Origin of the sequence: Planosporangium flavigriseum, assembly GCF_011947225.1 — a bacterium.
Lineage (GTDB): Bacteria > Actinomycetota > Actinomycetes > Mycobacteriales > Micromonosporaceae > Planosporangium > Planosporangium flavigriseum.
Genome location: NZ_JAATVW010000023.1, coordinates 1 through 57,671, shown reverse-complemented (window position 1 = coordinate 57,671; position 57,671 = coordinate 1). Strand labels below are relative to the sequence as shown.

Genomic DNA, 57,671 nt, shown 5'->3' with positions numbered 1-57,671 from the left:
TCGAGTGGTTCCGCGGGTTGCCGGGTTACGAGTCCGACCTCGCCCGGGCTACCAGCGCCTGACGTCCCGACGCGACGGCGGCCATTGGTCGGCCGTCACCCGGCGTGCTGGCCAGCGCCGCAGCGTGCGCCGGCCAGCACGCTCAGCGGTCGCTGGCGCAGATGACCGCAATGGCCAGGCCACCGAGTTGGCGACCAACAACATGTCGAGTAGCCGACCGCGTGGTGCGCCGATATGGACATTAGGAACATTTAACGTATCCCGGTGCAGCACGCGAAGCTTTCCGGATACCGGCCCGCTCTCGATGGTCTACGTGCCGTCGCCGTCGGCGCCGTCATCATCTACCACCTGCGTGACGGGCTGCTGCCGGGCGGTTTCCTCGGCGTCGACCTGTTCTTCGTACTGTCGGGGTACCTGATCACCGGCCTCCTGCTCGACGAGCACGCGCGAACCGGACACATCAACCTGGCAACGTTCTGGGCGCGCCGAGTCCGGCGGCTCATGCCCGCGCTGCTGCTGATGGTGGCGGTGGCCATTGCCGTGCGGGTCTGGGCACCATTGAGCGACTGGCAGCAGCGCCGTGGCGATCTACTCGCCACGATCTTCTACTACGCCAACTGGCACATGATCGCGTCGGATCAGTCGTACTTCGCCCAGTTCGCCTCGCAGTCCCCACTGCGCCATGCCTGGTCATTGGCGATCGAGGAGCAGTTCTACATCGTGTGGCCGCTGCTGGTGCTGGTGCTCCTGCGCTGGCGTCGCAGGTGTCTGCCGGCGGTGTTCGCCCTCGGCGCAGCCGCGTCAGCGATCACCATGATCGTGCTCTATTCGCGGCGAGCCCGACCCGCGCGTACGCAGGTACTGATGCCCGCGCCCAGCAACTCCTGATCGGTGCACTGATGGCGCTGGCGGTACGCCGGATAGCGGCCAGTGCGGGCAGCGGCGAGACGCGGGGGTCGATCAGCCGCAGCGTACGTGCTCGGACCGCTCGCCGCGGCGGCGACGGCCGTACTGCTCTTCGTCACCAGCGACACCGTCGGTTTCTACTACCATGGCGGCGCGACTACCATCGCCGTGGTGATGGCGGTCCTGATCGGGGCGGTGGAACTCGCACCGGCGTCGCCGCTGGCCCGCCTGCTGTCGATCACGCCGGCCCGTTGGGTCGGCAAGATCTCCTACGGGCTGTACCTGTGGCACTGGCCGGTCATCATGTTCCTGCCGGAGGTCGCGAACCTCGGCGCCAAGGTAACGGGGGTTCTGATCCTGGCGCTGGCGACCGTGTCGTACTACCTGGTCGAGCTGCCGGTCCGGCAGGGACGGCCACGATTTGCGGTCAGTACGCCGTTGCGACTCGCGGTCACCGTGCCGGTCGTCCTCGGCTGCGTGGCCGCGTCGGTGGTCGTGAGCACCAACTGGGCTATCGGTCTGCAGAAGCAGCAACTGATCGCGATGAACGGGGCGCCGTGCGGCAACGGCGTGCTGATGTGTTGGCGGGTGACGGCGCCGCAGGGACGACCCGTGATCACCGTCGTCGGTGACTCCACCGCTATGGCCCTCGATCCGGGCTTCGTCGACCTGGCGCGTCAACGTGGCTGGGGCTACGTGCTCGCCGCGAAACAGGGCTGCGGCATCAGCGGTCTGCCGTACACGCTGAAGGCACCCAACCCACCGGCGCCCTACCAGGTCGAGTGCGCCAAGACCGCCGACGAGCGGCTACGCACCCTGCTGGACACCTACCACCCGACGATGGTGTTCGCCTTGTCCAACTTCGAGACCCTGCACTATGCCGGGACCGACTCGAAGCTGGTGGAGCCGTTGACCCCAGAGTGGACTGCTGGAGTTCATGGCTCGTTGCGCCACTTCGCCGAGCAGGTGACCGCCTCGGGCGCTGCGCTGGTGACGCCCGGCGTCCTGCCCGTGTCCCTCAGCGCCCAAGCCTGCCTGGAAACCCAGAAGGCCACGAAAAACTGCAAGCCCCTCCCGGCATCCACCCCGACCGGCGACGCCGCCAACACCATCTACCAGCAGGTCGCGGGCGAGACTCGGGGCATGCACCTGCTGGGCGCACGGCAGTACATCTGCCCGAACGGCACCTGTCCCATGGTCGTCGACGGGCTTGTGCTGCGCTACGACGGCGTCCACTTCACTCCGCAGGGCGCACGGTGATTCGTCAACAAGACGGCGCCACTGCTGCCCAACGCCGACGCCGCGCGATCACGGTAGCCTCGGCCACCATTGTCAACGGCATCCGAAGTAGCTGATCCGGCAAAAAGGTAGGGGCGGGGCGAGGCTAGCAATACATCCCATATCCAGCCGGCCTCGCCCCGCATGTCATCGCTTGCCAATCAACGTTCTTAGCTAGATTTAGAGGTATTGTTCCGATATGACTGACCGGTGGCATTCGTACATTGTTAACAATCTTGAGGCGGCGAATGAACGGATCGCCGCCGCCTACGACGCCTGGCAGTACCTCGGCCCCGTCCTCGACCGCATCCACGCCCGCTACCAGCCGGGTGCGCGGATCCTCGAACTCGGCTGCGGAGCGGGCCTGCACGCGGCCGTACTGAGCGCTTGGGGGTACGAGGTAACGGCCGTCGACAACGACCAGAGAATCGTCGACCTCGCCGCCGAGACGGCGCAAGCACTCGGCAGCGGGTTCGAGGCCACGCTCGCCGACGCCACCCAACTTCCCGAGGAATGGACCGGAAAGTTCGACCTCGTGTTCAGCCTCGGTCTGATGGAGCACTTCGACCGGGACGTCACCGTACAGCTCCTGCGCGAACAGGCGCGGGTGTCCCGAAACGTGATGGTCGTTGTGCCGTCGCGATACACCCGCTACGTCGGCATCACGGACGAACGGATCTACTCGATTCACGGCTGGCGCTCGATCTTCCGCGACGCCGGCCTCACCATCGATGAGTCGCTGGTCTTCGCCGAGCCTCCGACGAAAATCGCACGCGTCGCCCGTCTGGCACTGCCCCTCGCCGTATACAAGACTTTGCAGCGGGAACTGACCTACGGCATGAGCATCTGCCTGTTCGGTAAGAGCTGACCCCCAGGGACAGCTCTTACGCTGATCAATGGCAGCACAGCCGGTCGCCGTGGCCTTGTCGTCTCTGCCAGGGCCACGGCATGCTCGGTGCCACGCACCAAAATGGGAAACGCTCGTTGCCGAACCGTCGGTAACGAGCGTTTCTCCTGTTTCTCTGGTGGGAGACCCACCGACGGGGTCGGCTGGATACATCGCGTATCCAGCCGACCTCACCCCGACGGTTCAGAGCCGCTCGACGTTGGCTCCGCTGCACCGGTTACGCGCGTCGAACACGTACGTGCCGGACGCCCCGACCATCTCGAAGTCGAAGACGTCGTGGTCGGTGAGGACCATCACGGCGTCCGCCGCGGCCACCTCCTCGGCGGTCAGGTCGACCACCGTCACGCCCGCCGGCAGGTGCGTGGCCTCGGCGTAGGGCTCGACGGCGCGCACGTCCGCGCCGAGCTTGCGCAGCGCCTCGGCCACATGGATGGCCGGCGACTCGCGGCAGTCACCGACGTTCTTCTTGTACGCCAGGCCGAGCAGCAGCATCCGGCTGCCGTTGACCGGCTTGCGCCGGGTGTTGAGGCCGGCGATCAGGCGCTGCACGACGTGCTCGGGCATCCGGTCGTTGACGTCGTTGGCCAGCTCGATGAACCGGAAGTTGTGCCCGAGAGTGCGCTTGACCTGCCATGACAGGTACGACGGGTCGATCGGCAGGCAGTGTCCGCCCACGCCCGGGCCCGGCCGGAACGGCATGAATCCGAACGGCTTGGATGCGGCGGCGTCGATCGCCTCCCACACGTCCACGCCCAACTGACCCGCGAAGATCGCCAACTCGTTGACCAGGGCGATGTTGACGTGCCGGAACGTGTTCTCCAACAGCTTGGTCAATTCCGCGGTACGCGTGTTCGCCACCGGCACGGTCCGTTCAACCAGCCTGCCGTAGAAGGCCTGAACGCGCTCCAGCGAGGCCTTGTCCAGGCCGGACACGACCTTGGGGGTGTTCTCCAGCCGCCAGGTCGGGTTACCAGGGTCGATACGCTCCGGCGAGTACCCGAGGTAGAAGTCCTCGGGAGCCCGCAGGCCGGTGCGCTCTTCGATGATCGGCCGCAGCAGTTCGTCGGTCGTGCCAGGGTAGGTGGTGGATTCCAGGATCACCGTGCAGCCGGCGCGCACGTGCTCGGCGATGGCCCGGCCGGATTCCTCGATGAAGCTCAGGTCCGGAATGCCCTCGCGCAGCGGCGTCGGCACGGTGATCACGCATACGTCGAAGCCCGCGGCGGCGGCGTAGTCCCAGCTGGCGCGGTAACGCCCGGTCTCGAGCGCCGCGGCGAGACGCTCGCTCGAGATGTCCTCCACGAACGAGTCACCCGCGTTCAGCTTCTTCACGCGGGTGGCGTCCAGGTCGATCCCGACCACGTCGTACCCGGCTTCGACGGCGGCCATCGCGAGCGGCAGGCCGACGTAACCCTGGCCGACCAGGACCACCTTCTGACTATCCGTGTCCATCGTTCTCCCTGACTACATTGGCTTAGCAGGGGAGATAACGATGAGTTCGCCAAATTGGTATACATACGACTGGCTCTTTTTATTGGCCGAGTCGACGACCTCCGCGACCTAGCGTCTGCCGCTCAGCCTCGGATGACTCGTAAACACCACTGAACGAGGTACTCGCGCTCGTTGCGGATGATCGGTTCGCGCCGCCCGTACCCCTGCCGGCCGAAATAGCTGGTTGGTCGTCGCGTCATCGAACTTGGCCACCGCCTCGCCGGATACGGTTTGTCAATGAATCGCAGGAACGCGTACCTGGCGTTGTGGCTCGGTCTGCTGCTGGTCGGCCAGATCGCGGCGTTCGGCGCGGTCTGGCGATTCTTCGTCCATACCCAGCACGGTCAGCTCCTCGACACGATCGCGCTGACCGGCGACGTCATCGGCCGCCGCCATATCAGCAAGCTGGTCGACACGGTGCTCAATGTGATCTCGGTGCTGTCCCTGGCGGCTGCCACCGGCGTCATCGGCTTCATCGCCCTGATCCGTCGCCGGGTCACGTTGGCGCTGGTCGCGGTCCTGCTCATCGCCGGAGCCAACATCACCACACAGCTGTTCAAGTACGGCACCGGCCGACCCGACTTCGGCGCGGACGGGGCACTCGCCGGGTACGGCAACACCCTGCCGAGCGGGCACGCCACGGTCGCCGCGTCCGTCGCCGCCGGCCTCATCCTGGTGCTCCCACCACGGCTGCGGGGACTGGGCGGCCTGCTCGGAGCCGGCTATGCCGCGCTCACCGCGGTCGCCACCCTGTCCGCGGGGTGGCACCGCGCAAGCGACGCTGTGGCGGCGCTGCTGGTCGTCGGGGGGTGGGCGGCGTTCGCAGGCATCCTGCTGGTGCTGACAGCCGCGCCGGACTCCCTCGTGCAGACCCGGGATGCGCACCTGGTCGCGGTGTCCACGTTGATGGTCGTCGGGGTCGCACTGCTGGCGGTGGCCGCGGTCGGCCTCAAGCTGACCGATCAGGTGGTGATGATTCCGCCGGAGCAGCTCAGCACGCGCCGGTTGTTCGCCGCGTACGCAACGAGCGCGGCCGGCGTCGCGGGCACGGCTGGCCTGGTGATAGCCCTCATGCTGGTCACCGCGCATCGCGTCGTCGCACAGCGCAGCGCCTGACGGTTCGTCAGGCGCTCTGCTCCCCCCGCGCAGCCGACGCCGCGACGGATTCGGGCAGCGCGTCCAACTGGCGCAGCAGGTCGTGCAGCTGCTCGGCGTACCAGAACTCGACGATCTTGCCGTCGCGGATGCGCACCACGTCGATGCCGGTCATCGTGACCGTGCGGCCGGTCGGGGCGATGCCCATGAACTCCCCGGTGTGGGTGCCACGGAAGGTGAACAGGCCGACCACCTTGTCGCCCTCGGCGATCAGGTCGTCGCAGGTCTCGCCGCCGTCCGGGAAGCCCGTCTTCCACACCCGGATCAGCTCGGCGAAGCCCGCCTTGCCCGCCGGGAGGTCCGGGAGGGGCTGGTGGTCCACGTAGTCATCGGCGATCAGCTCGTCGATGACGTCCACGTTGCCCTTTGTCCAGAACTCCTCGTAGAAGCGGCGAAGCACGTCCTTGTTGCGGTCCAGGTCGCTCACCGGCAGTCCTCTCTCCCCCGGCCGTACGCGGCGACGACGTTCCGGTGAACGTACAGCTAGTTGATCAAAACGGGCCACTAGCGCATCAGCGCCGCCACAACAACCCCTCCCCGCGCCGGTGCTCACCCTCGTCGATACCCCTGGTTCTCGTCGCCGTAATGACCGGAATAGGCCATGCGGGTTTACCTCAATGGTTCAACCCCCTTCACGACCCCGGACCGAAGAGGTAACCCGTGCGCAGACCTGAATGGACCACGAGAGCCAATCGGAGGTGGCGGCCGGCGTACCTGCTGGCCGCCGTCACGGTGGCCGGCAGTCTGGCCGCCGTCACCCCCGCCCACGCCGACCCCGCCCGCGCTCCGGCCCACGAGCACATGTCCGACCTGCTGGGCGAGGGCCACGGCCCACGCAACAAGGACAACCGGAAGGGCGCCGCGGCGCCGAGCGCGCGGCAGCGCGCGCTGGCCGACCAGCTTGGCACGGTGCGCTGGAACGTGCTGGGCACCCCCGAGGCGCTCGGCCCGGCCAACACCCCGGCAGCCGCCAAGGCCCTGGCGACCGGCCTGCCCGCCGACCCGGAAGCCGCCGCCCGGCAGTACCTCACCACAAACCAGGAACTGTTCGGCGTCGACCAGGCGTCGGTTGCCCGGATGCAGACCCTCCTCGTACGCCCGATCGGCGCCGCCTCGGTGGTGACGCTGCGCCAGCGCTTCGGCGACCTGCCGGCCGGCCACGACGGCCTCGTCAGCGTGCTCGTCAAGGACGGCACGGTGATCCGGGTCAGCTCGTCGCTGTCGCGGGACACCGGCGCACCCCAGCCCGCCACCCTAACGCCCGCGCAGGCCACCGACGCGGCGCTGCGCGACGCCGGGTTGACGGCGAGCCAGGTCAGCACGTCCGACATCTACGAGGTCGCGGTGCCCACCCCGACGGACGGCCCGCGGGCCGCGTACTCGGTCACCTTGATCTCGAAGGAGACCGACGAACCGACCGCGTACACGACCTATGTGGACGCGCGTACCGGGGAGATCCTGGTACGCGACGATCTGGTGGACCACGACTCGGACAACCCGGAGTGGGCGGTGTTCCCGGCCACCCCGCCGAGCAGCATCGCACCGGGCACCGACCCCCGGGTCCACTGGTGCCTCAACCCGCAGCCGGGCTGCGTGCGTACGGTCCACGACCCGGTGAGCGGCCAGGCCTGGGACGTCGACCTCGCCACCGGCCAGCCGACGTTCACCTCGCTGGGCAACGCCGCGAACAACAACGTGCGCTGGACCACCGCCGCTGCGGAGTTCCCTGCGACCCCCAGCCCGGACCGCAACTACACCTACCCGTTCACCGACCAGTGGCACCAGGCCAAGTGCGACCCGGCCGTCTTCACCTCCGCCCAGCGCAACGACGCCGACGCCGCCGTGAGCAACCTGTTCGCGATGCACAACCAGATGCACGACTTCGCGTACCACCTGGGCTTCACCGAGGAAGCCTGGAACCTGCAGGCGGTCAACCTCTCGCCGTACGGCAAGGGCGGCGACGCCGAGCAGGGCCGGGCGCAGTCCGGTGCGCTGACCGGTGCCCGCAACAACGCCAACCAGGGCACCCCGCGGGACGGCCAGCCGCCGACCACCAACATGTACCTGTGGCAGCCGCAGGCCGGCGGGGCGTACCCACCGTGCGTCGACGGCGACTACGACATGACCGTGATCGGGCACGAGTACACCCACGCGATCACCAACCGGATGATCGCCGGCCCGGACAGCGGCATCGGCTCCTTCCAGGGTGGAGCGATGGGTGAGGCCTGGAGCGACCTGGTCGCCGCCGAGCAACTGTTCGAGAACAACCTGCGCGCCCCGGGGAACTCGCCGTTCGTCACCGGCGCCTACGTCACCGGCAACAACGCGACCGGGATCCGCAACTACGACGGCAGCAGGAGCGCGCTGAACTTCTCCGACGTGGGGTACGACCTGGTCGGTCCGCAGGTGCACGCGGACGGCGAGATCTGGGTCAAGGCGAACCTGCTGGTCCGCGGGGCGTTCGTGAAGCGGTACGGCGCCGGCGACCCGAAGGTCCAGCAGAGCTGCGCGGCGGGCAAGACGCCGGTCGAGGCGTGCCCGGGCAACCGGCGCTGGATCCAGCTCATGTTCGACTCGTTCCTGCTGCAGGCCAGCAGCCAGGTGAGCATGGTCGACATGCGCGACAACATGCTCGCCGCCGACGTCGCACGCTTCGGTGGCGCGAACCAGGACCTGATCTGGAACGCGTTCGCCGTCGCCGGGCTGGGCCGGGACGCCGCCGCCGGCCCGAACGACACCGACCCGACGCCGAGCTTCGCCTCCCCGTACGCCGACAACGCGACCGTGACGCTGCGGCCGGCCGGTGACGGGAAGGACGCCGCGGTCCGGCTGTACGTCGGCGACTACGAGGCCCGGGCCGTACCGGTCGCCGACACCGACCCCGCCACGCCGCTCCCGGACACCTTCCAGATCGTGCCGGGTACGCCGTTCACCTTCACCGTGACCGGCGCGGGATTCGGCAGCACCAGGTTCAGCGACGAGTTCCAGGCCGGCAAGGCCAAGGCCCTGCGTCCGCATCTGCGGCGCAACCTCGCGTCGACCGCGTCCGGCGCGACGGTCACCGGCGACGGGATCAACCTCGACAAGATCGCCGACGACACCGAGGGCACCAACTGGGCCTCGCTGGACGGTGTCGCCGGCAAGCGGGTCACGGTCGACCTCGCCGGGGACAAGCCCGAGGTGGTGAGCCAGGTGAACGTGAGCGCCCTGCTCCGGCCGGCGATCACCGGCGACGCCGACGCCGGTCCGCAGAACCGGTTCAGCGCGCTGCGGTCGTTCGCGGTGCTCGCCTGCGACGCGACCCACGCCGACTGCGCCCAGGACGCCGCGTACAAGCAGGTGTACGTCAGCCGGCCGGACGCGTTCCCCGGTGGCAAGTTCCGCCCGACCGCGCCGCAGCTCAACCTGCGGACGTTCGAGTTCAAGCCGGTCCGGGCCACCCACCTGCGCATCCAGATGCTGGCCAGCCAGTGCACCGGCGGGCCGGACTACGCCGGTGAGCAGGACGCCGACCCGGCGACCACCACCGACTGCACGACCGGCAGCCAGTTCGCGCAGCAGGTACGGATCGCGGAGTTCCAGGCGTTCACGCACTGAACCGTCAACACTGGAGCGGGGCCTGCGCGAACAGGCCCCGCTCCACCGACAGCGGGATCTTGTTTCGGGGTCGGTGCGCCGGGTAGCCGCGGGGGATGGTGTGGCGACCGGAGCCGAGCGCCGAGGACCTGGCGGTCCGTATCGCGGAGGCCGGACTCGAGCAGGGCTCGCTGCTGGAGATGTACCGGACGATGTGCCTGATCCGGGTGTTCGAGGAGGCGATCCGCGACCGGTACTGGGCCGGCAAGACGCCCGACTTCAACATCGCTGCCGGGCCGATCCGCGGGCTGATCCACCTCGCGGTCGGCCAGGAGGCGGTCGCCGTCGGGGCGTGCACACCGCTCCGCGAAGCCGACGTGGTGGTCAGCACGCACCGCGCGCATCACCACGCGCTCGCCAAGGGCGTCGACCCCACGCGCCTGGCCGCCGAGATCTTCGGCAAGGTCACCGGGCTGTCCCGGGGCAAGGGCGGTGAACTGCACCTGTTCGACCGGAACCGGCGCTTCCTCACCAGCGGGGTCGTCGGCACCTCCTTCGCACAGGCGACCGGGGCCGCGTTCGGCTTCCAGTACCGGGGTGAGCGGAACGTGGTGGTCATGTTCACCGGCGAGGGCGCCGCCAACCACGGCGCGTTCGCCGAGGCCCTCAACACGGCGTCCCTCTGGCAACTGCCACTCGTCGTCGTGATCGAGGACAACCTGTACGCCGGTTCGGTGCCGAAGTGGGGCACGCAGGCGGTGAACCAGCACTACCAGCGCGCCCAGAGCCACAACATCCCGGCGTACCTGGTCGACGGCATGGACGTCATCGACGTGTACGAGGCGACCGAGAGCGCCATCGGCCGCGCCCGCGACGGGTACGGCCCCACCGTGGTCGAGGCGGTCTGCTACCGCTACCGGGGGCACTTCGAGGGCGACCCCGGTGGCTACCGCAGCCGCCAGGAGGAGGAGACCTGGGAGCGGCTCGATCCGATCCCCCGCCTCGGCCGCCGGCTGGAGCAGCTCGGCTGGGCCGGCGACGAGACCCGGACGGCGGTACGCCGGATGGCCGCCGAGGAGGCCATCCAAGCGGTCAAAGTCGCCGAGAAGAGTCCCCTGCCCAATCCGGCCGAGGCGCTCCAGGGGGTGTTCGCGTGAGAACGCTGAGGGGGATCGCGCCCGCCGTCTCCGAAGCCCTCGACCAGGAGATGGCCAACAACCCGGAGGTGTTCGTCCTGGGCGACGACGTCAGCCACTGGGGCGCGCGCTTCGGCTTCACCGGCGGGCTGCAGGAGAAGTACGGCCGGGGCCGGGTGATCGACGCCCCGGCCGGCGGGCAGAACGTCCTCGGTCTCGCAGCCGGTGCGGCAACAACCGGCCTGCGCCCGGTGGTCGCGCTGATCTCCGGTGACTTCCTCGGCACCGGCTTCGACCAGATCTACGACCACATAGCCACCGTCAACTACCTGTCCGGCGGCCAGGTCCGGATGCCGGTGACCATTGTGGTCGCCGTCGGCGGCGGCTACGGCGGCGGTGCCCAACTCTCGCAGATGCGCTACGGGCTCTTCGCACACGCCCCCGGCGTCAAGGTGGTCGTGCCGTCGACCGCGTACGACGCCAAGGGGCTCACCACGACGGCGCTGGCCGACCCCAACCCGGTCATCATCTTCGGTCACCGGCTGCTGACCGGCCAGCCCGGCGTCCCGTTCGAGGGCGAAGACGAAGACGTACCGGAAGACCCGTACTCCATCCCGTTCGGCCTGGCCGCAGTGCGCCGCGAAGGCAGCGACGTCACCATCGTCGCCACGGCGGCGACGGTCCGACGTAGCGTCCGCGCGGCCGCGCACCTGGCCGAGTACGACATCTCGGCCGAGGTCGTCGACGTCCGCACCCTGGTGCCCCTCGACACCGACACGATCGTCGCCTCGGCCCGCAAGACCGGCCGCGTCCTGGTGGTAGACGAGGACTACCAGAGCTTCGGCACGACCGGCGAGCTCACCTTCCGGATCCAGGCCGGCGCGTTCGACCGGCTCACCGCTCCGGTCCGGCGCGTCGCCGTACCCGACGTGCCGATCCCGTACTCCGAACCGCTGGAGCAGGCGGTGATCCCGAACGTTGAACGGATCTTCGACGAGGCCCGGAGCCTGGCAGGCGTGTCGGCCCGGGCCAGCTAGCTGAACGATTCCTATGTGTGCTGGTTATCGGCACGGCGCGCGGGTGCGGGCCGATATGGCGAGGTGCCTGGCACAGGGCTCGTACTGTCTACGGCATGATTGCCGGTGATCTTCCGCGGAAGGAGTTCGCGTTTCCTGGGCCGCTGCGAGATCGGTTAGTGGCCGCAATCCTGTCTGGCGTGAAGACCTCGACCTCGGGCCTGGTGGTCGGATACGAGCGCGAGAACGAGCCGCTGCCCAGGGCCGGTCAGCAGTTTGCGGTCGTGGACTCCGCCGACCGGCCAGTCGCGGTGATCGAGTTGACCGAGGTGCGGGTGGTCCGGCTCGCCGACGTGGACCTGCAGCACGCCCTCGACGAGGGCGAGGGCGACGAATCGGTGGCGCAGTGGCGGGCCGGCCACGAAGAGTTCTGGCACAGCGCGCAGGTGCGTGCCGAACTGGGGGATCCCGATTTCACCGTCAACGACGACACCCTGGTGCTGACCCAGCACTTCCGCCTGGTGAGCCTGGCAGCAGAAGACCAATGATCCTTCGCCGGCCTGTGCGGCGAGGCGGCTTGATCACACGTAGAAGAACGGTATCGATGGTTGGTTTGTGAAGACTCGCCCCGGGGGCCAAGGACGCGCTCTGCGATTCCGACAGCGCCGCGCTCGTCACGGCGGTACAAGAGGCGCGGGAGCGCCGGGCGCGCAGTCGTCCCACCCACCGCCGCCGAACTCACGGCCATGATGAGCGCGCACGGGAAACGTCTGAAGGCGCTGGCCGCTGAGCCGTTCCTGGCGGGCGATGAAGCAGCGTAAGGCGTCAGAGCGTGCGCAGCTCGACGGGTGGGACACGCCGGTGGAGATATGGAAGCCTGTGCGGGTGGATTCAGCGGAGGTTCTGTCAGCACATCGAAGTGAGGATGTACAAGGCGCGGTGGCTCGGGTGCTCGCGCGTTCTCGCTCGGATGACACGTTGATCCGGAGAGCGGCAGCCGGTCTAGCGGCCGTATGCACAGATGTGCTGCGCGAGCGGCGCGGAGGCGTCAACGGTCGCCGCGTCGTGCTGCTGGTTGGCACCGGCAATAACGGGGCGGACGCGCTGCTAGCCGGGGTTCACCTGCGCTCGCGGGGAGCGGCGGTTGAGGCCCTGCTCGTGGGCGGGGAGGCTTATCCCCAGGGCCTGTCCACACTGGGCGCGGTCCACGGCATCACGGTTGATGCCCGTTCCGATGAGGGGCGGACGGCAGCGCTCTCGGCGCTCGCTGCGGCCGAGCTGGTGGTGGACGGCATCGTCGGCGATCGAGGATCGGGCGGGTTGCGGAGCCCGGCTGATGAGCTGGTGGCGGCCATTCCGGCGGGGGTTCCGGTTGTCGCGGTTGACCTGCCGAGTGGTGTTGATCCCGACACCGGAGAGAGCTCCGGCCCGCACGTTCATGCCGACGTGACGGTCACCTTCGGCTCGTTCAAGCCGTGCCTGTTCCTTCCGCCCGCATCCCACGCGGCCGGTCGGCTGGAGTTCGTTGACGTTGGCTTGACGGACGAGTTACCTGCCCAGCCACTCGTTCGGCGCTTGACGAGGGTCGGCGTGGCGGCTCGCTGGCCGGTGCCGGCGCGGACCGATCACAAGTACACCCGAGGGGTGCTCGGGGTGATCGCCGGCTCGGACACCTATCCCGGCGCGGCCGTGCTCGCAGCTCTGGGCGCGGTGCGGGCGGGTGTGGGCATCGTTCGGTACATCGGGCCGCCGCGCGTCACCGACCACGTGCTGATGGCGGCGCCGGAAGCCGTCCCGGGCTTCGGCAGGGTCCAGGCATGGCTGCTCGGCTCCGGGGTCGAGGCTGACCCGGACCAGGACGAGGCCATCGGACAGGCGCTCGATTCGGGCCTGCCTTGCGTGGTCGACGCGGGGGCGTTGGAGGAGTGCGTCAAGCGCCGCGCGGCGGGCGCCCGGTCGGTCGGCGCCGACGGCGTGCTGATGACTCCCCATGCCGGGGAGCTGGCCAGGATGCTGGACATGCTGGGCCACGAGGTGACACGCGGCGATGTCGAGACCCGGCCGATGTTCCACGCGCTCTGGCTCGCCCGGGAGGTGGAGGCCACGGTGCTGCTGAAGGGGCCGACCACGCTGATCGCCAACCCGTCTGGATGGCTGTTCAGCCAGAACGACGGCCCGCCCTGGCTGGCGACCGCAGGATCAGGTGATGTCCTCGCGGGTATCGCGGGTGCGCTCATGGCATCGGGTGTGGGGGCGATGGACGCGGGCGCGATGTCCGCTCTGGTTCACGGCCTGGCTGGCGCCCGTGCCTCCGGTGGCGGCCCGATCAGCGCGGGTCAGATTGCGGAGGCGACGCCTGCCACGGTCGCGGACCTGTTGCGCCTGGTCAGCGAACCGCCAAGCGGCGACCGGCCGCGTCGGCGGTTGTCCGCCAACGGCCGTTGACTCGTCCCGAAGCCGGGCGCTGGGGAGCAAGGTCTGGCGCCCGGCTTCGGGTTCGGCGGGTACTACGCCGCGATGAGCCCGGACCGCTGGGCGAGGCCACGAACATGGGACCGGGCACGGGCGCGGTCGCGGTGGAGAAGTTCACGCAGCAACTCGCGCACCAGGGTGGAGTCGTGTACCTCGTCTTCGGAGATCTGCTCCGCGTCAAGGAGTACGAGGGCGGCGGCCTCGTCCTCCCCGCGCCGGACGAAGCCGCGAGCGGTATTGATGAGTGCCGCCGCGCGGCGTTCGACACTGGGGACGCTGTCGATCTCTAGCCGGGCCGCGTATTCCACCACGGCGTCCGCATGCCCGAGTTCGGCACTGATGGCCAGCCCGTGGATGTCGACGTTGCCTCGGCCGAACGCGGTCCACGGGTCGTAGTGCGCGCCGAGCGCCCGCGCGGCGTCGCCGGCGACCCGGTGCAGGGCCCACGCCCGGCCGTCCTCGTCGGACTGTGCTGCACTGACGGCGGCTGCCAGGTGCAACATCCCGTAGTCGGCGAGGAGATCCTTTTGCGGGTTGTCGGGGTCGATGCGTGCCTTCAGCTCGTCAGCGGCGGCCAGGCACAGCCGGGTGGCCTCCTCCTGCTGGCCGGCTCGTCGGTACGACGCGGACAGTGCCCACGCGCCGAGCGCGATGAGGTGCGGGTCGTCGGCCTCGCGGGCGGCGTTCATCGCGCGCTCAGCGGCTACCCATGCCAACTCGCCGTCCGGAATGTGGTGCAGCCATTGGCGGGTGACCTGGTACGCCCCGGCGAGGTTGCGTGCGGCCAGCTTGCGCTCGGAAGTGGCTAGGTACGCGGCGTTGGCGTCCTGGAGAAGCCCGGGAAGGACGCCGCCGAGGATGGCGTGCGCCGTTGGCGAGCCGTGCCAGATCGTCCACGCCTCGGCCACTCGCGTGCTGACCTCATCGAGATCCGGTGCCGGATCGGGCAACGGCGCTGGCCCTGCCGCCCGCATGATCACCTCGCGCACGGCGGCGACCGCCTCGCCTCGCGGGCGCCCGCCGGGCGCGAGCGTGTCGACCGGGCGCCCGATCAGATCCTCAACGGTGCAGCCGACGACCACCGCAATTCGGAGTAGATCGCTGAGGCGGTCGGCGTGCCGACGTCCCTGCTCAACGGCGGAGACCCATTGCACCGACTTGCCAATACGCGCAGCGAGATCGGACTGGGTAACGCCCGCTGCGCGTCGATGGGCGGCGATGTTGGCGCCGATGCCACGCAGCAAGGTGGGCTCACGTCCATCCATGCCGGCAACGATAGCGCCCAGACTGCTACCGCTGTAGTAGCTCCAATGTGTCCTGTTCCCTACCGTCCGTGTGTACCCAGGAGTTCATGGCTCCCGATCGCTACGCGATGCGATCTCCGTGGCGACCGGCGACAGGTTGGGCGCACCACCGGTCGAATCGTGCTACTTCCGCTTAGTGCCGACTGACGGTGCGCCCACCTACCTCAAGGTTTTGGGGGCGGTATGACGACATACCACGGTGGCCAACAGATCGACGACGCACAGGCCACTTTGGAGCAACACGCGGTGTCCAGCGCAAACGGGCTGTGCCGTACGTGCGGCGTGCCGGGGCCGTGCGCTGCGTACGAGCGGGCGGCGAAGGCGTTCGCGCTGGCGCTTCGGCTGCCTCGGCGGGTGCCTGGCGTGACGCAACCGCACCTGATCGGAGCTCGCCGGTCGGGTGAGCTGAGCTGGTTCGAGCGGACGAATTGACGTCGCCGGCGGGTGGGCTGGATGGAATGACTGCGGAGCCACCGGCGACGCCGTGATGAGCGAGGCAGCATCGCGATCCGGACGGGCACGCGGTGCGCCGGGCCGCGCCGCACCGGGCGCACCAGCACGTACCGACGCCATTTATTACCGGACTGGAGTAGGGAGGCGACGTGATTCTCACCGGTAGTGCGATTGAAGACGCAGTCACGAAAAGCGAGATACACATCGACCCGTTCGATGCATCTCTGACCAACCCCAACAGTTACAACTACCGACTCGGCCCTACCTTGCGCGTGACGACCGATGACGTGGCGGACCCGTTCAGCGCAGCTTCTTTTACCGAATTCGAAATCCCGGAAAGCGGCTGCATTCTTGTGCCCGGTCGCGTCTATCTCGGGACGACGGTGGAGAAAATCGGCAGCTCCGTGTACGTAACGAGTCTCATCGGGCGCTCGTCGCTCGGCAGGGTGGGCCTGTTCTTGCAGGTGTCGGCCGACCTGGGTCAACTCGGCGCAGTACACCGGTGGACGCTCGAAATCGTGGCCACTCAGCCCATCCGGGTCTATCCCGGAATGGTCGTCGGTCAGGTCAGTTTCTGGAAACCGTATGGCGACACGACGCCCTATCGCGGCTACTACGGCCATCGCTCGGATGCGGCCCCGTGCAACCCGGCCGCGATGACGGCATCACTGACAGCCCAAGGAGGCGAAGTCCGATGATCCTCACCGGACCAGAGATTGAACACCAGGTGCGCCTGGGACGGATCCGGATCGAACCCTTCGACCGAGAGCGGATCAGCCCCAACAGCTACGACTTCCTACTCGGCGAGGAGTTCTGCTGGTACGAATCCGTGACGCTCGACTGCCGCAAGGAGAACAAGGCCGTCTACGGGAAGCTGTCCCCGGATGGCACCGTCCTTTATCCGAACCGGATCTACCTTGCCGGCACTGCGGAGCACATGGGCAGCGACCACTACGTGCCGATCATCCGGGCACGGTCCTCCGTCGCCCGCCTCGGCTTGTTCGTACACGTCACGGCCGATCTGATCGACATCGGCTCCTTCAATGCCTGGACATTGCAGTTACACGCGGTTCAACCAGTACGCGTGTATCCCGGCATGCGTATCGGCCAGGTGACCTTCTGGAAACCCGAGGGACGGATCGTGCTGTACGACGGCAAGTACCAGCACGCGACAGGACCGCGGCCGTCGCTTATCCACCGCGATTTCGAAGCGCAGAACAGGCAGGAGTCGGCGTCGCAGCAGTGACAGGCCGGCAACGGGAAGACTTGGAGAGTTCGAGATGAGCCCAACCACGGTCGCCACCGGAATCGACCTGCCCCTCGCGCCGTCATGCGGTAGCACGATCTTATGCAGTGACACCTATCGCGTACTTCGCGGCGAGCTGTCCACCACGTTCTTTTGCCTTCCCGAATCCTCGCCGGGCTGGGACCATGGCTTCGAATCCGTCGTGCACTGCCAGGCGCACAAAGCGCCGTACGGGCCGGATTTCGACGCCTACGTCACTCAGCTCACCCGTATCGTGGCTAGGCACTTGGAAATCCTCCAGCCGGACGTCATTCACGCCCAACATCTCGGCTTCGGCCTTAGCCTCGCGTTCTGCCGGGTCGCTGGCAATATCCCGATCGTCGCCGTCGCCCACGGCACCGATGTCATCGCCGCGGCCGCCTCGACACAAGCCCTTGCCGCGCTCACCGAGGTGGTGGAGCGCAGCGCCGAGGTGGTGCTGCCCACCGAGGCGCTGCGCCGGCAAGTCGACGAGTTGACCGCCGGCCAATGGACTGCGAAGTTGTCGGTCGTCGGATGGGGCATTCCGCTGGACAGGGTGGCGAGCATGCACCGTCCGAGCACCGCCCGAGCGCTGCGCCTTCTGCACGCCGGCCGCCTCGACCAGAACAAGAGTTCGGTCACCGCAGTCGAAGCCATGGCCTTGACCAAGCGGCGCCACCACCTGCGCATCATCGGAGACGGCGATCAGCGCGAGAGTCTGCGACGGCGGGCCATCGAACTCGGAGTATCTGACCAGGTCAGCTTTAGCCCTTTCGTGCAGCGCCATCAGTTGTGGGCCACCTTCGCCGACCATGACGCGTTCCTGTTCACCACGGTCGGCCTGGAAGCATTCGGCCTGGTCGGCATTGAGGCCCAGGCGCACGGTCTGCCGGTGATGTACTCGGCAGTGGCCGGGCTCGCCGACAGCATCGGCGATTCCGGCCTGCCCTACCGGCCGGGCGACGCCCGGCAACTCAGCCAGGCCATCGACCTGCTGGCCGACGATCCCGGCCTTCGGCATTCGCTGAGCACCCAGGGGATCGCCAACGCGCACCGCTTCGACATCCACCACACCGCACGAGGGCTGGCGCATATCTCCTCGCGCGTGCGCGGATATGCCCGGGTTTCAGGCGTGAACGATCCCCGGATCGACAAAGATGCTTGACGACAACACCGCCACTAGGGTGACATTCGTGTCTGCACCGGGCAGCCCGGAGGCGGGTAGTAGACGCGTAGTACCGCTGTTCAGAAACCGGACATCGTGGGACGTTCCAATGACCGGGAAACCTGCGCCGGCTTCCGTTCGGGTCCCCGCACCTCTCGGCCCAAGCCCACGGAGCTTGCCACAGAAGGGCAAATCCACAATGCCTGTTGACGTTCACGCCGGGCAGCCGACCGCCGCGCAGTTCTACCGCAACAGTCGGCCTTCTGGTCTGCTCACTGAACAGTTCAACCATCGCGTGGCGGCTTGGCTGTCCCTGTCGGCGCACCGCCTGCGCTGGACACCGACGACGCTGACCGCCTGCAACCTGGTTTTGGGTGTTGCGACATCAGTCGGTGTTCTCCTGCTCGCCGGCCCGATGGCTGTGGGCGACGTATCGGCATGGCTTGTCGGCCTGACCGCGTGGACGCTGTGGCAGTTGGCCTACATCGCCGACTGCGCCGACGGCCAACTCGCCCGCGTCACCTCGACGGCCAGCCCCGCAGGAGGCCGACTTGACATTCTCTGCGACATCGCCGTCCAGATCGCACTTGTCGCCGCCATCGCCGCGGTCACCACCGCCGCAAGACCAGGCACGCCGGCTTGGCTGGTGGCGGTGTTCTCCGGCTCCTGGATGGTCAACCTAGTCACATCCGTGATGAGCAAGGAAGGCACGAACGTCAGCCTCGTGGCGTCAGAAGTAGTCGCTGTCCGACTCGTCAAGCTCGTCCGCGACTACAGCTTCATGATTACCCTCATCGCGGCAGTGATCGCGGTTCGTCCCGCCTGGATGATCTGGGTCATGGTGCTCTTCACCGCGATAAACAGCGGGTTCCTCCTGGCCTCCATCGCCCAGGCCGGCCGTGCGAACCTGACGGCTACCGCGAAAGGAACTGCTCCTCGCTAACCTGCCGCCAGAGCCAGAGCCGGAAGTCTCGATTTTCGCCACAGGCGGCGAGTAAGGTCGCAGCAGCGGCGAGCGCCAGCGCGCCCTTCCACGGCCGAATGAATCTGGCCGGCGTCGCTGACAATCTCCGCTACGACCACCTGCGGGGACATGAGGAATGCCTCCTGGCGGTGCCGGCCGCGGTGGCGTGGTGCTGGGCCCGGGGCGTCCGTTTGCGGTGCTGCCGCCATCATCCTCCGGGTCAGGCGCCGCTCGTGGCTGACGCTGCTCAGGGCGGTACAGACCTGGCTATCCCTCGTCGGTCGTCACGATCGGCGCCCGCCGCTCCTCGGTGATGCCGGCGCGTCGCCGGTAGCCCTCCACGTACTCCAGCAGCGCCTTGCCGGTGGGTCGCCGCCCGGGCCGGATGTCGCAGGTGCCGACCTTGCTCTCCTGGATCAGCACGTTCGGGTCGAGGGTGATGCCGAACAGGTCGTTGGCGGAGTCGCCGGTGGTCAGCCCCTCGCTGCCCCAGTGGTACGGCAGCCAGATCTGGTGGAGCACCCGGCCGTCGATCCGCAGCGGCGTGAGGCGGTCGGTGACGAGGACCCGCGCCTCGATGGCCGCCCGCGCGGTGACGACGTGCGCCCAGCCGAGGTGGGTCAGGCCTCGCTCGGCGGCCAGGTCCGGCGACACCTCGACGAACATCGCCGGCTGCAGTTCGGCCAGGTGTCCCAGGGTACGGCTCATGCCGCCGGCGGTGTGGTGCTCGGTGAGCCGGCTGACCGCGAACACGTACGGGAACACCTCGGCGTGCGGGTCGGGCGCGCTCGGGTTGAGCGGGTTGTCCGGCCGCTCGTACACCTTGCGGGTCGGGTTGGCCTGCTGCTTGTACAGCGGGTTGGTCACGGGCGATTCGACCGGCTCGTAGTGCGTCGGCAGTGGCCCGTCGATCAGCCCGGCCGGCACGAACAGCCAGCCCTTCCCGTCACCCTGCATGATGAACGCGTCGTCGCCGGCGATGCCCTCGACGCCGGGGGTGCCCGGCTCCGGCCGGTAGGACGGCGGCTTCGTCTTCTCGAAGTCGGGCACGTCGTGGCCGACCCACTCACCGGAGTCCGCGTCCCACCAGACGTACTTCTTGCGCTCGCTCCACGGCCTACCTTGCGGGTCGGCGGAGGCCCGGTTGTACAGGATGCGCCGGTCGGCCGGCCAGGCCCAGCCCCATTGGTGGGCGGCCACGTCCTGCTCCTCGCGCGGCGCCCGGCGGGCGGCCTGGTTGACGCCGTCGGCGTAGACACCGGTGTAGATCCAGCAGCCGCCGACGGTGGAGCCGTCGTCCTTCAACTCCCCGAACGTCGACAGTGGACTGCCGGAGCCGACCTCGTACCCGTTGATCTCCTTGAGCACCGTCTCCGCGCTCGGCTCGGCGTGCTCGCCGTGCGTCGGATAGTCCCACGCCAGGTCGAGGATCGGACGGTCCCGGCGCAGGGTGGAGCCGGCGAGCTTCTCGCGGATGATGCGGCCCAGGTGGTAGAAGAACCACAGCTCCGAGCGGGCGTCGCCCGGCGGGTCGAGCGCCTTTTCCCGCCACTGCAACAGCCGCTGGGTCTGGGTGAAGGTGCCCTCCTTCTCCACATGGGACGCTGCCGGCAGGAAGAACACCTCGGTGCGGCACTCCTCGGGCACGATCTCGCCGGTCTCGACCTCTGGGCTGTTCTTCCAGAACGTGGCGCTCTCGATCATGAACAGGTCGCGGACGACCAGCCAGTCCAGGTTGGCCATGCCGAGCCGCTGCGCCTTGCCGTGGGCGGAGCCGACCGCGGGGTTCTGCCCGAGCAGGAAGTACCCCTTGATCTTGCCGTCGATCATGTTGAAGACCTGCTGGTACGTGCCGTGGTCGCCGGTCAGCCGCGGCAGGTACCCGTAGCAGAAGTCGTTGTCCGGCGTGGCCGCCTCCCCCCAGTACGCCTTGAGCAGGCTCGCGCAGAACGCCCCCGCGTCGTGCCAGAACCCCTTCTGCTCGGGGTGGCTGATGCTGTCCACCCAGTCGGCGTACGTGGCGTGCTGCTCGTGGTGCGGCATCGGCAGATACCCCGGCAGCAGGTTGAACAGCGTCGGGATGTCGGTCGAGCCCTGGATGCTGGCGTGCCCGCGCAGCGCCATGACGCCGCCACCCGGCCGTCCCGCGTTGCCCAACAGCAACTGGATGATCGCGCCGGCCCGGATGTACTGCACCCCGACGCTGTGCTGCGTCCAGCCGACCGAGTACACCAGCGACGTCGTACGCTCGCGCCCGGAGTTCTCCGCCCAGGCCCGGGCGACGTCGGCGAACTTCTCCCGCGGCACGCCGCAGATCCGCTCGACCACCTCGGGCGTGTAGCGCGCGTAGTGCCGCTTGAGGATCTGGTACACGCAGCGCGGGTGCTGCAACGTCTCGTCGCGGTCGGGGTCGCTGGGCACCCCCGGCCCGTGCGACTCGTGCTGCAACGCGCTGGCCGTCTCCCGCTGCATGTGCGTGTCCTGCCGGTCGCCCTCGCCCTCGTGCCCGTCGTAGTGCCAGCTCGACGGGTCGTAGGTGCGCTTCTCCGGATCGAAGCCGGAGAACAGGCCGTCGAGGTCCTCGGTGTCGCGGAAGTCCTCGCTGACGATCGTCGACGCGTTCGTGTACGCCAGCACGTACTCGCGGAAGTCGAGGTCGTTGCTCAGGATGTAGTTGATCACCCCGCCGAGGAACGCGATGTCCGAGCCCGCGCGGATAGGCACGTACGTGTCCGCGACGGCGCTGGTACGCGTGAAGCGCGGGTCGACGTGGATCACCCGGGCGCCGCGCCGCTTGGCCTCCATGACCCACTGGAATCCGACCGGGTGGGCCTCGGCCATGTTGGAGCCCTGGATGATGATGCAGTCAGCGTTGGCGAGGTCCTGCAGGAAGTTGGTGGCGCCACCGCGACCGAAGCTGGTCCCCAGACCGGGGACGGTGGACGAGTGTCAAATACGGGCCTGATTCTCGATCTGGATAGCCCCCATCGCCGTGAACAACTTCTTGATGAGGTAGTTCTCCTCGTTGTCCAGCGTGGCGCCACCCAGGCTGGAGATCCCCAGCGTGCGGTTGAGCGGCCGGCCCTCGTCGTCGGCGTCCTCCCACGACGCCGCCCGGGCCGCGATGACCCGGTCGGCGATCATGTCCATCGCCGTGTCGAGGTCGAGATCCTCCCACTCGGTCGAGTAAGGACGGCGGTACCGCACCTTCGTCTGCCGCAGCGGGCTGGTCACCAGGCTCTTGCTCGCCGAGCCCTTGGGGCACAGCCGGCCGCGCGAGATCGGCGAGTCCGGGTCGCCCTCGATCTGGGTGACCTGGCCATCGGAGACGTAGACCCGCTGGCCGCAGCCGACCGCACAGTACGGGCAGACCGACCTGGCCATCGAGTCGGCCGTCTCGGTCCGCGCGGTGAGCCCCTTGGAGCGGGGCGACTGGGCGGCCGCCCCACGGCCGAGCGGGTCGGTGCCGGTCAGCTGCCGGTAGACCGGCCAGCCCTCGATCCAGGTACGCACACCCATGGATCATGCGTTACCACGTACGGGACGATTCCAAACACTATTGATTCAGTCGAAGACGACCGTCTTCGTCCCGTTCAGCAGCACCCGGTGCTCCACGTGGGCGGTCACCGCCCGCGCCAGGGCGACCGCTTCGAGGTCGCGCCCCAGCGCGGTCAGGTTCTGCGCGCTGTGCTTGTGCGACACCCTCGTGAAGTCCTGCTCGATGATCGGCCCCTCGTCGAGGTCGGCGGTCACGTAGTGCGCGGTCGCCCCCACCACCTTGACGCCCCGGGTGTGCGCCTGGAAGTACGGGCGCGCACCCTTGAAGCTCGGCAGCAGGCTGTGGTGGATGTTGATCGCCTTGCCCGCCAGGTCCCGGCAAAGGGAGTCGGACAGGATCTGCATGTACCGGGCGAGCACCACCGTGTCGATCGAGTACTCCTCGATGAGCGCCCGCAGCCTGTCCTCCGCCGCCGGCTTCGTCTCGGCCGTGACCGGCACGTGGTGGAACGGGATGCCGTGCCACTCGACGAGGGACCGGAGGTCCTCGTGGTTGGAGACGACGACCGGGATCTCCGCTGCGAGCGCGCCGGTACGAACGCGGTACAGCAAGTCGTTGAGGCAGTGACCCTGCTTGGAGACCATCACGAGCAGCCGGTTACGGACTGAGACGTCGTTGATCGCCCAGTTCATGGCGAACTCGTCGCTCGTGGCTTCGAACAGCTTCCGGATGCGTTCCACGTCGATCGGCCCGACCTCGCTTATGAAGTGGACCCGCAGGAAGAACCGTCCGGTGTCTTCGTCCCCGAACTGCTGGCTGTCGCGGATCGTGCAGCCCTGATCGGACAGGAACGCGGCCACGGCCGCCACGATGCCGCGCCGGTCGGCGCAGGACAGGGTGAGGACGAACTCGGTGTTGGGCGCGGGGATCAACTTCTGGGCCTTTCGGACTTGGGGTCGTACAGCGGGCGGAGCGACGCCTTCGCGGGGATACGCTCGTCGGCCACCTCGATCTCGAAGTCGCCGGCCTCGTACCAACCGCTCTCGTGATCGCGCGACGGCGCCTCGATCCACCCGAGGGCGACGGATCCACCCAGGGTGTGACCGTACTGAGCGGAGACGACCCGCCCGACCTGCACCCCCGCTTTGGAGATCGGCTCGTCGTGGAACAGTATCGCGTCGGGGTCGCCAAGGAGGAACTGGACGAGCCGCCGCTTGACGCCGGCCTCCCGTTGCCGCTGCAGCGCCTCCCTGCCGATGAAGCCGCCCGGCTTGTCCCACTTGACGGCGAATCCGAGCCCCGCCTCCAGCGGGGTGTCCCCCGCCGAGATGTCATGCCCCCAGCTGCGGTAGGCCTTCTCCAGGCGGAGCGAGTTGAGGGCGTGGTAGCCGGCGTGCCGAAGGTTCACTGCCGCGCCGGCCTCGACGATCGTGTCGTAGACGTGCACGGCGATGTCGATCGGGATCAGCAGTTCCCAGCCCAGCTCCCCCACGTACGTGATGCGGGTCGCCCGCGCGTACCCGAGGCCGAGGTCGATCCGCTTCGAGCGCCCGAACGGGAACGCCTCGTTGGACAGGTCCGCGTCGGTCAGCGGCTGGAGGAGCCGCCGCGAGTCGGGGCCCATCACGGAGAGCATCGCCAGCGAGCCGGTGATGTCCGTGACGGTGGCGAAGTCATCGGGGCCGATGTGACGGTGGATCCACGCCAGGTCACGGTTGACGGTCGCCGGGCCGGACAGCACGAGGAAGCGGGTCTCGTCCCACCGGGTGATCGTCACGTCGGCCTCGATGCCGCCGTGCTCGTTGAGCCACTGGGTGTAGACGATCCGGCCGGGTTCGACGTCGACGTCGTTGGCGCTCAGCCGCTGCAGGACCGTGACCGCATCCCGCCCCTGGACCAGCAGCTTCCCGAACGACGAGGTGTCGAACAGGCCGACTTCCTCCCGGACGGCCCGGTGCTCGGCCGCCGAGTGCTCGAACCAGTTCTGGCGGCCGAACGAGTACCGGTACTCCTTGTCGACGCCTTCCGGGGCGTACCAGTTGGCGCGTTCCCAGCCGAGAAGCTCGCCGAAGACGGCGCCGGCCGCGGCCGTCCGGTCGTACAGGGGGCTTCTGCGCAGCGGGCGCGCTGACGTCCGCTGCTGGAACGGCCAGTGGACCTCGTACGAGACATCGAGGGTCTCGACGACGCGCTGCTCGAGGAAGCGCCGGTTCGTCTCGTGATCCTGCACGCGGGCGGGGTCGAGTTCCGGGAGGTCGATCGGGGACCGGCCGTCGACGATCATGTCAGCGAGCACTGATCCGGCGCCGGGGCCGGACAGGAAGCCGACCGAGTTGAAACCCGCCGCCACGAAGTAGTTGCGCAGGTAGGGCGCCTCGCCGAGGTGGTAGAGACCGTCCGGGGTGAAGCTCTCGGGGCCGCAGAAGTGCAGCTTGATACCGGCGTCGGCCAGGATCGGGATACGCGAGGTCATCTTCTCGTAGAACGGCCAGAGGTGGTCCCAGTCCTCCGGTAGCTGGGTGAAGCCCGAGTTCTCCGGAATTCCGCGGGACGACCAGGCGTAGCTGCCCGGTTCGAAGAAGCCCACCATGATGGCGCCCGCTTCGTCCTTGACGTACGCGTAGTCGTCGCCGCTCTTGACGGTGGGCAGGTTGCGGGTGAGGCCGGGGATCGCCTCGGTGACGATGTAGTAGTGCGCGAGCGCCTGCAGGGGGACGTCGACCCCGGCCCTGGCGCCGAACTCGCGCCCCCACATTCCGGTGGCGTTCACGACGTACTCGGCTTCGATGTCGCCCAGCGACGTCGACACGCCGACGACCCGTCCCTGCCGGGTCAGCACGTCCTCGACCACGACGTTTTCGAAGATCTTCGCGCCGCGCTGCGCCGCGCCGCGGGCCAGCGAGGTCGTCGTGTCGGTCGCGCTCCCCCGGCCGTCGTACGGGAAGTAGAGGCTGCCCAGGATGCCGTCCGGATTCAGCAACGGGTACTTCTCGAGCGTCTGGTCCACGTTCAGCAGGTGGGCCTCCACGCCGCTCGACCGCACCGAGGTGGCCTGGTGCCTGAGCTCGTCCCAGCGGTCCTGACTCATCGCGAGGTTCAGGGTTCCGGTCTGGACGAAGCCCGTGGAGAAACCGGTGTCGGCCTCCAGGTTCCGGAACACCTCGAGGCTGCGCTGAACGATCTTCCGGGTCCCGTCGGTCGCGCGGGCCTGCGTCACCAGCCCGGCCGCGTGCCAGGTCGTCCCGGACGTCAGCACGTTGCGTTCCAGCAGGACGACATCGGTCCATCCCCGCTTGGTCAGGTGGTAGGCCACGCTCGCGCCCACCACCCCGCCGCCAACGATGACCACCTGTGCACGTGAAGGTAGTTCAGCCCGCGCCATCGACACTCCCTGGGGAATTCTCTTCGTCTACGTGAGGTTCTACGGGACCAACTGCGATCTCAATGCGACCAAAGCAACGATGATCGCCGGGATTCTGTGCGTTCGTACGAGGGCTCGGAGTCATCGCACCTCCGCGAAGCCGTGGAGACCGGGCTCCAGGCGCCGACGAGCGGCCATCGAGCGATACACACCTGTGCATCGCCGCTTCACGGCGGTTAATCTTCCGTGGTGCGGTTCTCCTACCAACGTCCTTCCACCGGGTCACTGCGACGGTCCACCTGCCTGGCCGTGGTGGCGCTGATCGCCAGCACCGGGTGCGCGCACCGACCGGCGCGGTGGGTTTCAGCGCAACCCCCTGCTCCGCAGCCGTCGCTCGCGGCGCCGTCGGCCGAGGTGATCCCCTCGGCTGCCGCGGCCCCCGCTGACCTGCCCGTCGTCACCTACGGTCCGGCGCCCGCCGGGTTCCCGTCGGATCCGGACGCCCTGTCGACCGCCCACCTCGCCGAAGGCCTGCATCCGACCCGTAAGCTCGCCGCGTACGACGCGCCCGGCGGGCAGCCCCGCGCGTTTCTCGCGCCGACCATCAGCGGCGTCGAGGTGACGATGCCCGTGGTGGCGCGCAAGTCGGGTTGGACCGCCGTAATGCTCCCCTCGGCGAACCGGACGATCGCGTGGCTACCGCCCGGCGACGGCTTCACGACCGTGCCGCTGCGCGACCAGCTCGTGGTCTACCGCAGCACCCACGAGATGCGCTGGTTCCGCGACGGCGCCCTCTTCCGGTCCTGGCCGGTGACCCTTGGTGTCCGGCAGACGCCGACCCCGCTCGGCCGGACGTTCATCCTCGGGCGCTCGTCGCTGCCGGGGGCGGTGTACGCCAACACCGACGTGTTCGCCCTGGGCGCCGTGCCGGACGACGTGAATGCCGTCCCGGCCGGCCTGCGCGGCGCCCATATCGGCATACACACCTGGCACAACGACCGGACGCTCGGCAAGGACGACAGCGACGGGTGCATCCGCCTGACGAAGTCGGGCCAGCAGTTGCTGCTGCAGGAACTCGTGCCGGGGACCGCGGTCGTGGTCCTCGACGGCCCCGCCGGCTAACCGCGGCTCGGCCGCTGCGCCCGCACGACGGTGTCGATCGCCGCGCGCCCGTCGGCCTGACCGGCGACCGGACGGCGAACGCGGTCCGCGTGGGCAAGGCGCAGCCCGTCGAGGCACTCGGTGATGCCCTGCGGTGTGTACAGCAACTCGGGGTCCTGCGGACCGCCGACGCCGTCGGCGATGTTCGTGACGTCGTGCCCGACGACCAGCAAGGTACCGGCCGGCGCGAGCGCGTCTGCCGCCCGGCGCAGCACCGTGGCCAGGTCGGCGGGCGCCAGGTGCAGGTACGCAATGAGCACCAGGTCGAACCCGCCCGCCGGCGGTCGGTACTCGGTCACGTCAGCGACGACCCACTCCACCTCGACTTCCCGGGCCTCGGCGAGCCGGCGGCCCTTGTCGATCGCGACGGCAGAGAAGTCGACGGCGGTGACCCGCCAGCCGCTGGTGGCCAGCCAGATCGCGTTGCGGCCCTCCCCGGCGCCCAGGTCGAGAGCCCGCCCCGGCGGCAGGTCGGCAAGCTCGGCGGCGACGAACCGGTTCGGCTCGGCGCTCCACACCAGGTCACTGGCGGCGTAGCGCTGGTCCCACGCGGCGGCGTCCATCGCACCGACTCTAGCTTCCGCCCTCGGCGCGGGTCGTACCGAGGAGTGTGCTCCCGTCCTGCACCACACTGGGACCGGAGCCACCACCCCCGGCGTCAAGGATCTGCAATCGGTGCACCCTGCACCGACCCGCACGCCGGAGGTCCACTATGCCGGTTTCGCTCCTTGAGCACTACCGCGAGCACTTTCGCGGCCTGCCACCCCTGCCCGCCGGTACCCGGCAGCGGCATCCCGGGCGATCCGCCGCGCCCACCGTCCTCATCATCGACGACGACCCGGACGTCCGTGAACTCGTCACGGCGCAGCTCTCCGCCGAGGGGTACACCGTTCTCACCGCCGACGACGGCCCGTCCGGCCTGAAAGCCGCGCAAGCGGCACGCCCCGATGTCATCGTCCTCGACGTACGCATGCCGAAAATGACCGGTTTCGACGTCTGTGTACGCCTTCGTCAAGACCGATCGACGGCCGACGTGCCGGTACTGATTCTCAGCGCGTACGCGACAGCCGCCGACCTCAAGGTGCTGGGGCACACGGTGGGCGCCGACGGCTACCTCCTCAAGCCGTACCTCCGCGACGACCTCGTGGACCGGATCCGCACGCTGCTGGCCGGGGCCCCGTCCGCGCGCTGAGCGGACGAGGCTCCGGCAAAACCGTCCGGCTCAGGGCGAGCCGGGAGCCGCCGCGCCGGCCTCGCCGCCGCTACGGACGGACGCGAGCAGCACCTGGGCCACGTCGACGACCTCGATCTCCTTGGGCGCGGTGCCGTCGGCCTGCTTGCCGGCGAGCCCATCAGAGATCATGACGCGGCAGAACGGGCAGCCCACCGCGATCCGATCGGCGCCGGTCGCGACCGCCTCCTCGGTACGGTTGGCGTTGATCCGGGTACCGAGCTTCTCCTCCATCCACATGCGAGCCCCGCCGGCGCCGCAGCAGAACGACTTCTCCTGGTTGCGAGGCATCTCGCGCAGTTGGACACCGGGCAGCGCACCGATGAGCTCACGCGGCGGCGAGTAGACGCCGTTGTGCCGGCCGAGGTAGCACGGGTCGTGGTATGTCACCGACCCGGCCAGCACGCCGTCCTCCGGACGGGAAACCGGGACCAACCTCTTGTCCCGTACCAGCTGGTTGAGCAGTTCGGTGTGGTGTACGACCTCGTAGGAGCCGCCGAGCTGCGGGTACTCGTTCTTGATGGTGTTGAAGCAGTGCGCGCAGGTGACCACGATCTTCTTCGCGCCGGCCTCGTTGAGCACCTCGACGTTGGCCTGAGCCAGCATCTGGAACAGGAACTCGTTACCGGCGCGGCGGGCCGGGTCACCGGTGCAGGTCTCCCCCTCGCCCAGTACCGCGAAGGAAACGCCCGCGGTGTGCAGAAGTTCGGCCACCGCCTGGGTGGTCTTCTTCGCCCGGTCCTCGTAGGCGCCGGCGCAGCCGACCCAGAACAGGTAGTCGACGCCCGCGAGGTCCTCGATGTCGCGGCCCGCGACCTTCACCTCGAACGGCAGGTCCTTGGCCCAGTCCAGACGCGACTGCGCGGGCATCCCCCACGGGTTCTGCTTGTTCTCCAGGTTCTTGAACAGCACGCCGAGCCCGGCGGGGAACGACGACTCGATGAGCACCTGGTACCGGCGCATGTCCACAATGGTGTCGACGTGCTCGATGTCGACCGGGCACTGCTCCACGCAGGCGCCACAGGTGGTGCAGGACCAGAGCACGTCCTGGTCGATCACGGCGTCGGGGCCGTGCGGGTTGTACGCCGACAGCGGGTTGTTGATGTCGTAGCTGGTGTTGCCGATGAGCACGACCTCGGCCAGCGCCGTCGTCGTCTCGGGTAGGTTCTTGCGCTCGGCGTCCGGCGTGAGCAGGTACGGCGCCTTGGCGTGTGCGTGGTCGCGCAACGTCTTGACGAGCATCTTGGGCGAGAGCGGCTTCTCGGTGTTCCACGCCGGGCACTGGCTCTGGCAGCGACCGCACTCGGTACAGGTGGTGAAGTCGAGCAGGCCCTTCCACGTGAAGTCCTCGACCTTGCCGACGCCCAGGGCGGCGTCCTCGTCGAGCTCCTCGATGTTCTCGAAGTCGACGGGCTTGCCACCGACCTGGATCGGCTGGAGCGCGCCGAGCGAGGTGCGACCGTTGGCGTGGCGCTTGAAGAAGATGTTGAAGAACGCCAGGAACCGGTGCCAGGCCACGCCCATCGTCGGCTGGAGCGAGATCGTGATCATCCAGGCCATCGAGATGAGAATCTTGATCGCGGCGACGACGACGATCGCGGTCTCCAGGCTACCGGCCGCCACTCCGGAGAAGGCCTTGCCGATGAACGCCGTGAGCGGGAAGTGCAGCGCCGACGCGGACTCCTCGCCGTGCGCCCGGCCGAGCGCGTACTCCAGTCCGCGCAGCGTCAGGACGCAGACCACGACGCCGAGGATCGTCGCCTCGACGTAGTAGGCCTGCCAGAACGTCGAGCCGAAGAAGCGGCTCTTGCGCCGCAGGCCGCGCGGGTGGTTGCGCTGCCGGATCGCGATCAGCGCGAGGATGCCGACGAAGGACGCCCACGAGATGAGCTCGGCCAGCCACTCGTACAGCACGAAGTGGCCGATGAGCGGCAGCGCGAAGGACGGATCGAACAGCTGCCCGTACGCCGTGAGCAGAGTGAAGAACAGCAGCCCGAAGGACACCATCACAAACCAGTGCGCCGCGGCCACCACCGGCAGCCGCGACATCCGGGTGTGCCCGAGGAATTCGCGTACGAGCGTCGCGGCGCGCGCGGCGGGCCGGTCGGTCCGGGCGCGGTCGGGCTGCCCCAGCTTGAAGACGCTGACGAAGTACGTGACGACCTTGCCGAACAGCGCCACCGCAACCGCCGTGACAGCAAGGCAAATGACGACCGCGCCGATCTGTACCACGGACAATGTCGCTCCCCCTTAGCACCCGCCGCACCTGTCGCCGGCCCTTCGGGCCGTCCGGATCGGGCGGTCGTGCGTGTGAATGCCGCGAGAGCGGACGCGGCACCGCCGCGCCCGCCATCACCACGGGCAATGGTTGTCCGGGCCGCGAAGCGCGGCCCGGGAACTAGGCGTTCTCGACCTTCTCGGCCTTTGCCGCGAGGTTCGCCGCGAACTTGTCCAGGTTGATGATGAAGCGCTGGTGGGTACCGGTGGCGATGGTGTCCACCTCGTCGCGGACCTCGATGTCGAATTCGACCCGGCGGCGGTCCACCTCGGTCACCGTGGCCGTCGCCCACACCGTCTGACCACGAAGGGTGGGCGCCGAGTGCGCGATGTTCACCTGGCTGCCGACGCACGCCTGGCCCTCGCCCAGGTGCGGCGCGATGGCGGCGATGGCGGCCGCCTCGAGCAACAGCACGAGGTTCGGGGTGGAGAAGATGTCGTACTCGCCCCGCGTGGTGCACAGGCTCTCGTCCACGACGCGCTCGATCGTGGCCGACACGCCGGGGCGCAGTTCGTCACTCATTCAGTGGTCCTTCCAGTTTCTTCAGGTGGGCGATTGTCCCGGTCCGGGTGCGAATCGCCTGGCGACAGCGCGATTCGCACCCGGACCGGGTTACCGCATCAGCCGCAGGCGGAGCCGGCGGACTTGCACGCCGCGACGAGGTCAGCCGGCGGGTCTGCGTGGAACACGGTCTTGTACGACTCGAGGACGTTCGACTGGATGACGGGCAGCGACTGGACGCCGACCCACGCCGGTGGCTCCTTGCCGAGGAACGCGTTCAGCAGCGCCATCGCCTCGGCGACACCCTGGTCGTACGGGCGCTGGGCGCCCAGGCCCTTGAGCGGGCCGCCCTTGGCGATCTCGAGCGCGGCCTGCAGGCCGAGGTCGATCGTGGTGACCGGGACGGTGATGCCCTGCGCGCGCATCGCCGACAGGGTGTCCATCGCCGGGGCGTCCCAGACCACGAACACGCCCTTGACGTCGGGGTTGGCCGTCAGGAAGTCACCGGCGGTCTGGCTGACCTTGGACTGGTCGGTGAAGTTCGCCTGCTTGATCTTGATGTCCGAGCGGTTCTTCGCCAGCCAGTCCTTGACGCCCTTGACGCGCTCGTTGGTGACGAAGAAGTCGATACCGAAACCGACGATGCCGATGGTGCCGTCCTTGGGGATCCGCGCCGCGAGCACCTCGGCCGCGATCTGGCCGTTGCCCTGGCTGTCAGCGGAGACCACGGCGGAGTAGTCGGCGGGGTGCTTGAAGCCCGTGGGGAGGTTGTCGATCAGTACCAGCTTGATGCCGGCCTGGGAAACCTTCTTGAACGCGGGCGCCATCGCCGTGTTGTCGACCGGCAGGCTGATGATGCCGTTCGGCTTGCGCTGGATCATGTTCTCCAGGTCGGCCGTCTGCTGGTCCACCTTGTACGACGCGTCGGTGGTACCGATGATCTCCACGCCGTACTTGTCGAAGGTGTCCTTCATGCCCTGGATCTGCAGCTTCGAGAAGTCCAGGTTGAGGGTGTGCATCACCAGGCCGACCTTGTACTTGCCCGCCTTGAGCTTCGCCGCGTCCTCGTCACTGATCTTTAGCTGGTCCGGCGACGCGGCCGGCTCGCCGTTCGGGCCCTGGCCGATGACCGACGTGGGCCCGACCTTGGCCGGGTCGAGCTTGACCGCCGATGCGGAGTCACCGCCGCTTCCGCTGCTGGTGCCCGCCGAGCAGGCGGCCGTAGCCGCCAGGCACAGGGCGGTGGCCGCCAATAACAGCCCCCGGGACTTTCTGGTTGACCTCATAGGACACTCCGAGCTTTTACGTATGAGCTGACCGATCTGATTGACCATTCCCATGGGCTCGTTGGCCCGTTGCGGGTTGTGCAGCGTCTCGGCTCGGCCGCCTCGTAGGCGGCGGGCGCGAGGTGATGGGCCGCATGATGGCGGCCGGGGAACTGGTTACCGGCGGATGCCGCTGTTACTTCTTACTGAAGGCGACCGCGGCGATGATGATGGCGCCCTTGATCACCAGCTGAAGCGACGAGCTGACCCCGAGCAGGACCAGGCCGTTGTTGAGTACGCCGATGATGAGGCTGCCCAGCAGGGTGCCGACGATGGCGCCTCGGCCGCCGAACAGGCTCGTGCCACCGAGAATGACCGCGGCGATGACGTCGAGCTCCATGCCCGCGACGACGTCGGGGCGCGCCGCGTGTGCCCGCGCGGTGAAGATGACAGCGGCGAGACCGGCGAGGGTGCCCGTGAGGACGAGCGCCGTCGTCTTGACGCGCTTGGTGTTGATGCCGGAGTAGCGGGCCGCGGTCGCGTTGCCGCCGGTGGCGTAGATGCGCCGGCCGAAGCCGCTGAAGTGCAGCAGCAGCGCACCGAGGATCATCACCAGGACGGTCCACACGATCGGCACGGGGATCCCGGCGATCAGGCCCTCACCGAAGATGGCGAAGTAGGTGTCGTTGTTGATGATGACCGGTTTGGTGTCGGTCACCAGGAGCGCCACCCCGCGGGCCATACCCAGGGTGCCGAGGGTGACCAGGAAGGACGGGATCGCCAGGCGGGCGGTCAGCACGCCGTTGATGAGGCCGACCACGGCTCCCGTGGCGAGCGCCGCGAGGAGGCCGACGTACCAGCTGTTCTGGAGGTGCTGCATCGCCAGCGCCGCTGACATGCCGGACACGGCGAGGGTCGACGCGACCGAGAGGTCGATCTCGCCGGAGATGATGACGAACGTCGCGCCGACGGCGATGATCGACACAAGCGCCGTCTGACGGCCGATGTTCAGGAAGTTCGCCGTGGAGAAGAACACCGGGGACATGACGCTGAACGCCACGACCAGCACGGCGAAAGCGAAGTACAGCATGTACGGCCTATCGCCGGCCAGCAGTGCTTTCGCGAGCTTGGGACCTGGAGAGGACGGCGACTCCTTCACCGCGGGGGCCGTGACGGTCTGGCTCATGACTGCGACTCCTGTGCGAGAGACTGGGACTCCTGGATCAAGTGGTGCAGGTCTTCCTCGTTACCGAGTTCGGCCCGACTGACCGTCTTCACGATCCGGCCGTCGACGACGATCGAGATGCGGTGGCAGAGCAGGAGCAGCTCGACGAGGTCGGATGAGGCCACCAGCACGGCGGTGCTGCCCTGCGCCGCCCTACGTATGACGCCGTAGATCTCCTCGCGGGCGCCGACGTCGACGCCGACGGTCGGCTCGTCGAGGAGGAGGAGCTTGGGCGTGGGGTCACGCCACTTGCCGAACACGACCTTCTGCTGGTTTCCGCCGGACAGGTTGCCGACGACCGTGGACGGCCCCGGCGCCTTGACCGCGAGCTCCTTGATGGCCTCGTGCGACCGTTGGACCGACGCGCCCCGGCGGAACCAGCCGAACCGGGACAGCTGACCGATCCGCGGCAGGGCCATGTTCCGCTCGATGGTGTGCGACAGCACGAGCCCCTGTTCGTGGCGGTCCTCGGGCGCCAGTGCGACACCGAGCCGGATCGCGTCGATCGGGTTGCGGACCTTCCGCGCCTGGCCGTCGATCTGGAGCTCGCCGCTGGCGACCTTGCGCAGCCCGAAGACCGTCTGCAGGATCTCCGTCCGCCCGCTGCCCACCACCCCGGCGAGGCCGTGGATCTCGCGCGGCCGCACCGCCAGGTCGACACCGCGCAATCGGTCATTGACTACATTGGACATCTTCAGGAACGGCTCGACCTGCGGTGCGGCCGTGGCGGCGGCGTCCGCCGCAACGGCGTCGGAGGCGACCGCTTCGGTCGCGCTGCGCAACCCTTCGTGTCCGGGTCCGACGATCGCCGCGACAAGCGACTTCATCGTGGTCTCGCTGGTGGCGAAGGTGGCGACATTCGAGCCGTCCCGAAGCACCGTCACCCGCTGGGACAGGCGGAACACCTCGCTCAGGCGGTGCGTGACGTAGATGACGCCCACGCCGCGTTCGGTCACCCGCTTGACGGCGTCGAACAGCACCTCCTCCTCGCCCCCGGTGAGCGCCGACGTGGGCTCGTCCAGTACGAGGATGCGCACGTTGCCCATCAGCGCCTTGCAGATCTCGGTCATCTGCCGGTACGCGAACGGCAGGTCACCGACGATCGCTTTCGGGTTCAGCGGCATGTTGTACGTCTCGAGGAACGCCTCGACCTCACGCATCAACTGGCGTCGCTTGACGAGCCCGAGCCGGTTCTGCGGCTCCCGGCCGAGCAGGAGGTTCGCCGCTACCGACATGGACGGCACCAGGCTCAGCTCCTGGTAGACGACCGCTAGGCCGGCATTGCGCGACTCCGCCGGCGACCGGAACGTGGTCTCCTCCCCCGCGACCTCGAGCACGCCGCCGTCGCGGGTGTTGACGCCGGAAAGGATCTTGATCAGAGTCGACTTCCCCGCGCCGTTCTCGCCCAGAAGCGCGTGCACCTCGCCGGGCAACAGGTCGAAACTCACACCCCGCAGGGCCTGGACCCCACCGAAGCTCTTGGTGATGCCCTCGAGCCGCACCAGCGGCACTCGGCTCTGGAGGGGGACGCTCGTGGAACTGGTCTCGATCGTCGGCACTCCGCCTCCCTACGGTTCGTCATACGACTGCTTGTTTTTGCGAAAATTGACGTGCGCGTAACGGTCCCGACATATCGCCAGGTTGTAATGACGTGAGGACGTTAGGACATGGACTGTGTCCTGGCAATCCTTCGCACGGATTTCCTTTACGCCGGCGGGAACCGAAGTTAAACCGCTATCGGAGGCGGGATAACAGCCAGCCGTGAGCCAAGAGGAAATACTTGGAAGAGAAGCCGCTGACAATCGCCAGCAGGGCTATTCCACGAGGTCGTGGAGTTCTGCTATGAAAGCGGCCGGGTCATCGAGTGACAGTAACGTCTCGATACTGCTTCCCAATGCCACACCGGTGGCCCCTGATTTGATGAAACCTGCGGCGTTGCCCAGATCGACGCCGCCGACAGCAATGAAATTCATGGCCGGGAACGGCCCTTTGATAGCTCCCAGCCAGGCCGGTCCGACCACCGAAGCCGGGAACAACTTGCAGGTGTCCAACCCGAGCCGGGCAGCCTGTCCGACGTCGGTGGGGGTCATGACCCCCGGAAGTGGTACGGCATTCACGTTCAGCGCGGCCTCGACGACGTCCGCGTCGATGTCCGGACTGATGATCACCGAGGCACCCATCCCGGCGGCGCGACGTGCGTCGTCCGCCGAGAGGACCGTGCCGGCGCCGAACGCACGACCTTGCGCGCGTTCGGCGACAGCCTCCAGGGCCGCCCAGCCCGGGCTCCCCTGAACGGGAACCTCCACCAGATCCATGCCTATCGCCCAGCACTGGTCGGCCAGATCGGCGGCCCGCTGTGGCTCATAAGCACGGAGAATGGCGATGGTTCGAAATCTCATTGCGCCCTCCAGCCCAACTGTTTAGAGGTCTCTTGCGTCGCGGCCAGGAGGGCCGGTACGAATTCGAGGAGCGCGCCGCGGTCGACCCGACTGAGGGGCGCGGTGACGCTGATCGCACCGGCCACGTCCCCGGAGCCGGAAAGGATGGGCGCCCCGACGCAGTGGATGCCGGGCTCGTGCTCCTCGGCGTCCAGTGCGAACCCGCGCTCCCGGCACTCGGCCAGATCACTCTCCAGCGCCGCGATGGTGGTGTGCGTGTTGTCGGTGAACCGGGCCAGGTCACGCCCGTCGAGAATGGTGCCGCGCTTGGCTTCGGGAAGGAACGCGAGAATCGCTTTGGAAACGCCGGTGCAGTGCACGGTCGCGATAGCGCCGATCCGCGAGTGCAGACGCAACGGGCGGGTCGCCTCCACCTTCTCGACGTAGACCACCTCATTGTCTTCGAGCGTTCCGAGGTGAACGGTCTCGCCCGTCTGCTCGTGGAGTTTCTCCATGAACGGCCTGGCGACCGACCGGATGTCGATGGCGTCGAGGGCTTGGAAGCCCAGCCGGAAAGTCGCGGCACCGAGCCGGTACCGATGGTCCGGCATCTCGTGAACGAATCCGTGATTACGCAGCGTGTGGAGAAGTCGAAGTGCGGTGGAGTGGTGAACGTCCAAAAACGTGGCGATCTCACCGATGCGTCGCGGCTTTTCTCCGACGTAATCCAAAATCTTGAGCGCGCGGTCAAGGGTCTGGCTCATAACGCATCATTCCTAAGCTGGGAAGGGGCGGCAATAGCCGAGGATATGCGGGCGAGCTCCGCTTTATCCACAGCAGGCCCCAGATCGCGCGGCACGCCGACGACGCGGGATGCGAGGAAGTGCCCAAGACGAAGGCGCTGACTGGCGTCCCAGCCCCAGCAGGCGCCGGTCAGGTAGCCGGCCGCGAAGGCGTCGCCGGCTCCCGTCAGATCCACGATCGTGGTCGGAATGGCGGGCTCGGACACGCTGCCCGCGGTGGTCACCACGCTGGCTGCGCCCTCACCGCGCTTGATGACGAGCTCCTGGTCGTCCCGGGTCAGCAGGTGGCGGGCGATCTCCGCCTCGTCGCAGCTGCCGAGCAGGCTCTCGGCCTCGTCGTAGCCGATGAAGACGACGTCCGCCTGCCGGGCGAGCGGGATGAGCACCCGTGACGCCGTGGCGACGTCCGGCCACAGGACCGGCCGGTAGTTGACGTCGAAGCTCACCTTGCCGGTGTGACCGGCACGGCGCTCCACGAGCATCGTGATGACGTCGGCCGCCTCGGACGACAGAGCCGGCGTGATGCCGGTGACATGCAGCCATCGCGCGGTTCCGAAGCTGGCCACCTGCGCCCGATTGAGCTGTCGGGCGGCGCTCTGGCTGCGGTAGTAGCGCACGCGCGTCCGGCCGGGGCGCACCTCCTTGACGCTGACTCCGGTCGGGCGACTGGAATCCCATTCGACCCGGACGTCGACGCCGTGACTGGCGATGGAGTCGTGGACGTACCGGCCGAGCTCGTCCTCGCCGAGGCGGGACACCCAGCGCGCGCGGCAACCCAGCTGAGCCACCCCGACCGCGACGTTCGACTCGGCGCCGATCGCGGTGACCCGGTAGCGGTCGGCGGCGGCTCCATCCTGGACGAAGGCCGCCATCGTCTCTCCGATCGCGACCACGTCGAAGACATCCCGCGAGTCTGAGCCGCCGGCGTGTTCCACGCTCACCTCCTGCCAGGTTCGACTTCTTGACCGAGTGTCAGGTTGAAGATTATGTTGGCTGCGCGACATACGCAGAGTAGATGCACATTTTGAAGAAGACAAGAGTCAGGTTTGCTTCGACTCCAGCCACGGTTCCGTGGCGGAAATGGACTCCAGTTGCTTGCTCAGCTTCGGATCTACGACATCAAGCCCGACCTCATGGAGCAGTGGCTGACGCTGTTCCGTGACAAGGTCGTCCCGATGCACGCCAAGTTCGACCTCCCGGTCCTGGCCGCCTGGGTGGACACCGAGACCTCACAGTTCGTGTGGGTCCGCGGCTTCGCCGGGGACGGCACCATCGAGGAGCAGGAGACGCGGTACCGCAACTCCGAGGAGCGCGCGCGCGTTATCGGCGACGAGCCGAAGCGCTTCATCGAGCGGATGCAGGTCCGGGACCTGGAACAGGTCTACCCAATCGGGTGATACGGCGCTTCGCGGCGACGGTGGCAGCCGCCGCCGTGACTGTTGTCGACATGGTGGTGACGGAACCTTCAGTGGGCGCCCGCCCGAACGGAGAGATGATGAAGACCCGAGTTCTTGGTCAAGGCTTGCAGGTATCGGCGCCGGGTCTGGGATGCATGAGCATGTCAGGCAACTACGGCGCCCTCGACGACACGGAATCCATCGCAACCCTCCACCGCGCGGTGGAACTGGGGGTCACCTTCTTCGACACGGCCGACGTGTACGGCCCCTTCGCGAACGAGGCGCTCATCGGCCACGCGCTGCGCGATGTCCGCGACCGCATCGTGTACTCGACGAAGTTCGGGTTCGTGCGCGCCTCGACCGGCGAGCAACTGGGCATCAACGGCAAGCCGGACTACGTCCGTCAGAGCTGCGACCTGTCGCTGCAGCGCCTGGGCACCGACCACATCGATCTCTACTGGCAGCACCGGGTCGACCCGGACACGCCGATCGAGGAGACGGTCGGCGCGATGGCGGAGCTCGTCCAGGCCGGCAAGGTCCGGTACCTGGGGCTGTCGGAGGCCAGCGCCGAGACGATCCGCCGGGCCCACGCCGTACACCCGATCACCGCCGTCCAGAGCGAGTACTCGCTGTGGAGCCGCGACGTCGAGGAGAGCGTCCTGCCGACCTGCCGGGAACTGGGCATCGGCTTCGTCGCGTACAGCCCGCTCGGCCGGGGCTTCCTCACCGGCACCATCAACAACACCAACGAGCTGGCCGCCGACGACTGGCGCCGGACGTCGCCGCGGTTCCAGGGCGAGGCGTTCGACCGCAACCTGGAACTCGTCGAGCGCATCAAGGAGATCGCGAACGACCTGGACTGCACCCCCGGCCAACTGGCGCTCGCGTGGGTCCTGGCGCAGGGCGACGACATCGTGCCGATCCCGGGCACCAAGCGCCGCAAGTACCTCGAGCAGAACGTCGGCGCGGCCGACATCGTTCTGTCGGCGGAGCAGTTGCAGCGCCTCAACGACAGCGTCCCCCCGGATGCGGTCGCGGGCGACCGCTACGCCGACATGTCGGTCATCGGGATCTGACCATCCCGCACCGTACCCTTCGCAGGATCGGAGAAAGACAAGTGTCATTACTGGCCGACGGGGTGCTTCCAGACGTGCTGCGCGCGCGGGTCGCGGAGTCGCCCGACAGCACGTTCTTCCAGACGGTCGGGGGATCGCCTGTCACCTACCGCGAGACGTACGAGCGCGCCTGCTCGGTCGGCAACGGGCTGGTCACGCTCGGGGTCGACAAGGGCGAGTGCGTGGTCATCATGGCGGACAACGCGGCGGACCCGCTGTACACCTGGCTGGGGATCCTGCTGGCCGGGGCCGTCGACGTCGCCATCAACACCGCGTACCGGGGGCACTCGCTCGAGCACGCCCTGCAGAACTCCCGGGCGCGGACGATGTTCGTCGACGAGAAGTTCCTCCCGCGGATCGCCGAGATCAGGGAATCCCTGACCTACCTGCAGACGCTCGTGGTGTACGGCTCCGCCGCGGACCGGCCGGAACTGCCCGGCATCCGACTGCTCGCGTACTCCGACCTGCTGGGCTCGACCGACACCGCGCCGGACCGCACGGTCGGCCCGCACGACCTGGCGTCGGTGGTCTACACGTCGGGGACGACGGGCCCGGCCAAGGGCGTCATGATGCCGCACGGGCAGATCACGCTCTTCGCCCGGCTCGGGGTCGAGGGCGCGCAGATGACCGAGGACGACGCGCACTACTGCTTCATCCCGCTGTTCCACGTCGCCGGCAAGTACATGGCCATCTACGGCTCGATGATGACCGGCGGCAAAGTCATCATCGACACCCAGTTCTCAGCCGAGCACTGGCTCCCCCGCGTACGGGAGTACGGCGCGACCCTGTCCCACGTGCACGGTCCGCTGGTCGAGATGATCTACAGCAAGCCGGAGCTGCCGGACGACGCGGACAACCCGTGCACCCGGATCATCGCCTCCCCGTTCCCCGCCAAGATCGCCGAGGACTTCGAGCGCCGGTTCGCGCTGCGGGGCATGGAGACCTGGGGCATGACCGAGGTGACGGTGCCCGTGTGGCAGCCGTACTCCGAGCCGCTGCGGGTCGGCTGCTGTGGCCGCCTACGCGACGAGCACTTCGAACTGCGCATCGTCGACCCGGACACCGACGAGGAGATGCCGACCGGGCAGACCGGCGAGATCGTCATCCGCCCGCGCCGGCCCTGGACGATCATGCAGGGATACCTCCACAACCCCGAGGCCACGCTGAACGCCTGGCGCAACCTCTGGTTCCACAGCGGTGACCTCGGCTACCTGGACGCCGACGGCTACCTCTACTTCGTGGACCGGGCGAAGGAGCGGATCCGGCGCCGCGCCGAGAACATCTCGTCGTACGAGATCGAGGCCGCCGCCGTCACCCACCCGGGCGTCACCGAGTGCGTGGCGGTCGGGGTGCCGTCAGAGTTCGAGGGCGACGACGACGTCATGATCGTGGTCATCCGGGCCGCGGGTTCCGACACGGCGCCCGAGGAGCTCGTCGCCTACCTCGCCCAGCGCCTGCCGCACTTCATGGTCCCGCGCTACATCACGTTCGTCGACGAGCTGCCCCGCACTCCCCTCGGCAAGCCGCAGAAGGCCCTGATCAAGAAGGCCGGCGTCACCGAGGCGACCTGGGACCGCAAGGCCACGGGCGTGTCCCTGCGTGAGCTGGTCGGTTAGTTATCAAGCACAGCCAGAGAGAGGCAGCTCGTTCATGATTTACAAGACCTTCGAGGAGATCAAGGTCGGCGACCGCTCGGTCTGGACCCGGACGGTCACTGAATCCGATGTCGTGATCTACGCGGGGCTCATCGGCGACCGGGGCCCCCTGCACCTGGACGACGAGTTCGCCTCGAAGACGCGGTTCGGCGCCCGCCTCACGTACGGGATGCTCAACGCCGGCTACATCGGTGCCACCCTCGCCCAGCTCCTCGGCACCGGCAGCGCGTACGTCGCGCAGAACCTCCGGTTCACCGCTCCGGTCCGGATCGGTGACAACGTCCTCGTCGAGACCGAGGTGACCGCGAAAGACGAGGAGAAGCGGCGGGTCTTCGTGCGGACGACCGTCAGCCGGGGCGACGGCGTCCTCGCCATCGAAGGCGAGGCGGAGCTGTTCATCTTCCGGGTCGAGAACCCGGCGGTCTAGACGTACCCGACGACGGCGGGCCGGGGCGGCTTGCGGACCCCGCGCCCCGGCCCGCCGTCGTGGTCGGTGGAAGGCACCTCACGAAGAGCGGGATGAGCACATTGTCAGCAGAGACATCTGAGTCCTTCGACCGCCGCGAGTTCGACCGGCTGTTCGAGGAGGTCAAGAACTGGGGGCGGTGGGGGTCCGAGGACGCGCGGGGCGCTCTCAACCACCTGACACCCGCGCGGGTCGCCGCGGCCGCGGCCGGAGTCCGGGAGGGCCGAACGGTCAGCCTGGCGCACGACCTCGACACGGTCGCCGGCCCCGACAACCACAAGCCGGCCCTGCACTACATGTCCCAGTGCAGCGACATCGACGACATCGAGCCGCGCGTCAACATGGACTTCCTCGGCATGGATTTCCACGGCAAGTCCATCACGCACCTCGACGCCCTGTGCCACTGCAACTACCAGGGCAAGCTCTTCAACGGCGTCAGCTCGGCCGAGGCGGTGACCAGTGGGGGCAGTGCCTTCGGGTCGGTCATGAGCGCGTCGTCCGGGATCATCGGCCGCGGCGTGCTGCTCGACGTCCCGCGCAGCCGCGGCGTGGAGTGGCTCGATCCGGGCACCGCGGTGCACCCCGAGGAGCTGCAACGGGTGGCCGCTGAAGAAGGCGTCCAGCTGAGCCAGGGCGACATCGTGCTGGTCCGGACCGGCGCGCGGCGACGCCGTGCGGCACTCGGGCCGTGGGATCCGAGCAACTTCAGCGCGGGCCTGTTCCCCACCGTCATGCGCTGGCTGCACCAGCACGAGATCGCCGTCCTCGGTGGAGACGCCGACAGCGACGCGCGCCCGAGCCCGGTCGACGGCGTCACCTCACCCATCCACGCGCTCGCGCTCACCGCGATGGGCCTGCACCTGGTCGACAACGTCAACCTCGAACCGCTCGCGGCGACCTGCGCCGAGCTCAACCGGTGGGAGTTCCTCTGCGTCCTCGCGCCGCTGCGCGTACCGGGCGGCACCGGCTCACCGCTCAACCCGATCGCCATCTTCTGACTCGGGTCGCTCGGGGCGTCGACGCGGGTTGCGACGTCGGGGCGAGACAGAGCGTCGCGAGGGTGGGATGGAGCGTCGGTGTTTCGTGCGCTCCATCCCACCCTCGCGACGACCGGGCCGCTACTCGCAGCCGGACCTACTTGTACAGGGACTTCACCGAATCGAGCGCCGCCGCCGCGTCGGCCTTGGTCACCTGACGGAACGACAGCACGGTGTCCGACACGGCCTCGCCCTTCGCCGCGGCGACGCAGGTCGTGACCGCGGTGTTGGCTTCGGCGACCGGGTCCTGGAACATGGTGGCGTCGATCTTGCCCTCCCCGATGAGCTTCAGCGCCTCGGGAACGCCGTCCACGCCGGCCAGGTGCAACGGCGTACCGGGGCCGGTCGGCAGCTTCAGCGTCTGCGTCGCCGAGTACGCCCCCAGAAGCATGTCGTCGTTGTTGGCCACGATGATGTCCGTGTCCGGGTGCTGGCGCATCAGGTTGTTGGTGATCGACTCCGCTTTGGCGCGGTCGAAGTCGGCGGACTGCTCGATGATGCCGACCTTGTCCTTGTCGAGCCCGGCCTTCTGCAGGGTCGCCTTGAGCCCCTGGTTGCGGGCGGTGTCTGCAACGTGCCCGATGATTCCTCGGATGTAGATGACCTTGATCTTCGGCTTGTTGAGCGCCTTGTACTGGTCGACGATGAACTGCCCCAGCAGGTCGCCGGACTGCAACTGGTTGTAACCGACGAATGCCTTGGCCGGCCCCGCCGCTTTCTGGTCGAAGGAAACGACCGGCACGTTCGCGCCCTGGGCGGCCTCAGCGGGTGCCGAGGACGCGTTCCCGACGGGGATGAGAAGCATGCAGTCTGGATTCTGGGACAGGAGGTTCTGCACGTTCGCCAGCTCGGTGCCGGTGTCGTTGTTCGAGTCGCCCTCGATGATGCTGACGCCGCCGAGCTCCTTGGCTTTCGCGTGCACGAGCAGCTTCAGAGCCGAGTGGTACGGAAAGCTCAGCGCGCCGTACTCCACGGCGAGCTTCACCCGCTTTCCACCGCCGGCAGCCGTGCCTCCCGAGGAGCTTCCACAGGCCGCCAACGCGACCGCAAGGCTCATGACGCCGACGGACTTCGCCGCGGCGCGCAACCGGTTACTGCGCATACAAACGCCTTCCTTACGGGACTTGTGCGTGAACGACTTACGTTGAGCTCAGGCGGACCGGCGGCGAAAGAAACCGTCCAGGCTGACGGCGGCGACCACGAGCGCACCGATGATGATGTTCTGGATGGGTGACGACACGTTCAGCAGGACGAGGCCGTTGAAGAGGACGCCCAGAATCAACGTGCCGATGACGGTGTTGCTGATTTTGCCGCGACCGCCGAAAAGGCTGGCCCCACCGATGACCACGGCGGCGATCGCCTGGAGTTCGAGGCCCTGCCCGGCTATCGCCTGCGCCGCGCCGATGCGCGACGTGTTGATGATGGCGGCCACCGCGACGCAGAGGCCGCTGATGGCGTAGACCGCGAACTTCACCCTCGCGACGTTGATGCCCGCCGCTCGGCTGGCCTGTTCGTTCCCACCGACCGCGTAGACCTCCCGGCCGAACCGGGTGCGATTGAGCACCAACGAGGCGACGAGGATGATTGCGATGAAGATGTAGATGCCGTTCGGGATCCCCGCGGTACGGCCCGATCCGATCTCTCGGTACCAGTCCTGCAGGTTGTGGATGGGGTTCACCCGGTACTGGACAGCCATTCCCCGGAAGGCCGTCAACGTCCCCAGCGTGACGATCAGCGGCGTCGCCAGCCTCGAAGCCACGATCGCGCCGTTTATCATGCCGCCCACCAGTCCCACGATGAGCGGGACCGCCAGGGCCAGGAGGACCGTGCCGGTGGTGGATGTCTGCGTCGCAGCGAACACTCCGGACGACAGACTGGTCAGCGCCAACAGTGAGCCGACGGAGAGGTCGATGCCCGCGGTCAGGATCACGAACGTCATGCCGACCGACACGATGCCCACGACCGCGACCTGGTTCAAAATGTTGAGCAGGTTCTCCACCGTGCGAAAGTCGGGCGACGCGATCGCGAAGATGACGATCAACGCCACCAGCGCGAGGTGCATCCCGTAGTCACGGGCGATGGTCGTGGCGGTACGAAGCTGGCGGCCACGAGGCGTGACGTCAGCCTCAGGCACCGCTCGGACCGCCTCTTCTTCAGTCGTCACCATGAGCGCTCCCCATTCCTCGTACTGGCGTCGCTGGCCGCAGCCATGAGGGACTCCTCGGTTGCGTCCTCCCTGCTGAACTCGGCGACCAACCGTCCCTTGCGCATGACGAGCACCCGGTCACTCATTCCGAGGATCTCCGGCATCTCGGAGCTGATGAGCAGCACGGCCATGCCGGCCGCGGTCAGCTCGTCGACAAGGCGGTAGATTTCCGACTTCGCACCGACGTCGATCCCTCGTGTCGGTTCGTCAAGGATCAGCACCTTCGGCGTCCGCATGAGCCATTTGGCGATGACCGCCTTCTGCTGATTGCCGCCGCTGAGCGTGCCGATCGCACGGTCGAGCGTGTGTCGGGCCAGATTGACCCGGGAGGCCACGCGGGAGATCTCGGCGGATTCCACGGACCGCCTGAGCAACTGGCCCCGACTGAAGGCCACCAGCGACGCCAGTGACACGTTACGCGAGGTGGCCATGGAGCCGACGATGCCGCTTTGCCGACGGTCCTCGGTGACGAGTGCCATCCCGTGTGCGATCGCCGTCCTGGGAGACTTCACCCGGACAGGCGCGCCGTTGAGCAGAATCTCACCGTCACGTGCTGGGGACAGCCCGAAGATGGCCTCGGCCACCTCGGTCCGCCCCGCACCGACGAGGCCGGCCATGCCGACGACCTCACCTTCGCGGAGAACGAAGCTGACGTCCTCGAACCGGCCCGGTGCCCTAAGAGCCTTCACTTCCAGGACCACGTTGCCGGGCGTGTGGGGGGTGCGCCGGTAGAACTGACTGAGATCGCGCCCGACCATGGCGCGGATCAGACGCTCCTCGGTCCATTCCACACTCGGGCCTTCGGTGACCTTGCGTCCGTCGCGCAGGACGGCCACCCGGTCAGCGATGGCAAGAACCTCATCCAGCTTGTGCGAGATGTACAGAACCGCCACGCCGCATTCGCGCAGCGCGCTAATCGCCGAGAACAGCTTTTCCGCCTCCACTGTGGTCAGTGAAGAGGTCGGCTCGTCCAGGATGAGCAGGCGGGGCTGGCGCGCAAGGCCCTTCGCGATCTCGACGATCTGCGACTGAGCGGGGCTGAGGCGACGAACCGGGCGCCGTAGCGGTAGATCTACGCCGAGGATGTCGAGTACGCGCTGCGCCTCGGCGTCCATTTTCCGCCGGTCGTACAGCCCAGGCAGCCGACCGTGTGGCAACTGACCGAGCATGATGTTCTCGGCGACCGAAAACTCCGGTACCAGGCTCAGCTCTTGTTGAACGAGGGCGATGCTCTCCTTCGCCGAGCCGGCCGTGATCGGGGAGCCGTCGAGCAAGACTTCGCCGTCGTAGCCGCTCACCAGTCCGGCGAGGATCGACACCAAGGTCGACTTGCCAGCGCCGTTCTCCCCCACCAGCGCCAGCACCTCACCCCGTGCGACGTCGAGGCTGACACCGGCCAACGCAAGGACACCAGGGAACTGCATTCGAACGTCCCGCAGCGTGATCAGCGGGGCCGTCTGGTCAATCAGCACACTGGAGGGTTGGTGCCCTTCCGGACCACCGGGATACAACACGCCGGAGGGCGCTCTGCCGTCGGGCGGTGCCGGAGGTAGATCGGTCATCCCCTCGCCTTTCTGGCCGCTGCCCACGGCGACTCTCGTGCGGCCAATTCGGCCAGATGAGTCGTTATAGAAGAGGCTCTACCTTGTTTAATGCAAAATACGCACAAGATCTGCGCTATCCGCAGGCAAAGGCTACTGTGATCATGGCAACACGTCAATCACCCGATCGCGGACCGCGGCTCTCATCTGGATCCGCGCCTCATCGGACGGTCAGCCGGTGATACCGACCCCGGTCGACCGCCCACATAAGACAGCGAGGGGCGGACACCGTAGCGTCCGCCCCTCGCTGTCTTACGGCACTACCTCCGGTACTGCTCCAGCTGCGACCAGTCCAGCTCGATGCCGTGGCCGGGCCGCTCCGGCGCGACCGTGAAGCCCTCCTCGAAGACCATCGGTTCGGCGACGAACCGGTCGAGGGAGAACCCGTGCACCTCCATGTAGGTGCGGTTGGGGGCGGCGGCCAGCAGGTGGAGCGTGATGTCGTGCGCGCCGTGCGACGTGACGGGCAGGTTGTGCGCCTCCGCCACGGCCGCGATCTTCCGGAAGACGGTGACGCCACCGCAGTTGGTGACGTCCGGCTCCGGATACGTCACCCCACCGGCACTGATCATGGCCTGGAACTCGTACAGGGTGTGCATGTTCTCCCCCGTCGCCACCGGGGTGCGCCCCTCGCGTACGACCCGGACATGGCCCGGGATGTCGTCGGGGATGGTCGGCTCCTCGAGCCAGACCAGGTTGAACTCCGCCAGCTCGCGGGCGGCCCGGATCGCCTGGTCCACGCTCCACCGCATGTTCGCGTCGACCATCAGCGGGAAGTCGTCACCGAGGTGCTCACGCATCCGGCGGACGCGCTCGATGTCCTCGCGAAGGTGCGGCCGGCCGGCCTTCATCTTGATGGCGCGGTGACCGTGGGCCAGGAAACCGTCGGCCTGGGCGAGCAGCGCGTCGATCGTGAAGTCCAGGTCGATGCCGCCCGCGTACACCGGCACCTTGGGGTCGTAGCCGCCGAGCAGCCGCCAGAGCGGCGCGCCGGCCCGGCGCGCCTTGAGGTCCCACAGCGCGATGTCGACGGCAGAGATCGCAGAGGTCGCGTGGCCACCGCGGCCGGAGTAGTGGACCTTCCACCACATGTCCTGCCACAGCTTCTCGATCTCGTCGGCGTCACGTCCGATGAGCATCGGCGCCAGGTACCCCTCGATCAGCGCGTGGAACGCCGCGGCGCCGGAGTTGACGGCGTACGTGTAGCCGGAGCCCTCGCCGCCGTCCGAGTCCTTGATGCGTACGGTGACGAACTCGAAGTGTGGAATCGCCCCGTGCGTGCTGTCGCTCAACTCGACGTCGAGGGGCAGCTGGTAGAAGTCCGAGCGGACTGATTCGATCTTAGCCATTCGCGCTTTCCTCATTATTAGTACGGCCGGGCCGGGACACGGACGAGCGGACGGGCTTCAGTTCGCGACCGCCTCGAGCGGCCCGGGAAGGGGCACTTCGGTGTCGGCAGCCAACGCACGCAACTGATCGAGCAGGCCATCGGTGAGCGCCACGCACCCGTCCACCTTGCGTTCGTGGATCAGCTCCGGTTCGCCGGGGGCGAGCGGCGGCACCCCCTCCCCGTCGACTCCACTGTGGTGGATGGCGTTGACGAGTTGCCCGATGCGCTCGTGGTACTCGCTCAGCGAGCCGGTGGCGTCGGCGCGGATGGCCAGGAAGAGATGGCCCTGCCGTTGCGACAGTGACGGGTCCCCGTTGAGGGCGGTCACCGCCGGACTGACGTTCGCACCGGCCAGCGCGACGAGCGCGTCGACGGCGAACGCCAGCCCGAAGCCCTTGGGGCCGCCGGCGGGTGTCAGCGCACCCTTGAGGCCCTCCGCCGGCGAGGTCGTCGGTCGGCCCTGCGTGTCCACCGCCCAGCCGAGCGGGATGTCCTCGCCGTTCTGCGCCGCGACCAGCAACTTGCCCTGAGGAACGGTCGTGGTGGCCATGTCCACCTGGGGTCGCTGCTCGTACGGGAGCGGCACCGCGACAGCGAACGGGTTCGTGCCGAGAACGGGGCGGCCGCCGAACGGCGCGCACATCACCGACTCGGTGTTGCACGCGACCAGACCGAGCAGCCCGGCGTCGGCGATCCGGTTCGTGAAGAAGGCTGAGGCGCCGAAGTGGTTGCCGTTGCGCGCGATGACGCATCCGATGCCGTACTCCCGCGCACGCTCGATGGCCAGGTCCGCGCCGTAGACCCCGGAACTCGCGCCGGGTGCGTCGTCGGCGTCGACGATGACCAGCGCACCCAGATCGGCCTCGGTACGGATGCGTGCCGCCTTGTTGATGCCGCCCGCGCGGATTCGTTCGACGTACGTCGACAGCCGGATCAGCCCGTGCGTACCCACGCCCCGGGCCTCGGCGAACGCGAGACTCGCGGCGACCGCCTCCGCATCGGATTCCGTCAGTCCGACCCTGATCAGGACCTGGATCGTCCAGTCCCGCATGACGTCGAGGGGTACGACGCTCATCCGCGAGCCTCGGGCGTGGGCCGGTAGCTGGGGCCGCGCTCGATGACCACGTCGAGGATGCCGTCTTCGAGATAGGCATCGGCCTCGTCCGGGAACGCCGGACTCGGCTCCGGCGCACCACCCGGATAACCCAGCAACTTCCGCACCCGCGGATGAATCAGGTACGCCCCCGCCACAACGAACGCGAACGCATCGAACCGCTCCGGCTCCTGCGCCCGCAACCGGGCCAGCACCTCAGCCGGCTCACCCTCCTCGGCCAGCACCCCGACCACCGTCTCCACCAGATCAGGCCGCGCCCCCAACGCCCGATCGATCCACGCCCCCGCAACGTCAACCTCGGTAGCCGCCGGCAACCCGGCACCACCCGAAATCAACAAATCCGCGAACACGGCCAACCGATCCCGCTGCGCCTGGCTCAGCCGAAACTCCAGCTGCAAGGGCGTGCTCATGCCCCCACCTCCTGATTACGAGCGTTCTTCGCGATGTACGTCGCCGCGCGCTTGGCGAACGCGCAGATTGTGGCGGTGGGGTTCGTGGACGAGGAGGTCGGGAACACACTGCCGTCGATGACGTACAGGTTCGGCACGTCGTGCGCCTGGCCGTAACCGTTGACCACCGACGTCGCCGGGTCGTCACCCATCTTGGCCGTACCCATGTTGTGTCCGGACGAGAAGTTCCGGTGCGTGATCCACGCCTTCGTGGCCCCCGCGGCCGCGTGCGACTCCAGCGCGCGGTTGAGCGCGAAGTCGAGGATCTTGTGGGTGTTCTCCGCGGTGGCGTAGTGCACCTTCGGCGCCGGCAGCCCGTCGGAGTCGGTCAGGCCGTGGTCGAGGGAGACGTAGTTGGTCTCCTCGGGCAGGTCCTCGGCGTGGATGATCCAGTCGATCGAGTGGTTGACGGCCTGCTTCATCTTGACGGCGAACTGGTCGCCCCAGAACTCCTCGTCACGGGCGCCCTCACCGATGTTCCACCGGGTCAGCATCTCGACCGGTCCGCCGGTGCCCATCACGTGCCACTTGCTGCCGCGCACGAAACCGCGGGAGAGGTCGGTCTCGTAGAACTGCATGGACTCGATCTGGGTGCCGGCCGGGCCGTACCAGTCGTCGAGGTCGTCGTCGTACAGGCCGATGACCGATCCGAACGGGTGCAGCATGAGGCGCTTGCCGACCAGGCCGGACGAGTTGGCCAGCCCGTTGGGGAACCGGCCCGACATCGACATCAGCAGCAGGCGCGGCGTACCGATCCCGTTGGCCCCGACGATGACGACCTTCGCCGCCTGGTGGTACTCCTTGCCCTCGCGGAAGTACGTGGCGCCGTTGGCAAGGCCCTTCTCGTTGACCGTGACCTGCGAGACGCGGGCGCCGGTGATCAGCTTGGCGCCGTGCTTGAGGGCGTCCGGCAGCAGCGCGACGTCCGCGGAGCCCTTGGCCCCCTCGACGCAGCCCAGGCGGCAGATTCCCAGCCGCGCGCACTGCTTCTGGTTGCGGTACTTCTGCGACGGGATGGCGGAGTACCCGGTCCACCAGTGCCAGCCGAGCTTGTTGAGCCCCTCGGCCATCTTGCGACCGGTCGCGTGGATCGGGTGCGCCGGCAGCGGCGGGTTGTAGCCCGGCGGGTACGCGGGGTTGCCTCCCATGCCGGAGACGCCCATGTCGCGCTCGACCGCCTCGTAGAACGGGGCCAGGTCCTCGTAGCTGATCGGCCAGTCATCCGCGATGCCGTCAAGAGTGCGGACCCGGAAGTCGGAGGGTAGGAACCGACTCCAGACGCCGGCGAAGAAGACGGTACTGCCGCCGACGGCGTTGTACATGAACACCGGCTGCTCGGAGTTCTCCACGTTGACGGGGTAGTCCGCGTCCCAAGCCCGCACGTTCGGGTCCGGGTTCCACTTCCCCGACCCCAGGAGTTCGTACTCCGGCTTGTTTCCGGGCAGCTCGCTGGAGTTGATCCAGTTACCCTGCTCGAGAATCACGACGTTGAATCCCTGCTCGGCAAGGTGCTTGGCAGCGACAGACCCCGACGCTCCAGCACCGATGATCAGCACATCGGCGACGTCGTTCGTGGTTCCCATGCTTTTTCCTTACTGCCGTCGGAACGCCAATCAGACGATGTAGCGGTCCCGAGCCGTCGACGACGGCTCCACCCATCCAGTGCAACACGCTTGTGCAATATATGCATGACCAGCGCGTATGTTGCACTTCATTACAACCTGTGCGCAGCCCCGCGTCAACGCCTTCAGCCCGCCGAGTTATCCACAAATGTCAGGACCCAAGCATCGAACGGCCGACCTCCTGATCACAGTGGACGAGCGCCGCGCGGAGTGCCGCGTACCAGCGGGAAACCCCACCCAGGCCACGGCACGCGGGCGGGGCGCGCCAATCGCCGCGCCCCGCCCCAACGCTTCTCGATCCGGACTCTCAGTCGGTCCCCATCGAGTCGGGCGCCCACTCGCCGTCGCCGAACTTGATCCGGGCGTCCCGCAGGATCTCCATGTCCTCCACCTCGGTCGGCCCACCGGAGATTCCGATCCCGAACACCTCCGAACCGAACCGCACACACGTCCCACCACCGAAGGCGATGAGCCGGCTGGACGAGGTCGTCAGCGAGTACAGCGGCTGCCCCGGCTGGATCCCGGCTTTCAACGCGTAGGTCTCACAACCCAGCGCCACCGAGGTGTACGCCTTCCGCTCCGCCATCTCCAAGGTGATGATCCCGGAGCCCGGCATGCGGTGCAGCAGCACGGGATTGTTGTGCGCGTCGAGCACGGTGACGCAGATCGGGATGCCGCGGGCCGCCGCGACCTCCTCGCACACGTCAGCGAATTTCTTGAGCTTCTGAAATGCGTCCACAGTGCTTCCCCTCTGGCGAGTTGCGACGAAAAGATCGGGGCCAGTCCGGAACCTGGGCCGTTCCGGACTGGCCCCGGGAGTAGGAATTCAGGCGGTCTGCGGGGTGGGCCGGTAGGTGGGGCCGCGCTCGATGACCACGTCGAGGATGCCGTCTTCGAGGTAGGCATCGGCCTCGTCCGGGAACGCCGGACTCGGCTCCGGCGCACCACCCGGATAACCCAGCAACTTCCGCACCCGCGGATGAATCAGGTACGCCCCCGCCACAATGAACGCGAACGCATCGAACCGCTCCGGCTCCTGCGCCCGCAACCGGGCCAGCACCTCAGCCGGCTCACCCTCCTCGGCCAGCACCCCGACCACCGTCTCCACCAGATCAGGCCGCGCCCCCAACGCCCGATCGATCCACGCCCCCGCAACGTCAACCTCGGTAGCCGCCGGCAACCCGGCACCACCCGAAATCAACAAATCCGCGAACACCGCCAACCGATCCCGCTGCGCCTGGCTCAGCCGAAACTCCAGCTGCAAGGGCGTGCTCATGCCCCCACCTCCTGATTACGAGCGTTCTTCGCGATGTACGTCGCCGTCCGCTTGGCCAGCGCGCAGATCGTGGCGGTCGGGTTGACACCGGTCGCCGTCACGAAGAGGCTGCCGTCGATGACGTACAGGTTCGGCACGTCGTGCGCCTGGCCGTAACCGTTGACCACCGACGTCGCCGGGTCGTCACCCATCTTGCAGGTGCCCATGTTGTGCCAGGAGGGATTGTTCCGGCTGGTGACCCAGGCCTTCGTCGCACCGGCGGCCGCGTGGGCCTCCAGGCTCCGCTCAAGGTTGAAGTCGACCAGGCGGCGGGTGTTCTCCCCGGTCACGTAGCGGACCTTCGCCGCCGGCAGCCCGTCGGAGTCGGTCAGCACGGGGTCGAGGGTGACGTAGTTGGTCTCCTCCGGCAGGTCGTCCGGCATGACCATCCACTCGATCATGTGGCCGATCGAGTCCTTCATGCGCGAGGTGAACTGCTCACCCCAGAACTCCTCGTCCGCGGTCCCCTCGCCCTTGGTCCAGCGGTTGATCATCCCGAGCGGACGGGCCGCGGCCGGGATGATGTGCCACTTGCTGCCGCGCACGAACCCGCGCGAGGCGTCCGTCTCGTAGAACTGCATGGACTCGATCGCCTCACCGGCCGGGCCGAGGAAGTCGCCGAGGTCGTCCTCGTAGAGCCCGACCGACGTACCGAACGGGTGCGTCATGAAGCGCTTGCCGACCAGGCCGGACGAGTTCGCCAGTCCGTCCGGGAATCGGTTCGACTTCGACATCAGCAGCAGGCGCGGCGTACCGATCCCGTTGGCCCCGACGATGACGACCTTCGCCGGCTGGAAGTACTGCTGGCCCTCCTGGATGTAGACCGCGCCGTTGGCGAGGCCCTTCTCGTTCAGGGTGATCTCGGCGACCCGGGCGCGGGTGATGAGCTTGGCGCCGTGGGCGAGAGCGTCCGGGAAGAGCGCCACGTCGGCCGAGGACTTGATGCCGTGCGGGCAGCCGTACATGCAGATGCCGAGGCGGTCGCACTGCTTCTGCCGGCGGTGGGCCTGCGACGGAATGGAGTTGTAGCCCGGCCACCAGTGCCAGCCCAGCTTGTTGAGGCCCTCGGCCATCTTGCGGCCGACGCCGTTGATGGGGTGCGCGGGCAGCGGCGGGTTGTAGCCGGCCGGGTAGGCCGGGTTGCCCGCCGCGCCGGAGACGCCGAGGTCGCGCTCCACCGCCTCGTAGTACGGGACCAGCTCCTCGTAGCTGATCGGCCAGTCGTCCGCGACACCGTCCAGCGTGCGGACCCGGAAGTCGGACGGCTTGGCCCGGCACCAGCAGCTCGCGTAGAGAATCGTCGAGCCGCCGACACCGTTGAACATGCCGACCTGCGCGACGGACTCGCTGAGGTCGATCGGGTAGTCGGTGTCGTTGCCGCGGATGTTGGGGTTCGGGTGCCACGCCTTCGAACCGAGCAGCTCGTACTCGGGGCGCAGGCCGGGCAGGTCACTCTGGTTGATCCAGTCGCCCTGCTCGAGCACGACGACCTTGAAACCCTCTTCGGCTAGGTGCTTCGCGGCCACACCGCCAGACGCCCCGGCGCCGATGATCAGGACATCGGCAACGTCATTGTTGGTCTTCAATGGGTACCTCCGAATGATTCCGCACTCGGCGTCGTCCGGTACGACCGCACGCGACGACGCCGAGCGGAGCGGCGACGGCTAGATGAGCGCCTTGAGTTCGTCGGCGACTTCGAGGATGTCGGCGACGGCTCCGACGTCCGCCACGTTGAAGATCGGGGCATCCTTGTCGGTGTTGATCGCGATGATCTTCTTACTGCCGCTCATCCCGGCCAGGTGCTGCAACGCACCGGAGATCCCGAACGCCACGTACAGCTTCGGCTTCACAGAGACGCCGGTCTGGCCCACCTGGTGCGCGGCCGGCAGCCAGCCGGAGTCGACCAGCGGCCGCGACGCACCCAGGCCGGCGCCCAGCTTGTTGGCGATCTCGGCGAACTTCTCGATGTTCTCCTTCGCGCCGACCCCGCGGCCGACCGAGAAGATGACGTCCGCCCGCTTCAGGTCGACGCCGCCGGCCGGCGCGAGGTACTCCACGTGACGCACCCGCGACACCGCCGACCCGCCCAGCGCGACCTCGCGTACCGCCGCCGGGGCGCCGGCGACCTCAGCCTGCTCCCAGACGCCCGGACGCAGGGTCACCAGCACCGCGGCGTCCGAGGCGAAGCCGAGCTCGGCGTAGACCTTGCCGCCGTACACCGGCTTGATCGCCACCAGCTCGCCGGCGTCCCGGCTCAGCCCGACCACGTCCGACGCGAAGCCCAGACCGAGCTCCTCGGCCAGCGCGGCCGCGTACGCCGCGGCCCGGATCGTGTAGCCCAGCACCACCACGTCCGGCGTGACCTGCTCGATCATCGCCCGGACCGCGTGCCGCTGCAGTTCGTGGTCGAAACCGCCGGCAGCGAGCCGGACCGTGACGACCTCGTCCACGCCGGCAATCGCCGTGTCCGCCAACACCGCGTCCACATCGGCCGCGGCGACGCCCAGCGTCACCGGCCCGCCGACGGCGACCGCCGCGGTGACCAGTTCCCGCACCGACTCGTCCAGGCGACCGTCCACAACCTCGGTCACCACCAGCACGCCGCTCATCAACCCACCTCACGCACAAGCTGGACGATGCGGGCAGCGATCTGCGCCGGGCCACCGTCGATCATTTCGATATCCCGACCGCCGCTGGAGGCCGGCACGAACATCCGCCGCACCTTCACCCGGGACGCACCGGCGTCACCCGGGTCCACGACCGGGATCTGCGCCTTCTTGGCCTTCATCATTTCCTTGAACGACCCGTACCGCGGGGTGTTCAGCCCGGTCTGCACAGTGATCACCGCGGGCCCGTCGAGCTCGACGACCTCGGCGAGTCCACCCTCGAACTCACGCCGGACGGTCAACCCGCTCCCGCCGGACACGACGTCGACCTTGGTGGCCACCGAAACAGACGGCACACCCAGCGCCGACGCGAGCGCCGGTCCGGTCGACTGCTGCGCCGCGTCGCTGGACTGCACGCCGCAGAAGACCAGGTCGGCCGCCTCGTCACGGATCGCCGCCGCCAGCGACCGTGCCACCGCGATCGGGTCATGCACCGAAAGACCGTCCGACCACACCCGGACCGCCCGGTCGGCACCCATCGCCACGCATCGGCGCAGCGCCTCGACGGCCCCCTCGTCGCCCGCGGTCACGACCACGACCTCGCCGCCTACCTCGTCGCGGATGCGGAGGGCCTCCTCGACCGCGTAGGTGTCAGCGTCGTTCAGCTCGCGCGAGGTGAACGCGGGATCCACATCCGCGCCACCGGCACCGAACTCGACGTAACTCGGGACCTCCACCACCTGCTTGACACACACCACGATCTTCACAGCGCCTCCCCCATCAGGGGAGAACGGTGGTGGCTGCCCGCCGAGCGGAACCGACTCTGCATTCCCGTCTCCAAGCTGCTATGCATAACGTGCAGTGCTTGCGCATATGTCGCAGAGAGCAGGCTAGTCGCTGCTGTTTCACGGCGTCAATGGTTCAAAAGATCCACTCTCCGCGTTCACACGAAAGTTCTCCGTGAGCGCGAACGCCGGGGTCAGCGGTCAGTCGCAGCCGCGTTTCGATCGGCAGTTGCCGCGCGGGGCACAGCTGGCGCGACGGCCGGGGCGACACCCGCACGGTCCGGCCCAAGTGGACACGCACGGACTGGCGGGGCGAGGCGGCACGGCGCGCGCAGACCGAACGCAGACCGTCCATCGACTTCGGACCGGGTCACCGACACCAGACAGCCAAGACGTTTGACTCCACCGCTCAGCTCGACCAACCTCCGCCGGCGCCACTTGGCGTATCCGCGCTGTGTACAGGCTGAAAATAGCCATCCGAGACGACTACTTCCACAGGGTCATACGACAGCGCGACACCCTCGACCACATACCACTCATCGGTACGAGTGAGGTGGTGGCCGCCCGGAGCCACCCTCCACGCGTTAAGAGGATTGACAGCACAAGCGCCGATCGCCCAGGTGACTCCCGCTACCTGATGGGCGACAGACCCGCCATCAACCGGCGCTGGTCGCGGGTCGTGCCCTGAGCAGCACGCCGCTCCCCCCGGCGCGCCGTTCTTGTGATCAGGCGCCGAAGGCGCGCTAGGGGCAAACCATACTTCTAATACACAATTAAGTCATTTATACATGTAACCTTTCCGCACCCTTTCTCAAACCCGGTCAGCAACCCGCGACATGGACCGTCGACGTTGAAACCGGCACGAAAGGGCTGCTTCACATGAATCCGAACATCCGACGGCTGCTCGTGGGCGCGCTCCTCGCGACCACCACCACAGGCACCGTCCTCGGCGTCGGCGTAGAAGCCGCTTCAGCCGCATCCACAGTGAACGCGCCTGTCCGAACCACCAGCGGTCCGCTCAACGTCCGCAGCGGTCCCTCTACGCAGACCGCGGCCGTGGGCCAGGTCCCCAGCGGCGCGGTGCTCTCCCTCGTTTGCCAGACCTCCGGTCAGTACGTCCGGGGCGCCGTCCGCGCCAGTTCCCAGTGGGACCGGCTGACCGACGGCCGCTGGGTCGCGCACGCGTACATGCAGACCAATGCGTACCTGCCCTCGTGCGCCGCGCTGGACGCTCCGGCCAGCCCGTCGGGCGCCAGCGTCCGCACCGAAAGCGGGCCGCTCAACGTGCGCAGCCAGCCCACCTCCCGGGCCGCGCTGACCTCGACGATCCCCAACGGGGCCGCCGTCAACGTCACCTGCTACGTCAACGGCGAAACCGTCCGCGGCGCCGTCCGCTCCACCGCCCAGTGGGACCGGCTCGCCGGCGGCGGCTACGTCTCCCACGGCTACGTGCAGACCGGCCTGGCGCTGCCCTCATGCGAGGCACTGGACGCGCCGGCCGCTCCGGCCCCGGCCCCGGCCAACCCGGCGGGCGCCAGCGTCCGCACCGACGGCGGCCCGCTCAACGTCCGCAGCCAGCCCAGCTCCCAGGGTGATCCGGCCACGACGATCCCCAACGGCGCGGGCGTCAACGTCACCTGCTACGTCAACGGCGAAACCGTCCGCGGCACCGTCCGCTCCACCGCCCAGTGGGACCGGCTCGCCGGCGGCGGCTACGTCTCCCACGCCTACGTGCAGACCAGCCTGACGCTTCCGGCGTGCGAGGCACTGGACGCGCCGGCCGCCCCGGCTCCGGTCACCAGCCCGACCCCGACTCCGACGCCGACCCCGGTCGTGACCCCGGCGCCGACGCCCGCGCCGACGCAGCCGGCCACCTACGACGCCACCGCGAAGACCGAGGGCGGCCCGCTCAACATCCGCAGCGCCCCTTCGGCCAGCGCCAGCGTCGCCGGCCAGGTCGCCAACGGCGGCGCGCTCACCCTCACCTGCGCCGTCAGCGGCACGTACATCAACGGCGCGGTGCGCTCCACCAGCCAGTGGGACCGGCTGGTCAGCGGCAACTACGTCTCGCACGCCTACGTGGAGACCTCGGCGTCGCTGCCCACCTGCGCCGGTGGCGCA

The 57,671-nt window shown here is 68.1% G+C and carries 48 protein-coding genes and 2 pseudogenes (1 of these 50 running past the window's edge); 22 read left to right on the top strand and 28 right to left on the bottom strand.

Annotation, left to right across the window (positions count from 1 at the left end; translation table 11 throughout):
• From HC028_RS23825 to HC028_RS23810, 4 genes are all read left to right on the top strand, one after another.
• A protein-coding gene (locus tag HC028_RS23825; RefSeq protein ID WP_168079636.1) for an NAD-dependent epimerase/dehydratase family protein crosses the window boundary here: on the top strand, positions 1-62 show its final stretch. 904 nt of this gene lie to the left of the window's left edge; 62 of the gene's 966 nt are visible here — the last part of the coding sequence; the start codon falls outside the window, past its left edge; the stop codon is at positions 60-62.
• A gap of 202 nt (positions 63-264) precedes the next feature.
• Positions 265-888, top strand: coding sequence for an acyltransferase family protein (locus HC028_RS23820; protein WP_168079635.1), 624 nt, complete (start codon positions 265-267; stop codon positions 886-888).
• 87 nt (positions 889-975) lie between these two features.
• Positions 976-2,166 carry an acyltransferase family protein gene (locus HC028_RS28585; RefSeq protein WP_168079634.1) on the top strand — a complete coding sequence of 397 codons (1,191 nt, stop codon included), beginning with the start codon at positions 976-978 and terminating at the stop codon, positions 2,164-2,166.
• Positions 2,167-2,383: 217 nt separating this feature from the next.
• Positions 2,384-3,052, top strand: coding sequence for a class I SAM-dependent methyltransferase (locus tag HC028_RS23810; protein WP_168079633.1), 669 nt, complete (start codon positions 2,384-2,386; stop codon positions 3,050-3,052).
• Positions 3,053-3,274: 222 nt separating this feature from the next.
• On the opposite strand, the gene HC028_RS23805 is transcribed toward HC028_RS23810, so the two are convergent.
• Positions 3,275-4,543, bottom strand: a complete 1,269-nt coding sequence (locus tag HC028_RS23805) for a nucleotide sugar dehydrogenase (RefSeq protein WP_168079632.1) — start codon at positions 4,541-4,543, stop codon at positions 3,275-3,277.
• A 276-nt stretch (positions 4,544-4,819) separates the two neighbouring features.
• Here HC028_RS23805 and HC028_RS23800 point away from each other — a divergent pair, with 276 nt between their 5' ends.
• Positions 4,820-5,698 carry a phosphatase PAP2 family protein gene (locus HC028_RS23800; protein ID WP_168079631.1) on the top strand — a complete coding sequence of 293 codons (879 nt, stop codon included), beginning with the start codon at positions 4,820-4,822 and terminating at the stop codon, positions 5,696-5,698.
• Between the two features lie 7 nt (positions 5,699-5,705).
• Here HC028_RS23800 and HC028_RS23795 read toward each other — a convergent pair whose 3' ends face one another.
• A complete protein-coding gene (locus HC028_RS23795) occupies positions 5,706-6,164 on the bottom strand; it encodes an ester cyclase (RefSeq protein ID WP_168079630.1) in 459 nt (152 codons plus the stop codon).
• Positions 6,165-6,397: 233 nt separating this feature from the next.
• Between HC028_RS23795 and HC028_RS23790 the strand changes: the two genes are divergently transcribed.
• From HC028_RS23790 to HC028_RS23770, 5 genes are all read left to right on the top strand, one after another.
• Complete coding sequence (locus HC028_RS23790) at positions 6,398-9,334, top strand: M36 family metallopeptidase (RefSeq protein ID WP_168079629.1); 2,937 nt, start codon at positions 6,398-6,400, stop codon at positions 9,332-9,334.
• Positions 9,335-9,429: 95 nt separating this feature from the next.
• Positions 9,430-10,470 carry a thiamine pyrophosphate-dependent dehydrogenase E1 component subunit alpha gene (locus HC028_RS23785; protein ID WP_168079628.1) on the top strand — a complete coding sequence of 347 codons (1,041 nt, stop codon included), beginning with the start codon at positions 9,430-9,432 and terminating at the stop codon, positions 10,468-10,470.
• Positions 10,467-11,486 carry an alpha-ketoacid dehydrogenase subunit beta gene (locus tag HC028_RS23780; protein WP_168079627.1) on the top strand — a complete coding sequence of 340 codons (1,020 nt, stop codon included), beginning with the start codon at positions 10,467-10,469 and terminating at the stop codon, positions 11,484-11,486. Before HC028_RS23785 ends, HC028_RS23780 begins: the two co-directional genes overlap by 4 nt.
• A 98-nt stretch (positions 11,487-11,584) precedes the next feature.
• Complete coding sequence (locus HC028_RS23775) at positions 11,585-12,013, top strand: ASCH domain-containing protein (protein WP_373313997.1); 429 nt, start codon at positions 11,585-11,587, stop codon at positions 12,011-12,013.
• 259 nt (positions 12,014-12,272) lie between these two features.
• Positions 12,273-13,910 (top strand): bifunctional ADP-dependent NAD(P)H-hydrate dehydratase/NAD(P)H-hydrate epimerase, encoded by a 1,638-nt coding sequence (locus HC028_RS23770; RefSeq protein WP_168079625.1) that lies wholly within the window; start codon positions 12,273-12,275, stop codon positions 13,908-13,910.
• Positions 13,911-13,972: 62 nt separating this feature from the next.
• Here the strand turns inward: HC028_RS23770 and HC028_RS23765 are convergent, their stop codons facing one another.
• Positions 13,973-15,202: a helix-turn-helix domain-containing protein gene (locus tag HC028_RS23765; protein ID WP_168079624.1), complete on the bottom strand. Its 1,230-nt coding sequence runs from the start codon at positions 15,200-15,202 to the stop codon at positions 13,973-13,975.
• A gap of 641 nt (positions 15,203-15,843) precedes the next feature.
• Between HC028_RS23765 and HC028_RS23760 the strand changes: the two genes are divergently transcribed.
• From HC028_RS23760 to HC028_RS23745, 4 genes are all read left to right on the top strand, one after another.
• Complete coding sequence (locus HC028_RS23760; protein ID WP_168079623.1) at positions 15,844-16,392, top strand: dCTP deaminase; 549 nt, start codon at positions 15,844-15,846, stop codon at positions 16,390-16,392.
• Positions 16,389-16,940: a dCTP deaminase gene (locus tag HC028_RS23755; RefSeq protein ID WP_168079622.1), complete on the top strand. Its 552-nt coding sequence runs from the start codon at positions 16,389-16,391 to the stop codon at positions 16,938-16,940. The genes HC028_RS23760 and HC028_RS23755 overlap by 4 nt, the downstream gene beginning before the upstream one ends.
• A gap of 34 nt (positions 16,941-16,974) precedes the next feature.
• Positions 16,975-18,126 carry a glycosyltransferase family 4 protein gene (locus HC028_RS23750; RefSeq protein WP_168079621.1) on the top strand — a complete coding sequence of 384 codons (1,152 nt, stop codon included), beginning with the start codon at positions 16,975-16,977 and terminating at the stop codon, positions 18,124-18,126.
• Positions 18,127-18,325: 199 nt separating this feature from the next.
• Positions 18,326-19,069: a CDP-alcohol phosphatidyltransferase family protein gene (locus HC028_RS23745; protein WP_168079655.1), complete on the top strand. Its 744-nt coding sequence runs from the start codon at positions 18,326-18,328 to the stop codon at positions 19,067-19,069.
• Positions 19,070-19,366: 297 nt separating this feature from the next.
• On the opposite strand, the pseudogene fdh reads toward HC028_RS23745, so the two are convergent.
• From fdh to HC028_RS23725, 3 genes and pseudogenes are all read right to left on the bottom strand, one after another.
• Positions 19,367-22,609 (bottom strand): annotated as a pseudogene (fdh, locus tag HC028_RS23740) (formate dehydrogenase); the annotation flags it as partial.
• Positions 22,610-22,654: 45 nt separating this feature from the next.
• Complete coding sequence (gene purU, locus HC028_RS23730) at positions 22,655-23,521, bottom strand: formyltetrahydrofolate deformylase (protein ID WP_205861657.1); 867 nt, start codon at positions 23,519-23,521, stop codon at positions 22,655-22,657.
• Positions 23,518-25,971 carry a GcvT family protein gene (locus HC028_RS23725; RefSeq protein ID WP_168079619.1) on the bottom strand — a complete coding sequence of 818 codons (2,454 nt, stop codon included), beginning with the start codon at positions 25,969-25,971 and terminating at the stop codon, positions 23,518-23,520. Before HC028_RS23725 ends, purU begins: the two co-directional genes overlap by 4 nt.
• A 228-nt stretch (positions 25,972-26,199) precedes the next feature.
• Between HC028_RS23725 and HC028_RS23720 the strand changes: the two genes are divergently transcribed.
• A complete protein-coding gene (locus HC028_RS23720) occupies positions 26,200-27,072 on the top strand; it encodes a L,D-transpeptidase (RefSeq protein WP_239075636.1) in 873 nt (290 codons plus the stop codon).
• On the opposite strand, the gene HC028_RS23715 is transcribed toward HC028_RS23720, so the two are convergent.
• Entirely contained in the window at positions 27,069-27,674 is a 606-nt protein-coding gene (locus HC028_RS23715) for a class I SAM-dependent methyltransferase (RefSeq protein WP_168079617.1), read from the bottom strand. The genes HC028_RS23720 and HC028_RS23715 overlap by 4 nt on opposite strands.
• A gap of 149 nt (positions 27,675-27,823) precedes the next feature.
• Here HC028_RS23715 and HC028_RS23710 point away from each other — a divergent pair, with 149 nt between their 5' ends.
• The gene (locus HC028_RS23710) at positions 27,824-28,303 is read left to right on the top strand and encodes a response regulator transcription factor (protein ID WP_168079616.1); all 480 of its coding nucleotides are present in this window, start codon (positions 27,824-27,826) and stop codon (positions 28,301-28,303) included.
• A 30-nt stretch (positions 28,304-28,333) separates the two neighbouring features.
• Here the strand turns inward: HC028_RS23710 and HC028_RS23705 are convergent, their stop codons facing one another.
• The 9 genes and pseudogenes from HC028_RS23705 to HC028_RS23670 all read right to left on the bottom strand — a co-directional run bounded on the left by HC028_RS23705 (position 28,334) and on the right by HC028_RS23670 (position 37,733).
• Complete coding sequence (locus HC028_RS23705; RefSeq protein ID WP_168079615.1) at positions 28,334-30,580, bottom strand: (Fe-S)-binding protein; 2,247 nt, start codon at positions 30,578-30,580, stop codon at positions 28,334-28,336.
• A gap of 160 nt (positions 30,581-30,740) precedes the next feature.
• Positions 30,741-31,142, bottom strand: coding sequence for a thioesterase family protein (locus HC028_RS23700; protein ID WP_168079614.1), 402 nt, complete (start codon positions 31,140-31,142; stop codon positions 30,741-30,743).
• A gap of 98 nt (positions 31,143-31,240) precedes the next feature.
• Complete coding sequence (locus HC028_RS23695) at positions 31,241-32,407, bottom strand: substrate-binding domain-containing protein (protein WP_168079613.1); 1,167 nt, start codon at positions 32,405-32,407, stop codon at positions 31,241-31,243.
• A gap of 175 nt (positions 32,408-32,582) precedes the next feature.
• A complete protein-coding gene (locus HC028_RS23690; protein WP_168079612.1) occupies positions 32,583-33,572 on the bottom strand; it encodes an ABC transporter permease in 990 nt (329 codons plus the stop codon).
• A complete protein-coding gene (locus tag HC028_RS23685) occupies positions 33,569-35,170 on the bottom strand; it encodes a sugar ABC transporter ATP-binding protein (RefSeq protein WP_203981486.1) in 1,602 nt (533 codons plus the stop codon). The genes HC028_RS23690 and HC028_RS23685 overlap by 4 nt, the downstream gene beginning before the upstream one ends.
• 255 nt (positions 35,171-35,425) lie before the next feature.
• Positions 35,426-36,010, bottom strand: coding sequence for a bifunctional 4-hydroxy-2-oxoglutarate aldolase/2-dehydro-3-deoxy-phosphogluconate aldolase (locus HC028_RS23680; RefSeq protein WP_168079611.1), 585 nt, complete (start codon positions 36,008-36,010; stop codon positions 35,426-35,428).
• A complete protein-coding gene (locus HC028_RS23675) occupies positions 36,007-36,600 on the bottom strand; it encodes an IclR family transcriptional regulator (RefSeq protein WP_239075637.1) in 594 nt (197 codons plus the stop codon). Before HC028_RS23675 ends, HC028_RS23680 begins: the two co-directional genes overlap by 4 nt.
• Positions 36,601-36,615: 15 nt before the next feature.
• A pseudogene (locus tag HC028_RS28805) lies at positions 36,616-36,753 on the bottom strand (helix-turn-helix domain-containing protein); the annotation flags it as partial.
• A complete protein-coding gene (locus HC028_RS23670) occupies positions 36,750-37,733 on the bottom strand; it encodes a PfkB family carbohydrate kinase (protein ID WP_168079609.1) in 984 nt (327 codons plus the stop codon). The gene HC028_RS23670 and the pseudogene HC028_RS28805, both read right to left, overlap by 4 nt.
• Positions 37,734-37,883: 150 nt before the next feature.
• On the opposite strand from HC028_RS23670, the gene HC028_RS23665 reads away from it, so the two are divergent.
• The 5 genes from HC028_RS23665 to HC028_RS23645 all read left to right on the top strand — a co-directional run bounded on the left by HC028_RS23665 (position 37,884) and on the right by HC028_RS23645 (position 42,423).
• Entirely contained in the window at positions 37,884-38,189 is a 306-nt protein-coding gene (locus HC028_RS23665) for an NIPSNAP family protein (RefSeq protein ID WP_168079608.1), read from the top strand.
• Positions 38,190-38,239: 50 nt separating this feature from the next.
• Positions 38,240-39,265, top strand: coding sequence for an aldo/keto reductase (locus HC028_RS23660; RefSeq protein ID WP_338091298.1), 1,026 nt, complete (start codon positions 38,240-38,242; stop codon positions 39,263-39,265).
• Between the two features lie 41 nt (positions 39,266-39,306).
• Positions 39,307-40,920 carry an AMP-binding protein gene (locus HC028_RS23655; RefSeq protein ID WP_168079606.1) on the top strand — a complete coding sequence of 538 codons (1,614 nt, stop codon included), beginning with the start codon at positions 39,307-39,309 and terminating at the stop codon, positions 40,918-40,920.
• Positions 40,921-40,954: 34 nt separating this feature from the next.
• Complete coding sequence (locus HC028_RS23650; protein ID WP_168079605.1) at positions 40,955-41,386, top strand: MaoC family dehydratase; 432 nt, start codon at positions 40,955-40,957, stop codon at positions 41,384-41,386.
• A gap of 92 nt (positions 41,387-41,478) precedes the next feature.
• Entirely contained in the window at positions 41,479-42,423 is a 945-nt protein-coding gene (locus HC028_RS23645) for a cyclase family protein (protein ID WP_168079604.1), read from the top strand.
• A gap of 136 nt (positions 42,424-42,559) precedes the next feature.
• Here HC028_RS23645 and HC028_RS23640 read toward each other — a convergent pair whose 3' ends face one another.
• The 12 genes from HC028_RS23640 to HC028_RS23585 all read right to left on the bottom strand — a co-directional run bounded on the left by HC028_RS23640 (position 42,560) and on the right by HC028_RS23585 (position 55,532).
• Positions 42,560-43,564, bottom strand: coding sequence for a sugar ABC transporter substrate-binding protein (locus tag HC028_RS23640; RefSeq protein ID WP_168079603.1), 1,005 nt, complete (start codon positions 43,562-43,564; stop codon positions 42,560-42,562).
• Positions 43,565-43,612: 48 nt separating this feature from the next.
• A complete protein-coding gene (locus tag HC028_RS23635; RefSeq protein ID WP_203981488.1) occupies positions 43,613-44,629 on the bottom strand; it encodes an ABC transporter permease in 1,017 nt (338 codons plus the stop codon).
• The gene (locus HC028_RS23630; RefSeq protein ID WP_203981489.1) at positions 44,623-46,257 is read right to left on the bottom strand and encodes a sugar ABC transporter ATP-binding protein; all 1,635 of its coding nucleotides are present in this window, start codon (positions 46,255-46,257) and stop codon (positions 44,623-44,625) included. Before HC028_RS23630 ends, HC028_RS23635 begins: the two co-directional genes overlap by 7 nt.
• Before the next feature lie 272 nt (positions 46,258-46,529).
• Positions 46,530-47,618 carry a mandelate racemase/muconate lactonizing enzyme family protein gene (locus HC028_RS23625; protein ID WP_168079602.1) on the bottom strand — a complete coding sequence of 363 codons (1,089 nt, stop codon included), beginning with the start codon at positions 47,616-47,618 and terminating at the stop codon, positions 46,530-46,532.
• A gap of 57 nt (positions 47,619-47,675) precedes the next feature.
• Entirely contained in the window at positions 47,676-48,734 is a 1,059-nt protein-coding gene (locus HC028_RS23620) for an Ldh family oxidoreductase (protein WP_168079601.1), read from the bottom strand.
• Positions 48,731-49,183, bottom strand: coding sequence for a hypothetical protein (locus tag HC028_RS23615; protein ID WP_168079600.1), 453 nt, complete (start codon positions 49,181-49,183; stop codon positions 48,731-48,733). Before HC028_RS23615 ends, HC028_RS23620 begins: the two co-directional genes overlap by 4 nt.
• A complete protein-coding gene (locus HC028_RS23610; protein ID WP_168079599.1) occupies positions 49,180-50,805 on the bottom strand; it encodes a GMC family oxidoreductase in 1,626 nt (541 codons plus the stop codon). The genes HC028_RS23615 and HC028_RS23610 overlap by 4 nt, the downstream gene beginning before the upstream one ends.
• A gap of 346 nt (positions 50,806-51,151) precedes the next feature.
• Positions 51,152-51,583, bottom strand: coding sequence for a GlcG/HbpS family heme-binding protein (locus HC028_RS23605; protein WP_168079598.1), 432 nt, complete (start codon positions 51,581-51,583; stop codon positions 51,152-51,154).
• Between the two features lie 87 nt (positions 51,584-51,670).
• Positions 51,671-52,120 (bottom strand): hypothetical protein, encoded by a 450-nt coding sequence (locus HC028_RS23600; protein ID WP_168079597.1) that lies wholly within the window; start codon positions 52,118-52,120, stop codon positions 51,671-51,673.
• Positions 52,117-53,745 carry a GMC family oxidoreductase gene (locus HC028_RS23595; protein WP_205861656.1) on the bottom strand — a complete coding sequence of 543 codons (1,629 nt, stop codon included), beginning with the start codon at positions 53,743-53,745 and terminating at the stop codon, positions 52,117-52,119. The genes HC028_RS23600 and HC028_RS23595 overlap by 4 nt, the downstream gene beginning before the upstream one ends.
• Before the next feature lie 78 nt (positions 53,746-53,823).
• Complete coding sequence (locus tag HC028_RS23590; protein WP_168079596.1) at positions 53,824-54,768, bottom strand: electron transfer flavoprotein subunit alpha/FixB family protein; 945 nt, start codon at positions 54,766-54,768, stop codon at positions 53,824-53,826.
• Entirely contained in the window at positions 54,768-55,532 is a 765-nt protein-coding gene (locus HC028_RS23585; RefSeq protein WP_168079595.1) for an electron transfer flavoprotein subunit beta/FixA family protein, read from the bottom strand. The genes HC028_RS23590 and HC028_RS23585 overlap by 1 nt, the downstream gene beginning before the upstream one ends.
• An 897-nt stretch (positions 55,533-56,429) precedes the next feature.
• Between HC028_RS23585 and HC028_RS23580 the strand changes: the two genes are divergently transcribed.
• Positions 56,430-57,671: SH3 domain-containing protein (locus HC028_RS23580; RefSeq protein ID WP_420850194.1), on the top strand; the 1,242-nt coding region annotated here is incomplete at its 3' end.

Coding starts and splice junctions, on each gene's coding strand:
- HC028_RS23810 (WP_168079633.1), top strand. CDS start 2,384: ATGACTGACCGGTGGCATTCGTACATTGTTAACAATCTTGAGGCGGCG.
- HC028_RS23805 (WP_168079632.1), bottom strand. CDS start 4,543: ATGGACACGGATAGTCAGAAGGTGGTCCTGGTCGGCCAGGGTTACGTC.
- HC028_RS23800 (WP_168079631.1), top strand. CDS start 4,820: ATGAATCGCAGGAACGCGTACCTGGCGTTGTGGCTCGGTCTGCTGCTG.
- HC028_RS23785 (WP_168079628.1), top strand. CDS start 9,430: ATGGTGTGGCGACCGGAGCCGAGCGCCGAGGACCTGGCGGTCCGTATC.
- HC028_RS23770 (WP_168079625.1), top strand. CDS start 12,273: ATGAAGCAGCGTAAGGCGTCAGAGCGTGCGCAGCTCGACGGGTGGGAC.
- HC028_RS23765 (WP_168079624.1), bottom strand. CDS start 15,202: ATGGATGGACGTGAGCCCACCTTGCTGCGTGGCATCGGCGCCAACATC.
- HC028_RS23755 (WP_168079622.1), top strand. CDS start 16,389: ATGATCCTCACCGGACCAGAGATTGAACACCAGGTGCGCCTGGGACGG.
- HC028_RS23750 (WP_168079621.1), top strand. CDS start 16,975: ATGAGCCCAACCACGGTCGCCACCGGAATCGACCTGCCCCTCGCGCCG.
- HC028_RS23745 (WP_168079655.1), top strand. CDS start 18,326: ATGCCTGTTGACGTTCACGCCGGGCAGCCGACCGCCGCGCAGTTCTAC.
- HC028_RS23725 (WP_168079619.1), bottom strand. CDS start 25,971: ATGGCGCGGGCTGAACTACCTTCACGTGCACAGGTGGTCATCGTTGGC.
- HC028_RS23715 (WP_168079617.1), bottom strand. CDS start 27,674: ATGGACGCCGCCGCGTGGGACCAGCGCTACGCCGCCAGTGACCTGGTG.
- HC028_RS23710 (WP_168079616.1), top strand. CDS start 27,824: ATGCCGGTTTCGCTCCTTGAGCACTACCGCGAGCACTTTCGCGGCCTG.
- HC028_RS23700 (WP_168079614.1), bottom strand. CDS start 31,142: ATGAGTGACGAACTGCGCCCCGGCGTGTCGGCCACGATCGAGCGCGTC.
- HC028_RS23695 (WP_168079613.1), bottom strand. CDS start 32,407: ATGAGGTCAACCAGAAAGTCCCGGGGGCTGTTATTGGCGGCCACCGCC.
- HC028_RS23690 (WP_168079612.1), bottom strand. CDS start 33,572: ATGAGCCAGACCGTCACGGCCCCCGCGGTGAAGGAGTCGCCGTCCTCT.
- HC028_RS23680 (WP_168079611.1), bottom strand. CDS start 36,010: ATGAGATTTCGAACCATCGCCATTCTCCGTGCTTATGAGCCACAGCGG.
- HC028_RS23675 (WP_239075637.1), bottom strand. CDS start 36,600: ATGCCGGACCATCGGTACCGGCTCGGTGCCGCGACTTTCCGGCTGGGC.
- HC028_RS23660 (WP_338091298.1), top strand. CDS start 38,240: ATGGTGGTGACGGAACCTTCAGTGGGCGCCCGCCCGAACGGAGAGATG.
- HC028_RS23650 (WP_168079605.1), top strand. CDS start 40,955: ATGATTTACAAGACCTTCGAGGAGATCAAGGTCGGCGACCGCTCGGTC.
- HC028_RS23645 (WP_168079604.1), top strand. CDS start 41,479: ATGAGCACATTGTCAGCAGAGACATCTGAGTCCTTCGACCGCCGCGAG.
- HC028_RS23640 (WP_168079603.1), bottom strand. CDS start 43,564: ATGCGCAGTAACCGGTTGCGCGCCGCGGCGAAGTCCGTCGGCGTCATG.
- HC028_RS23635 (WP_203981488.1), bottom strand. CDS start 44,629: ATGGTGACGACTGAAGAAGAGGCGGTCCGAGCGGTGCCTGAGGCTGAC.
- HC028_RS23625 (WP_168079602.1), bottom strand. CDS start 47,618: ATGGCTAAGATCGAATCAGTCCGCTCGGACTTCTACCAGCTGCCCCTC.
- HC028_RS23620 (WP_168079601.1), bottom strand. CDS start 48,734: ATGAGCGTCGTACCCCTCGACGTCATGCGGGACTGGACGATCCAGGTC.
- HC028_RS23615 (WP_168079600.1), bottom strand. CDS start 49,183: ATGAGCACGCCCTTGCAGCTGGAGTTTCGGCTGAGCCAGGCGCAGCGG.
- HC028_RS23610 (WP_168079599.1), bottom strand. CDS start 50,805: ATGGGAACCACGAACGACGTCGCCGATGTGCTGATCATCGGTGCTGGA.
- HC028_RS23600 (WP_168079597.1), bottom strand. CDS start 52,120: ATGAGCACGCCCTTGCAGCTGGAGTTTCGGCTGAGCCAGGCGCAGCGG.
- HC028_RS23590 (WP_168079596.1), bottom strand. CDS start 54,768: ATGAGCGGCGTGCTGGTGGTGACCGAGGTTGTGGACGGTCGCCTGGAC.